The sequence below is a fragment of the Dactylosporangium sp. NPDC000244 genome (assembly GCF_040300725.1).
In the GTDB taxonomy this organism is placed as follows: Bacteria; Actinomycetota; Actinomycetes; order Mycobacteriales; family Micromonosporaceae; genus Dactylosporangium.
This window is the reverse complement of the sequence record NZ_JBEPEH010000021.1, coordinates 115,344-172,577: the sequence shown is the minus strand read 5'-3', so window position 1 is coordinate 172,577 and position 57,234 is coordinate 115,344. Positions and strand designations below refer to the sequence as shown.

Below are 57,234 nucleotides of genomic sequence, written 5' to 3'. Positions count from 1 at the left end.
GAGAAGCCGGCCGCGACGGTCCGGCCCGACCGGGACAGGTCGTCCGCGAGGCAGGCCATCTCGTGGTCCTGCACCCCGGGGTCGATGAGCAGCACGCCGTCGTGTCCGTGCACGACCACGGCGTTGCTCTGGCAGAACTCGCTCTCGTGGACCAGCACACCGTCCGCGATCTGTCTCAGCACGGGCTCACCTCGTCCCTCTAGTGGTTGCGATCTGCAACCACTATATTGGGGGCGAAGTACCTGTCAAGGAGGAGTCGTGGAACCACGGTCCGGGTGTCCGATCAACGCCGCCGTCGAGGTGCTCGGGGATCGCTGGGCGCTGCTCGTGCTGCGCGACGTCATCTTCGGCGACCGTCGCTACTTCCGGGCGCTGCTCACCGGGTCGATCGAGGGCATCGCCTCGAACATCCTGGCCGACCGCCTCGTGCGGCTCGTCGAGGCGGGCATCCTCACCCGCGGCACGGCGGCGCGGGGGCAGCGGGCCCGCTACAGCCTCACCGAGGCGGGCATCCAGACGCTGCCGGTCATCTACGCCCTGGGCAACTGGGGCCTCGACTGGCGCGCGGGCAGCGACGAGCTGCGCACCCGCCAGCAGCTCATGCGCGACGAGGGCCCGGCGTTCGTCGAGGAGCTCATGGACGAGCTGCGGGAGCGCCACCTGGGCGCCCCGCCGAAGCCGCGCCCCGGCCCGGGGCCGCTCGAGCGCCTCGACGCCGCCTACGCCGCCGCGCGGGAAGGCCGGTCTAGTCCGGCGTGAACAGCCCCTGGAGCCCGGCGACGATGGCGACGATGCCGAAGACGGCCAGCAGCAGCGCCCGGCCCGTCGGCCCGTCGGGGGTGGGGGCAGGCTCCGGCGCGCGGCGGCCCGTGATGCGGTCCCACAGCAGCGCTAGCCCGACCCCGATGCCGACGATCTCGAAGTGGAACACGCGCGGTCCGGCGAGCAGGTGCATGAGCAGGTAGGCCGCGCCCAGGGCGAGCGCGACGATCCCCACGATCCAGCCCTGCGGCGCCGCGCGGTCCGCGAACCGCCCGAGCTCGTCGCCGACGCGGGGGAGGCGGCGGATGAGTCCGATGGCGAGCAGAAAGCCCCCGGCGATGTTGGCCAGGTCGAGCAGCAGCGCCAGAATCACCCTGCGCATGCTAGCCGCACGCGCCCGCACCCGGCGACGGTATGGTGCTTCGATGGATCGCATCGCGCTCGTCACCGGGGCGTCGTCCGGGATCGGGAAGGCGACCGCGGCGGCGCTGGCCGCGCGGGGATATCGGGTGCTCGGCACCAGCCGCGAGCCCGGCGGGTTGCGCGCGGACGGCATCGAGTTCCTGGCGCTCGATCTCGAGGACGACGCGTCCATCGAGGCGCTCGCGGTGGCCGCCGGTCCGGTGGACGTGCTCGTCAACAACGCGGGGGAGAGCCAGTCCGGGCCGTTCGAGGATCTGCCCATGGACGCGCTGCGGCGGCTGTTCCAGGTCAACGTGCTCGGCCCGGTCCGGCTCGCGCAGCTGCTCCTGCCGGGGATGCGGGAGCGCCGGTACGGTCGCGTGGTGATGGTCGGCTCGATGCTGGCGTCGTTCCCGCTGGCGTACCGATCGTCGTATGTCGCCTCGAAGGCGGCGCTCAAGGGCTTCAGCGACGGGGCGCGGCACGAGTACTCGCCGTTCGGCGTGTGGCTCACGACCGTCGAGCCGGGGGCGATCAGCACCGGGATCAGCCAGCGGCGCACCAAGTACGTCGCCGAGGCCTCGCCGCACCGCGCGGAGTTCGAGCGGATGCTGGCCGCGCTGGACCGCAACGAGCAGGCCGGGATCGCGGCCGGGCCGGTGGCGGCGACGATCGTGAAGGCGATCGAGGCGGCGCGGCCGAAGGCGCACTACGCGGTCGGCAGCAACGCGCCGCTGGTGTTCCCGCTGCGCCGGCTGCTGCCGCCGGGGCTGGTCGAGAAGGTCACGCACCGCCGCCACGACCTGCGGCGCTGATCCGTACGGCCGGGGTGGGTCCAGGCCTACTCCGGTCCGTCCACGGTCTGTCAGGATGGGCGGCGTGTCGATGGCCAGGAAAGCGCTGTGCATGGTGACGGCCGGTAGTTTCGCGGCGACGATGGCGCTCGCGGGGTGCACGAGCGACGGGCCCGACCCGCGGGGCGCCACCTATACGACCGCGATGCTGCAGGCCGGCGTGCTCGAGCCCGGCGACATCGGGCCGACGTGGAAGCGGCCGGCCGAGTCGGCGCCGCCCACGACGAGCATCACGCCGCTGTGTGCCGGAGTCGCGAAGCGGCCGCCGGTGCCCGGCTCGCCCACCGGCTCGATCGCCGCGTCGATGGCCGACGAGGGCGACAAGGGCGCGCAGGCGTTCGACCAGCTCGGGCTGGTGTACAAGGACGCGGCCGCGATGGAGGCGGCGTTCGCGTCGCTGCAGGACACGATGGACGCCTGCCCGCCCAGCGCCTCGCGCAGCGCCGGGCCGCGCGACAGCACCAGCGAGGCCGGATACAGCGAGACGAGCACGATCGAGCCGCTGGTCTCCGGCAACTGGAAGGGGTTCGTGACCGTGCGGCACAAGGCGTACGAGGCCGCCTATCCGGGATCGGCCGACGTCGCGGTGGCGGTCGTCGGGCAGGGCAATGCCATCGTCGTCGCGAGCTACGCGGTGTATTGGGTGGGGGAGCACGCCACCGGGTCCGAGTTCACCACCGACTGGCGGCGGATGGTGGGCACCGTCCTGAGCCGCGTCGATGCCAAGAAGCCGGCAAACTGAAAATTTCTTGGGAACGGTTTGAACCCTCCGGGCCCTGGCTACGAACAACCCGGTGTGGAGCACAAGCAACGGTGGGCCGTCCGCGCCGTCATCGCCGGAGCCGGTGTCCTGGCCCTCGCCGGGATCGCGGCCCCGGCCGCGGCCGACGTGGTCGTCACGCCGACCGAGGCGGTGCAGGGCGACGGCGCCGACCTGACACTGCGGATCACGAACGAGAGCCGGACGGCCTCGGTGACGGCGATCGACGTGCGGCTGCCGGCGGACAACCCGATCGCCGAGGTGTACCCGCTGTCGGTCGACGACTGGGCCCCCGCCATGACGAACGTGAAGGTCGACAAGCCCCTCGCGTCGCTGCACGGCTACCAGATCACCGAGGTCACCACCGCGATCAAGTGGATCGCGATGCCCGACAAGGCGCTCCCGCCCGGGAAGACGACCGAGTTGTACCTCTCGATCGGCCCGCTGCCGGCCGTCGACAAACTTGCGTTCGGGGTCGTGCTCATCAACTCCGACGGCACCCAGACGAACCTCACGGTCCCGGCGCTGACGCTGAAGCCCGGCGAGGGTAATGCGCACACGGCCGCGCACGGCGAGGCCGAGCCGCAGCCGCAATCGGAAACCGGCGGCCCGTCATATCTGATGTGGAGCCTGGTCGCGCTGCTCGGAATCGGCGTGATCTGCATCGTCAGCGTGGTCCTGCAAAATCGCCGGAAACCCGTTCCAGGGGCAAAAGAATTGCCTGAGGAAATGGTTACCGTGAGCTGATCTGTCGCATCGAGATAGGTAAGGAGATGCGCTCCTGCCTGCCCAGATGCGGCAACCTGTGGAACTTCTTTAGATCGACTTAGTTTATTCTTCAATGGTTGACGGCGGTCAATCACGAAATCTACGTTGGCTCACGCCGGACAAAGATTTGAGAGAGGTTCCGTCATGCAGCGCAGGAGCTTTTACGGCGACGAGCCGGAGCGCCCGGCCGAGGACGAGCAACGGGCCCCGAACGCCCGCGGCAAGCGAGCGGTCACCGTCATCGCCGCGGTGGTCGCGTTCGTGGCGGGCCTCACGGTCACCCAGATCTCCGAGGCGGCCACCCGCCGGCCGAACCAGAACAACAACGGGTCCAAGGCGTGCCCGACCGCCACCGCCAAGGGCCCCGCGACCGGCGCCGCCGGCGGCACCTCGAAGGCCGCCCCGAAGCCGTCCGCGAGCTCCGCGGCCGCCGCCGACGAGGGCGCCGACCCGTCCGCGGGCAGCGTCCCCAAGCCCGACCAGACCGCCGGCGACGTGAGCGGCGGCAACCAGAACGGCCACCAGGTCACCAACCACATCGGCGACGGCCAGGTGAACGGCCGGCCGCAGTGGCGCCGCGTCAACCCGAACTGCCCGACCCCGCCGCCCACCCAGGGCAGCGGCGGCTCGACCGGCGCTCCCTCCGCCGGCAGCAGCACCGGCACCACGCTGGAGACGCTGGGCAACGACTGCAGCCAGAGCCGCCTCGCGGCGCACACCGGCTTCCAGGACGCCCCGCGCTGCGTGAGCACCGCGTTCGGCGAGGTCAGCAGCCAGGACAAGAACCCGACGCTGCTCATCACCCGCGCACCCCAGAGGGTCCGGGTCGGCCAGGCGTTCACGATCCAGATCAGCACCCGCAACCTGGTCCGCGACCGCTTCCTCGGCGCGGCGGCGGGCGGCTACTACCTCGAGAGCGCGTTCCTCACGCCGGACGGCCTGACCCGCGGCCACTTCCACACCGCGTGCCGCATGCTGGCCAACACGCGCAGCGCCCCGGACCCGACCGTCGCGCCGGCGTTCTTCGTCGCGACGGAGGACCGCGGCGGCGGCGCCCAGCCCGACGTCGTGACCATCAACATCACGGGCATGCCGACGACCGGCACCGCCCAGTGCGCCTCCTGGGCCGGCGACGGCTCGCACCGCATCCCGATGATGCAGAAGGCGAACGAGATCCCGAGCTTCGACTCGGTGCGGATCACGGTCACCAACTAGCACCACGCAGGCACAGCGGCGGACGGCAGGGAACGCTGCCGTCCGCCGCTGCATGCGGTGTGCTCGGCGATCCGCCACTGCCGCAGCGCTCGCGCACCGGTGGGCCTCGTCGAAGCTGCTCGCGGCGGCGGGCTCTGCTGGGGGAGGTGCGCGCGGCGATCAGCGAGCGGGCCGGTCGGCAGTGGTGCGTGACGAGGCGGGTGCGTGAGCCGCATCAGGAAACGCGGTCGGCAGGGCGCCGGTCACGCCGGGAGCTGTCAATCGAGCGACACGCGTCAGGCGGCGGTCGATCCGTCGCTTTCCGCCTCGTGCTCGTCGCCGAATGTGAGGACCTGCGACAGGCCCGTCATCTCGAACTGCTCGGCGATCACGACCGGTGTGCGGCGAACCACGTAGTGCACCCCGGCCGCGCGGGCCCGCTGCCATCCGCTCACGATGACGCCCAGTCCGCTGCTGTCCAGGAAACGCAGCCCCGCCAGGTCGAGCGTGACCGCCGCCGGATCGCGCCCCAGTGCGTCGAGCAGGGCCGCGCGCAGGTCGCCGGCGGTGTCGTAGTCGAGCTCGCCCTCGACGGTGACCAGCACGGACTCGCCGGTCGAGCCGGTCACCGTGATCTCCAGCGTCGCGGTGTCGCGCTCGTCGCTGATCGTCATCGCGAGGGCCTCCTGTGCACCGAAAGGGTCGCCGCCGTGCCAGCCTAAGGCCAGGAGCGTAGGCTCGCAGGGAACGCGACGGCCACGGATTGGACAACCAATGAACGCACCGCTGGGTGCGCCCGACACGGCCGCGCCCGCTCTGGTCCAGCTTCTCGACCATCTCGACGAGGGCGTCCTGCTGTGTGACGACGCCGGGATCGTGCTCTACCGCAACCCCGCGGCGGCTCGCCGGCTGCCCGCGGTGGCGGTCGGTGGATCGATGCCCGACGACCTGCGCGGACGCCGGGTCGAGCTCGGTGCCGGACAGGTGGCGTGGTATCTCCAACGAGCCTCCGATCGAGCCTCTGAACAGGCAAACGACCACGCGACCTTCCTGGCCGCCACCGCGCGGCGCCTCGGCGGCATGCTCAACGCCGACCGGGTCTGCCGCGCCACCGTCGAGCTGGCGGTGTCCTCGCTCGCCGGGGCCGCGCTGCTCGTGCTGCCCACCCGCCGCGGCCGCGCCCGCTGCTGGCACGCGGCCGGCTCGGCGCCGGTGCGGCAGGACCAGGTGGCCCTGGCCGCGCTGCCGGCCGCCGTGCAGGACACGCTCGACGGCAACCCGGTCGCGCAGCCGTTCCTGTGGCCGGGCGGCACCCCGTTCCTCGGCGGCGAGGCGACGCCGGCCGCCTGGGTCGTGCCGATCCTCGCCGCGGGTGCCCCGGCCGCCGCGCTCGTGGTCACCGAGGTCGGCGATCTGGCCCTGCTGGAGGACTTCGCGGCCCGCGTCGGCGCCGCGCTGGAGGCCGCGCAGCTCTACGCGGCCCAGTCCCGGGTCGCCGCGACGCTGCAGGAGAGCCTGCTGCCCGAGCCGCCGGCCCCGGTCGCCGGGCTGAACTGGGGGACCGCCTACCGCCCGGCCCGCTCCACGATGCACATCGGCGGCGACTTCTACGGCGCGCACCCGATCGCCGGCGGCGCCATGTTCTTCCTCGGCGACGTGTCGGGCAAGGGCGTCGACGCGGCCGTGCTGACCGGCCAGGTCCGGCACAGCCTCCGCGCGCTGCGCCGCATCGAGGAGGACCCGCAGCGGCTCCTGCACGTGCTCAACGACATGCTGCTCGAGGGCGTCTCCGACGGCCGGTTCGCCACGATGGTCCTCGGCACCGCCCAGCCCCGCCCGGGCGGCGGGATCCGGCTCACGCTGGCCGGCGGCGGGCACCTGCCCCCGCTCGTGCTGCGCGCCGACGGCACCGTCGAGACGGTCGCCCTGCGCGGGATGCTCGTCGGCGTCACCGACGAGCCGGTCTTCGGCCGGCGCAGCCTGCACCTCGCGCCCGGCGAGACCTGCCTGCTGTTCACCGACGGCGTCACCGAGGCGCGGGGCGGGCACCGGGGCGCCGAGATGTACGGGCTGCGCCGCCTCACCACCGCGCTCGCGGGCTGCGCCGCCATGCCGGCGCCGGCCCTGGCCGAGCGGGTCGAGCAGCTCGCGATGGACTGGCTCGGCGGCCGCGAGCACGACGACATCGCGGTGTTCGCCGTTCGCGCCGAGCCCGTCCGCACGTCCCCGCGCCACCTGCACTCGGTGCACCAGGCCGCGACGGTGACCGTGTCGTGAGCCCCTACGACGACTACCTCGCCTGCCTCGCCGAGGCCGACGAGGAGGGAGCCGTCGCGGTGGCCCGCGGGCTGGTGGACGCCGGCACCGACGCCGAGCGGGTGCTGCTCGAGCTCGTCGCGCCGGCCCAGCGGCAGGTCGGCGAGTGGTGGCAGCGCAACGAGTGGAGCGTCGCCCAGGAGCACGCGGCCACGCACATCAGCGAGCGCGTCGTCGCCGTGCTGGGCCACGGCGCCCGCGCGACCGGCAAGGGCCGGGTCGTCGTCGCCTGCCTCGACGGGGAGTGGCACGCGCTGCCCGCCCGGATCGTCGCCGAGGTGCTGCGGCTGCGCGGCTGGCAGGTGACGTTCCTCGGGGCCAGCGTGCCGGTGGCGCACCTGGTGTCCTACCTGCACCAGCAGGACGTCGACGCCGTCGCGCTCAGCTGCGCCCTGGCGCCGCGCCTGCAGGCCGCGCACCGGGCGGTGCAGGCCTGCCGGCGCGCCGAGGTGCCGCTCATCGTCGGCGGGCGCGGCTTCGGCCCGGACGGCCGCTGGGCCCGGGCGATCGGCGCGCACTGGGCCGCCGACGCCACCGGGGCCGCGGACCTGCTGGACGACCCGGCCGCGCTGCGCACCGAATCCGCCGGCTCCCTCGCCCACCTCGCCGACGACGAGCACACCGCGCTGCTCAAGCGCCGCGGCGACCTCGTGGACGAGGCGGCCGCCGAGCTGCAGCGCCGGTTCCCGCCGATGCGCGACTACTCCGACGCCCAGCTCGACGCGACCATGGCCGACCTGGCGCACATCGTCGACTTCCTCGCGGCGGCCGTCTACGTCGACGACCCCGAGCTGTTCACCGGGTTCCTCGCCTGGACGGGGGAGGTGCTGGCGAGCCGCGGGGTGCCGGCCGCGAGCCTGGCGATCCCGCTGGAGCGCTACCGCGGCATGCTGTACGACTTCCCCCGCACCGGCACGATGATCGACGCGGGACTGGCGCAGCTGCGGCGGTAGACGCGCACGGCGGAGCGCGCTTGACCTTCGGGTTGGTTGAAGGCCCAGGATGAAGGGCGTGGAGGAATACGAAGAGCGGGTGAGCATCGGGGCGTTCGCGCGCGCCGCGGGCGTGACGACGAGCGCGCTGCGTTTCTACGACGAGTGCGGGCTCGTGCGCCCGGCTTTCGTGGACGCGGGCACGGGCTACCGGTACTACTCGCTCGGCCAGCTCGACGACGTGCTGTTCATCCGGCGGCTGCGCGAGGCCGGCCTGCCGCTCGTCGACGTGCGGCGGGTGCTCGACGGGCCCGCCGACGAGGCCGAGGCGCTGCTCACCCGGCACCTGCGCGCGATGGAGGAGGCCGTCGCGGCCACCCGGGAGCTGCTGCGCGGGCGGGGGCTCGCGGTGCGCGGGGCGCTGCTCGCGGAGGCGATCGGGCAGGTGAGCCCGGCCGCGGCCGCGGGCGGGGAGTTCCCGGTGCTGGGCGGGGTGCTGTTCGAGGCGGCCGAGGGCGAGGTGCGGCTGGTGGCGACCGACCGGTACCGGCTCGCGATCCGCTCGCTGCGCGCGTCCGGCTCGGCGTCGCCGGCCCGGGCCATCGTCGCCGTCGCGCGGCTGGAGGAGGCGCGGCCGTGGATCGCGGGCCAGGACACCGTCCGGCTGCACATCGGCGGCGGCGAGGTCCGGCTCGGGGATCGGGTGCTGCCGGCGATGCCGGGGGAGTTTCCCGAGTACCGCGCCATCCTCAACGGCCTGCCCGAGCCGGTCGTGCGCGTCGTCGCGCCGCGGGAGGCCCTGCTGCGCGCCCTCGGCGATGATCCCGGCGAAGACCCCGCCGATGACCCCGGCGCGGGCATCGACCTCACCGTCGACGGCGGGCTGCACGTCGGCGGCGCGGCCGTCCCGGCGGAGGTCAGCGGCGGCCCGATGGCGCTGCGGTTCCAGTTCCGGACGCTGTACCCGTCCATCGCCGCGAGCATCGGCCCCGACGTCCTGCTGCGGATCGCCGCGCCGGATCTCCCCGTGGTCGTGCGCTCCGCCGACGACACGGACTTCACGACCCTGGCCATGCCGACGAAGACGAAGGAGCACGCATGAGCGACGACATCATGGCCCGGGTGGGCGCCGCGATGGAGCTCGACCGGCCCGAGGCGCGTGACGCCCTGGCCGCCCTCTGGGACGAGACCGGGGACGCCCTGCCCCGGTGCGCCATCGCGCACTACGCGGCCGACCGGCAGGACGACGCCGAGGCGGAGCTCGCCTGGGACGAGCGCGCCCTGGAGGCGGCCGCCGGGCTCCCTGCCGAGCAGCGCAACAGCTTCCTGCCCTCGCTGCACCTGAACCTGGGTGACGTACACCGGCGCCTGCACCACGTCGAGGCCGCCCGCGAGCACCTGGAGGCCGCCCGGGCCAACGCGCACCACCTGCCGCCGGACGAGTACGGCGCGATGATCCGCGGCGGCATCGAGAACCTGGCGCGGACTCTGGGCGCGTGAGATTGGCCGTGCCTATCGACCGATCCGCGGTTCGTCTTTGTGCGCGCGGCGGCGGCCCGGTGGGATGGGACCATGGAGTCCTCGCGTGATGCGGTGATCGTCGACGCCGTGCGTACCCCGATCGGCAAGCGCAACGGCGCCCTGGCCGAATGGCACCCCGTGGACCTGGCCGCCGAGGTGCTCAACGCACTCGTCGCGCGGACCGGGATCGAGCCGGCCGCCGTCGACGACGTGATGTTCGGGTGCGTCAACCAGCTCGGCGACCAGTCCACCAACGTCGGCCGGATGGCGGCCCTCGCGGCCGGGTGGCCCGAGGCGGTGCCCGGCGTGACGATCGACCGGGCGTGCGGCTCCAGCCAGCAGGCGCTGCACTTCGCGGTCGCGAGCGTCCTGTCCGGGATGGCCGACATGGTCGTCGCGGGCGGGGTGGAGATGATGACGCGGGTGCCGCTCGGCTCGGCCCGCTCGACCGGCATGCCCTACGGGCCGAAGGTCCGGGCCCGCTACGCGCGCGAGGCGTTCAGCCAGGGCGAGGGGGCCGAGATGCTCGCCGAGCGGTACGGCCTGTCCCGCACCGCCTGCGACGAGTTCTCGGTCCGCTCGCACAGCCTCGCGGCCGCGGCCACCGACGCCGGCGCCTTCGCGGGCCAGCTCGTCGCGCTGGCGTCCCTGAGCGCCGACGAGGGCATCCGGCGCACGTCCACAGTGGACACACTGGCGAACCTCAAGCCGGCGTTCCGTGAGGACGGGGTCATCCACGCCGGGAACTCGTCGCAGATCTCCGACGGCGCCGCGGCCATGCTCGTGACCACGAGCGAGCGGGCCCGCGCGCTCGGGCTGCGGCCGCTCGCGCGCTTCCACAGCGGCACCGTCGTCGGCGACGACCCCGTCGTGATGCTCAGCGCGCCCTGGCCGGCCACGCACAAGGTGCTGGCCCGGGCCGGCCTCGGCATCGACGACATCGGCGCGTTCGAGATCAACGAGGCGTTCGCGCCCGTCCCGCTGGCCTGGCTGGCCGAGACCGGGGCGAAGCCGGAGCGCCTCAACCCCCTCGGCGGCGCCATCGCGGTCGGGCACCCGCTCGGCGCGTCCGGCGCGATCCTCATGACCCGGCTGCTGCACCACATGCGGGACAACCGGATTCGGTACGGCCTGCAGTCCATGTGCGAGGCCGGCGGCATGGCCAACGCGACCATCGTCGAGCTGCTCCCATGACGGACCTGCACGGTCGCCGGGTCCTGGTGACCGGCGGATCCCGAGGCATCGGGCGGGCGATCGTCGAGGCGGCCGCGGCGGCCGGCGCGCACTGCGCGGTGCTCTGCCGCAACCCCGCCGCCGCGCGGGGCCTGCCCGCGCGCTCGGTGCACGCGGCCGACATCACCGACCCGGACGCGTGCGAGCGCGCCGTGCGCGAGGCCGCCGACGCCCTCGGCGGCCTCGACGTCGTGGTGAACAACGCCGCCCGCGTCTCCGGCGGCGTCGCCGACGGGCTGTTCACGACCACGGACAGGCTGCTGCGGGCCGACTTCGAGGAGAAGGTCGTCGGATACCTGCGCGTGGTGCGCGCCGCGACCGCCGCCCTGCGCGCGAGCGGCTCCGGCCGCGTGGTGAACATCGGCGGGGAGGCGGCCCGGATCGCCCGGCACAACGTGAGCTCCGGCGTGCGCAACGCCGCCCTCGTGCACCTCACCCACTCGATGGCCCGGGAGCTGGGCCCGCACGGGATCACCGCGAACGTCGTGCAGCCCGGAGTCGTGCTCACCCCCGACGTGCGGGCGATGCTCCTGGCCGGCGCGCCGGACGGCACCGACCCGGACGAGCACCTGCGCAAGCTCGCCGCGCGGCAGTCGCTGCGCCGGTTCGCCGAGCCGGCCGAGGTCGCCGCGGTCGTGGTCTTCCTGGCGTCCGCCTCGGCATCGGGCCTGACCGGCCAGGTGCTGACCGTGTCGGGCGGAACCTCAGCCGCGGTGCACTACTGAGAGCCGCTTGGCCGCGAACACGAGCCCGCCCGGCGTCCGCCGCAGCAGGTCGTGGTAGCGGCCCCAGGTCTGCACGATCCGGTCCGGCGCGGGCCGCGACATCGCGTGGAACAGCGCCTGCACCGGGAACGGGTCGCCGTCGCCGAGCACCTCCACATTGGACACCAAGTGCATGACCGGGCCGGGGTTGGCCGCCCAGTAGCGGGTGAACACCGCCACGAACTCCTCGGCGCCCGTGCGCGGTACCCCGTCGGCGCCGACGAACTCCACGTCGTCGGCGACGATGGAGCGCAGCAGGCCGGGGTCGCGATCGTCGACGCCGCGGCAGTAGGCGGCCTGCAGCGCCGCGACCTCGAGCACGAGCGGGTTCATGAGGCCATCATCCTCGACGCGAGCGCGGGATGGGCGGGCGCCTCGCCGGGCGTCAGCACCGGGGTCACGCAGGCGTCGACGTCCTCGAACGCCCGCTCCCACTCGGCGCGGGTCCGCGCGGCGAAGATGCGGGCCAGCTCCTCCCGCTGGGCGGGCCAGCGCGCGCGGTCGTGCTGGGGCCAGTCCGCGGGGTCGAGGCCGAGGGTCGCGAGCAGCGCCGCGTAGAACGCCGGCTCCAGGGCACCGACGGCCATGAAGCCGCCGTCGGCGGTCCGGTAGGTGCGGTAGCACGGGGCCCCGCCGTCGAAGATGTTCGACTCCCGCTCGTCCGTCCACAGCCCCGCCGCGCGCATGTCGCGCAGCAGCGTGGTCAGCGAGACGACGGCGTCGAGCATCGCCACGTCGAGCACCGCGCCGCGGCCGGTGCGGGTCCGCTCCAGCAGCGCCGCGAGGACCCCGATCACCAGGTACGTCCCGCCGCCGCCGAAGTCCGCGAGCAGGTTGAGCGGCGGCAGGGGCGGCCGGTCGGCGGGGCCGGTCGGGTGCAGTGCCCCGGCGACGGCGAGGTAGTTGATGTCGTGCCCGGCCCGGTGCGCCCAGCCGCCGTCGTGGCCCCAGCCGGTCATGTGGACGTAGACGAGCGCCGGGTGCTCGGCGCACAGCGCGGCCGGGCCGAGCCCGAGGCGGTCGACGACGCCGGGGCGGTAGGGGTCGACGAACACGTCCGCGTCCGCGACGAGCCCGCGGACCGTCGCGAGGCCCTCGGCGGACTTGAGGTCGGCCGTGACCGTCCGGATGCCGGCGTACCGCGAGTCGAGGCGGACCGGCAGCCCGGAGACCCCGTCGCCGCCGCCCGGGCGATCCACCCGTACGACGTCGGCACCCAGATCCCGCAGCAGCATGCCGGCGAACGGGGACGGGCCCGCCCCCGCGAGCAGCACGGCCCGGACGCCGGCGAGCGGGCCGCGGCTCACGGGCGGCGCAGCGACAGCAGCGGCACGAACTGGGCCGCGCTGTCCAGGTCGGTGTCGTCGGGGCCGCCGGCGACCGTCCGGCGCGGCATCGTCACCTTGATGGCGTTCGCCGCCGGGTAGTCGATGACCTGCACGGTGGCCGGGTCCACGCGCAGCAGGGCGGCGACCGCCCCGGCCGTGATGGCGCCGGAGTCGCGCCAGGACCGGTACGCCTCCTCGGTGCGGAACACCATGTCGGCCGAGACCAGGAAGGCGCCCGCGTTGCGGGTCCGGAACGTGCTGCAGTCGCTGCGAATGTCGTCACTCATGACGTGACCATCTCCCGGGTGCCGGCCGAGTCGGAGACCTCGAGCGTGAAGGGTTCCATCGGGTGATCGAGCGCCGCGGCGTGCCAGACGCTCCAGGTGAAGACCGGCCCGACGTCCACGACCGAGGGGGCGTAGGCGAGGGCGCCGTTGGCGGAGTTGGCGACGCCGGGCACCCGCACGCCGTGCATGAAGAACGGCATCGCGCCGGAGACGATCTCGTGCGCGAGCTCCTGCTCGGCCGCGACGGCCTCGGCGACGAGCCCGATCTCGTAGCAGCCCTCGTACCCGTTCGCGGCGTTGGGCTCGGCGTCACCGAGCACGGCGTCGTAGCCGTAGCGGCGGAAGCCGAAGGTGTACGCGTCGCGGTCGAGCCCGTAGCGGTCCTGCGCGGTGCGGTGCACGAGGTCGGTGATGGCCGCGGTGTACTCGGCGACGTTGCCCACCACGGCGGGGTCCCGGACGCCGAAGAGGCACATGCTGCGGTAGCCGAGCTGGTCCACGCCCTCCAGGCGCACGCTGTAGGGCTCGGGCCGGAACGTCGCGCCCTCCACCCGCACCGAGTGCTCGTCGAGCTGGATGTAGCGCGCGGCGGAGGTGTCGAGGGTGCCCGGCGGCTCGCGCAGCAGGTAGGGCGTGGCGTTCTCGTACAGCATCTGCGCGGCGACCGACCGCACCGTGCAGCGGGAGCGGCCGCCGACCGGGCGCACGGTGAAGCCCTCGTCGTCGACCTCGCCGACGATGCACTCGCCGGCCCCGATCGGCTCCTCGATGGCGTACCCGCACTCGACGGTCTTGCCCATGTGCCAGGCCGGCCCCGGCGCGATGCCGCGCATCAGCGGTACCGCGGCGTAGATGGCCGCGTCCGACGAGCGGCCGGCGAGCACGATCTGCGCGCCGGCGTCGAGGGCCTCGGCGTAGGGCTCGGGGCCCATCATCGCCACGATCCGGGCCGCGCGCCCGACGTCCTGCTCGGTCAGCTCCGGCCGGCCGTCGAGGCCCCACGTCTGTCCACTGCGGACCTTGCCCAGCACCCAGTCCTTCGGCTGCTCGGTGCGGATCGTCGCGATGCGGGCGGTGCGGCCGCCCGCGGCGAGGATGTCCTCGACGATGCCGCGGAACCAGGTCAGCCCGGCGTCGCTGCCGGTGAACCCGGCCGAGCCGATCAGCAGCGGCACCCCGATGTCGAGCGCGCCGAGCACCATGCGCTCGAGGTCGCGGCGGGTCTGCCGGTAGCCGGCCCAGGACTTCGCCGCACCCAGGTAGTAGGGGCCCCAGTCGGTGGAGCCGGCGTCGCAGGCGATGAAGTCGGGCTCGGTCCGCAGGGCGGCGCGGAACGACTTCGTGGAGAAGCCGCCGCCCATGACGGCGGCGGGTGCGATGAAGCGCACCTTGGAACTGGGCATGGTCACTCCTCGTCGAGCAGTGCGAACAGTGCACGGCGGTGCTGGTCCGGGGTCCCGGCGAGCACCGCGGCGGCGTGCGCGCGGCGCAGCAGGACATGGGCCGGGTGCTCCCAGGTGAAGCCGATCCCGCCGTGCAGCTGGATGGCCTCGGTCGTGATGGTCACGGCGGCCTCGGCGGCCTTGACGGCGAGCGTGTGCGCGCCGGCCGCGTCGCCGCCCCGGCGCACGGCGAACTCGGCGGCCGAGCGGGCCACCTCGAGCGTCACCGTGAGGTCGGCGAGCTTGTGCTGCATCGCCTGGAACGCGCCGATGGGCCGGCCGAACTGGTGGCGGGTCCTGGCGTGCTCGACGGTGAGCTCGAGCGCGTGCCCGGCGACGCCGACGCACTCGGACCCGAGTGCCAGCCAGGTGGCGAGCTCGGCCCGGCGGACGGCCTCGGCGGCCCGGTCGCCCTCGGCGAGCACGGTCGCCGGGGTGTCGCGGAACTCGGCCCGGTAGCCGGGCCGGCTCAGGTCCAGCGAGGGCAGCGCGGTGAGCGTCGCGCCGGCGTCCACCCGGCACAGCACCGGGGTGCCGCCGGCGTCGGCCGGCACCAGGAGCGGGCCGGGCGGCGCGGCGAGGATCGGCCCGACGGTGCCGGTGAGCGTCACGGCACCGTCCACCGTGGACGCCCGCACGCGCGTGGCCGCGAAGGGCCGGTGGGCCAGCGTCGCCGCGGTGGCGGGCGGGAGGTCCAGCGTGGACAGCGCGGTGGCGGCCGCGACCGCGGTGGGCACGAACGGGCCGCCGACGACGGCCCGGCCGAGCTCGGCCGCGACCGCGACCAGCTCGGCGGGGCCGAGGCCGAGGCCGCCGTGCGACTCGGGGACGAGCAGCCCGGCCAGGCCCAGCTCGTCGCGCAGCCGCGGCCAGACCGGCTCGGCCTCGACCGGCTTCGCGTGCGCGGCGAGGAAGTCCCGCAGCGCCGCGCCGAGCTCCGCCGCCGTCTCGCTCACGAGAGGTCCTCGATCCCGCAGATCCGGCGGGCGAGCTCCTTGGCGTGGGCCATGTCGTAGTGCTTCTCGACGATGAGCCGCTGCGCGTGCAGGCCGCCGCCGCCCTGCAGGATCGTCACGCTCTGCCAGCCGCCGAACGTGTCGGCGGTGAAGTCGCGGATGCCGTGGAACAGCCGCATCCGGTGCTCGGCGCCGACGCCCTCCATGGTGCGCATGTACTTCGCCACGAACGCGCCGGTCTCCGGGCTGCGCAGGTCGTCGAGCATCGGGGCGGTGAGCACGCTGCCGCCGGCGATGTCGTGCAGGTTGCGCACCATCTCGGCGTAGTTGGCGGCGGCGAAGTACTTGGCCGCGTTCGTCATGAGCTCGTCCGGCGACGCCCAGCCCTCGGGGGTGAACTGGGCGTTGTTGACCGCCGCCTCCAGCCCGGCCCGGACCATGGTCGCGTAGTTGATCAGCTCGGCGATCTTCTGCCGGATGTGCGGGATGCGCTGCAGCCCGTTGGCCTCGGCCACGAGCTGGGCCATCCCGACGAGCGTGTCGGCCATCTCGACGTAGTGCGCGACGCTGCCGATGCGCTCCCACAGGCCGAGGGAGTGGGCGAAGGTGGCGGAGTGCTCGACCTCGCCGTCGAGGAAGACGCGCTCGTTGGGCACGTACACGTCGTCGAAGATGACGAACCCCTCGGCCATGTTGCGCCGGCCGCTGTAGGGGAAGTAGTCGGCGGGCAGGTCGGGCCGCGGGGCGTAGGTCGTCGCGATGATCTTCACGCCGGGTGCGCCGACCGGGACCGCGCACGCGATCGACCAGTCCTCCTCGCCGGGCTTCATCCGCTTGGTCGGCATCACGATGAGGTCGTGGTCGATCGGGGCGCCGGTGATGTGCAGCTTCGCGCCGCGGATGACCACGCCGCCGGAGTCGCGGCTGACCACCCGGACGTAGAGGTCCGGGTCGTCCTGCTTCATCGGCGACAGGGCCCGGTTGCCCTTGGCGTCGGTGATCGTCTGCACGCAGCGCAGGTCGGCGCGCTTGGCGTGCTCGAAGTACGCCATCACCCGGTCGGCGTACTGCGGCAGCTGCGAGCGGATGCGGCTGGCCGCGGTCATGAGCATGAGCAGGCTCACCGACGTCGTGCGGGTCGGGTTGGCCCACTTGAGCTGCTCGACCTCCTGGTAGCGCAGGTCCTCGACGCTGCGCGGGATGAAGAACAGGGGGCCGAACGCGTCCTCGCCCGGCCGGTGGAACTCGTCGTAGTTCGCCGCGGTCATGGCGATGCTCTGCCGCAGCAGGGGCTCCTCGGTGACGTCCTCGATCGGCCGGCCCGCGATGTAGACCCGGCGGCCGTCGCGGAGGCTCTGCCGGTACTGCTCCCCGGTCATCATGATGCTGCGGTCCCTTCGAAATCAGTCGCGCCGGTCGCGGGGCAGGCCGAGCACGCGCTCGGCGACGATGCCCCGCTGGATCTGGTCGGTGCCGCCGGCGATGCGCTGCGCGGGCGAGCTGAGCAGGAAGCCGGCCCAGGCGGTCGCGCCCGGGGCGTCGCCGGCGACGAGGTCCGGGCCGAGCAGCCGCGCGGCGGCCCGGCCGTAGAAGCCGAGGTCGTCGACGAGGGCGAGCTTGCCGACGGACGGCGACAGCGCGCCGGCCGCGACCCGGTCGGCGGTCACGCCGGCGAGCCGTTCGCGGATCCACGCCTCGGCGAGCAGCTCCCGCTCGGCGTCCCCGAGGTCCGGGGCGGTCCCGGCGAGGGCGCGCAGGCGGCGGTACGGCCGGCTGAGGTAGGTCTTGTCCCGGCTGCCCATCGCCGTGCGCTCGCTGGTCAGCGTGGACATCGCGACCGCCCAGCCGGCGTCGGGCGGGCCGAGGCGGTCGCGGTCGGGGATGCGCACGTCGTCGAAGAAGACCTCGTTGAAGTGGCTCTCGCCGTTGATCTGGCGGATGGGGCGCACGGTGATGCCGGGCCGGTCCATCTCCACCAGGAAGGCCGTGATCGACCGGTGGCGCTCGGCGGGCGGGCCGGTGCGGGCCAGCAGCTCGCCGACGTCGCTCAGGTGCGCCCAGGACGACCAGACCTTCTGCCCGTTGATCACCCACTCGTCGCCGTCGCGCACCGCGGTGCAGCGCAGCGAGGCGAGGTCGGAGCCGGCCTCGGGCTCGGAGAACAGCTGGCAGGCGAGCTTCTCGCCGCGCCAGAGCGCCCGGACCCAGCGCGCCCGCTGCTCCGGCGTGCCGTGGGCGAGGATCGTGGGGGCGACGATGCGGCGGCTGACGGTGAAGTACGCCTGGTCGGGCAGCGCGTAGGCGTGGAGCACGTCGCGCAGCGCGTTGGCGGTGTCCGGGTCGAGGCCGAGGCCGCCGTGCTCGACCGGCCCGTCGAACCAGGCCAGCCCGGCATCGAACAGCCGCCGCTGGAACGCCATCGACGCCGGGAGCCCGCCGTCGCCGCCGCCCGGCTCGTCCACCAGGGCGGCGGGGTCGCGGCGGGCCAGGCCCTCGGCCGCGGCGAACGCGTGGATGCGGGCCGCCAGCTCGTCGAAGGTCGCGGTCATCGCCCGGCCCAGTCCGGCGTGCGGCGCTCGGCGAAGGCGCGGGCGCCCTCGGCCGCGTCGGCGGAGGCGAAGACCGGGTCGAACCACTCGTCCTGGCGCGTGAACCCCTCGTCGTCGGGCCAGTCGGGGCCGCGGCGCACCACCTGGACGCTGGCGGCGACGGCGAGCGGCGCGTTGGCCGCGACCGCCTGGGCCAGCTCGACCGCGGCGGCGAGCGCGCCGCCGGACGGGGTGACCCGGTTGACGAGCCCGTGCCCGGCCGCGCGCGCGGCGTCGATCGGCTGCCCGGTGAGCACCAGCTCCATGGCCAGGGCGTAGGGGAGCCGGCGGGGGAGGCGGAACGCGCCGCCGCCCCGGGCCGCGAGCCCGCGGGTGACCTCGGGCAGCCCGAAGCGGGCGTCCTCGGCGGCCACCACGAGATCGCAGGCGAGCACCATCTCGAACCCGCCGCCGAGCGCCCAGCCCTCGACGGCGGCGACGACCGGCGTGCGCGGCGGGGCCTGCACGAACCCGGCGAAGCCGCGGCCGGGCACGCTCGGGCGGCCCTGCTCCGGGAAGTCGCGCAGGTCCATGCCGGCGCAGAACGTGCCGCCCGCGCCGGTGAGGACCACGACGCGTACGGCCGCATCGGCATCCAGCGCCGTGATCGTCTCGGCGATCGTCTCGGCCGTGGCCCGGTTGATCGCGTTGCGCCGGTGGGGGCGGTTCACCGTGATGACGGCGACGTGCCCCCGCCGCTCGAGGAGGACGTCGCCCATCAGCGCGGCGCCATCCGGATCGCGCCGTCGAGCCGGATCGTCTCCCCGTTGAGGTAGCCGTTGGTCAGCATGTGCACCGCGAGCGCGGCGTACTCCTCCGGCTGCCCCAGCCGCTTGGGGTGCGGCACGCTCGCGGCCAGCCCGGCCCGCAGGTCGTCGCGCAGCCGCCCGAGCATCGGGGTGTCGAACACCCCCGGGGCGATCGTGTTGACCCGGATGCCCCGGCTGGCGAGATCGCGCGCGGTGGTGATGGTGATGCCGTGCACCCCGGCCTTGGCCGCGGTGTAGGACGCCTGCCCGATCTGCCCCTCGAACGCGGCGACCGACGCGGTGAGCACGCACGCGCCGCGCTCGCCGTCGACCGGCTCGGTCTCGGCGATCGCGGCCGCGACCAGGCGCAGCACGTTGTAGGTGCCGACGAGGTTGACCCGCACCACCTCGGCGAAGCCCTCGATCGGCGCGGGGACGCCCTGCTTGTCCAGGATGCGCAGGCGGTCGCTGCCGCGGCCGGCGCAGTGCACCAGCCCCCGCACGGGCCCGCGCGAGCGGGCCACGTCCACGGCCGCCGACATCTCCTCGGCCGAGGTGATGTCCGCGGCGACGAACGTCGCGGCCGGGCCGAGCGCCTTCGCCTCGGCGGTGCCGGTCTCCGTCGCGGTGGGGAGGTCGACCAGCACCACGGTCGCGCCCCCGGCGACGAGCCGGCGCGCGGTGGCCAGGCCGAGACCGGAGGCCCCGCCGGTCACCACGACGGTGGCGTTGTCCAGATTCACGTTCGCTTCTCCTGCCGCCAATCAATCGACTCACCGACCATTGCCGTAAACCCCGGCCATGTCCAATACGGGTGCCCGCGGAACTGATAGGGGACGCCTATCGCTCCTTTCTTGACACGCCCATTCCGGGGGCTAACGTCGGTTTCGGCAATTGAATGTCTTGGAGGCGGCCGTGAGATCGTTGTCCTCGGTCGGGCCCGGCGACTGGCCCACCATCGGCGCGCACGCCCACCCGGGCTCGCCGGCGCTGCGCACGCCCGGCGGGGTGGCGCTGACCTACGCCGGGCTGGAGTCGCGGGCGTCCCGGCTGGCGGCCGCGCTGGCCGCGGCGGGGGTCGCCCGGGGCGAGCGCGTCGCGGTGCTGGGCACCGACGGGGTCGGCTACGCGGTGACCCTCTTCGCCTCGCTCAAGCTGGGCACGATCGGGGTGCCGCTGAACTTCCGGCTGGCCGGGGCCGAGCTGGCCGGGCTCACGGCGGTCGCCGAGCCCGCGGTGCTGGTCATCGAGGCGCGGTACGCCCACCTGCTCGACGAGCTGCGCGCCGCCGCGCCCGGCCTGCGGCTGGTGCTGACCCTCGACCGGCCGCTGCCCGGCATCGCCTCGATCGAGCAGTTCGCCGCCGAGCACGCGCCGGACGGGCCGGACACCCTCCCGGCCGCGACCGCGGACGACGACGTGCTGCTGTGGATGCTCACCAGCGGCACCACCGGCACCCCGCGCGTGGTCGCGCAGACCCAGCGGATGGTCAAGGCCAACACCTCCAAGGGCGTGCTGGAGCAGGGCTTCCAGCCGGGGGAGTGCCTCTACGCCGGCACCCCGCTGTTCCACGTGGCCGGGATGGGGTGGCTGTACTACGCGATCTCCCGCGGCGCCGCCCTCATGCTGCTGCCGCAGTTCGACGCCGCCGCCGTGCTGGGCTGCCTGCGCGAGGGCACCGTGACGCGCTGCCTGCTGGTGCCGAGCATGGTCGTCGCGCTGCTGGACCACCCCGGCGCCGGGCCCGTGCCGCAGCTGCGCAGCATCGCCTACGGCGGCTCCGCGATGCCGCCCGACCTGGTGCGCCGCCTGCACGAGACGTTCGGCTGCGACCTGTTCAACACCTTCGGCGCCGGGACCGAGGGCGGCGGCCAGACCATCCTGCGCCCCGCCGACCACCGGGCCGCGTTCGCGGGCCGCCCGCACCTGCTCGGCTCGATCGGGCGGCCCATGTTCGGCGTCGACCTGCGGCTGTGCGACGCGGACGGGGCCGAGGTCGGGGTCGGCCGCGTCGGCGAGATCCACACGCGCAGCGACACGGTCATGAGCGGGTACGTCGGCCGCCCCGACCTCACCGTGACCAAGGTCGTCGACGGCTGGATCCGCAGCGGGGACATGGCCTGGCGGGACGCGGAGGGCTACCTGTACCTGGCCGGGCGCAAGGACGACATGATCGTGCGCGGCGGCGAGAACATCTTCCCCGCCGAGATCGAGCACGTGCTGGTCGAGCACGCCGACGTCGCCGAGGCCGCAGTGGTCGGGCTGCCCGACGAGCGGTGGGGCCAGATCGTCGTGGCGGCCGTCGTCGCCGCGCCGGGGGCGGCCCCCGACCCCGGCGGGCTGCGCGCGTTCTGCCGGTCGCGGCTGGCCGGGTTCAAGACGCCGGCCCGGGTCGTGGTCGTCGGCGAACTGCCCAAGAACGCCGCCGGCAAGACCCTGCGCGCCGCGCTCGCCGCGACCCTGTCGGTGACGGCATGACGAGCGCGGTGCGGGTGGAGCGCGACGGGCACGTGCTCACCGTGACCATCGACCGGCCGGCCCGCCGCAACGCGATGACCTACGCGGCCTGGGACGAGCTCGGCGCGGCCTTCGGCGCCGCGGCCGCCTCGGACGCCCGGGTCGTCGTGGTGACCGGGACCGGGGGCGCGTTCTGCAGCGGCGGCGACCTCGAGGGCGGCGACCGGGCCCCGCACCCGCACGCCCAGCTCCAGGCGGTCGCCCGCACGAGCCAGGCCCTCGTGTCCCTGCCCCAGCCGACGATCGCCCAGGTCGACGGGCTGGCCGCCGGAGCCGGCTTCGGGCTGGCCCTGGCCTGCGACTTCGTGCTGGCCAGCACCCGGGCCCGGTTCGGCACGATGTTCGTGGCCCGCGGGCTGTCGCCGGACTTCGCCACGTCGTGGCTGCTGCCCCGGCTGGTCGGGCCGCGGCTGGCCACCCGGCTGTGCCTGCTGCCGGAGATCTTCGACGCCGCGCGGGCCGGCGAGCTGGGGCTGCTGGAGGAGATCGCCGAGCCGGACGCGCTGCCCGGACGGGTCGCGGCGCTGGCCGAGCGCCTCGCGGCGGGACCGCCGATCGCGATGCGCCTCACGAAGCAGTTGCTGCGGGACTCGTACGCCCGCGGCGTCGAGGAGTCCCTGGCCGCCGAGACGATGGCCCAGTCGATCAACCGGCTCTCCGTGGACGCGCAGGAGGGTATCGCGGCCTTCACCGAACGACGGCCCGCCCGATTCGAGGGCAGATGACACCATGTTCGATGTGAACGTGAAGGCTCCCGCGGTGCGCGCGGTCGCGGCTCCGGCGCAGCCGCGCACCCCCGCCCAGCACGACCGGCGCGACCGCGTGCTCGCGAGCGCCTCGGCGCTGCTGGCCTCGGGCGGGGAGGACGAGCTGCAGATGAAGCGGGTCGCCGAGGAGGCCCGGGTCTCGCTCGCGACCGTCTACCGGTACTTCCCGTCCAAGGACCACCTCCTGCTGGCCATGGCCCGGGCGCGCTTCGAGCGGGCCCTCACCCGGGTCCAGCAGGGCGACGTCGACCTCACGGGCTCGACCCCCGGCGAGCGGGTCGGCGCCTACCTGCTGCGCGAGTTCGCCGCCCAGCAGCGCCGGCCGCACGTCACCGCGGCCCTGGCCCGGGTCCTGGTCGGCACCAATCCGGACTACCGCGAGACCCACGACGAGGTCCAGCGGATGCACCTGCGGCTGCTCTCCGTGATCGCCCACGGCCACGACGGGGCCCCCGGCTACGAGGCCTGGATGGTCCTGCGGGTCGTCGCCGGGTGCTTCGGCTCGGCCACCCGCAACTGGCTCGCCGGGCTGCTCTCGGCCGATGAGGCCCGCTTCGAGATCGCCCTCGCCTGCCGCCTGCTGGACCTGCCCGCGCCCCCGGTCGCGTAGCAGAACCGGTTCTGGCTCTCCGTAATCTCGATCGCCGTCACTGCGGCTGAGCTGCGAAACCTCGCCGTAACACAACCGTTGAAAACCAGACTCGATTCTGGAACACTCGCCCGCATCAACACCCGGCGATGATGCGTGAGGTGCGGGATGAGCAGCATCGAGGTCCGTCAGCTCGAGTACTTCCTGGCCGTCCACGACCACGGCGGCGTCACCCGCGCGGCCCGGGCCCTGCACCTGTCGCAGCCCTCGCTGTCCCAGGCGATCCGCAGCCTCGAGCGGCAGCTGCGCACCGACCTGTTCCTGCGGGTCGGCCGCGGCCTGGTGCTCTCCCCGGCCGGGCAGGCCCTGGTCGCCCCGGCCCGCCAGGTCGTGCGCTCCCTGGAACGCGCCCAGGCCGCCGTGCTGCGCGTGCGTGAGCTGCACTCGGGCCAGGTCTCGGTCGCGGCCGGGGCCGGGCTCGTCGCCGACCCGCTGGCGCCCTGGCTCGGCTGCTTCCGGCGCAAGTACCCCGACACCGTCGTGCGGGTCGAGGAGAGCGAGAGCGACGACGGCGTGGCCGAGCTCGTCCGCTCCGGCGACTGCGACCTCGGGCTGACCGCCGGCTCCATCGTCTGCGACGAGCTCGAGCAGCTGCTCGTCAGCGAGCAGCACGTCGTGCTCGTCTCCCCGCCCGGCACGCCCCGCTCGGTCGGGCCGGTGCCCCTCGAGCGGCTCGCCGGGGTGCCGATGATCGCCGGCGACCGGCGCGGCCAGGCCTGGACCGACGTCGAGCGCGCGATGGCCGCCCGCGGCGCCGGCGCCACCGTCGTCGTCGAGGTCGCCCGCACCGCCTCCACCATCCCGCTCGTGCTGGCCGGGGTCGGCTCGACGTTCCTCACGCTCCGCCTGGCGATCGAGGCCCAGGCGCGCGGCGCGGTCGTGCAGGAGATCGCCCCCGCCCAGGTGCGCCGGCTGCGGCTGCTGCGCCGCCCGGGGGACCGCTCGCCCGGGGTCTGCGCGCTCATCGACGTCATCCACGCCGACGCCCGCCGCTGGGTCACCGCGCTGCAGGAGCAGCGCGACCGCGGCCTCGGGCTGGTCGCCGCCGCAGCCGCGGTCGACGCCCGGATCCGCGACGCCCGCGCGGCCGCGGCGAGCCGCACCGCCGCCGCCTGAATGCGACCGATACTTCCGCGCTATGGAATCAGTGGAACTCGGTATGCGGTAGACCGAATCGAACGTTGACCACCGGCGCCCGGGGCCGTGACGATGATTGCGAGCGTTATTTCCTGCGGCCCGCACCCGCATTCCCAGGAATTGTTTCCGGCCTTGGAGGAATTCGGTGGTTTCGACGATGAAAAGGCGCACGGCGCTCGCGGCGCTGGCCGCGCTGGCGCTGTTACCCCTCGCCGCGTGCGGCGACGACGACAGCTCCGCCAACCCCGGCCCCGGCGGCGAGATGACGATCCGGCTCGGGTTCGCCGGCGCCGTGCTCTCGCCGGGCGCCGCGATGTACACCTCCCTGCCCGACGTGCTCGGCTTCTGGGCCGAGGACCATCTCAAGGTCGAGATCACCCGCATCGAGGGCACCGCCACGGCCCTGCAGGCGATGGTCGGCGACAAGATCGACGTGGCCGTCGTCTCCGGCGAGGCGGTCATCCCGCCGATCTCCGAGGGCCAGCCGTTCGTGATCCCCTACTCGCTGAGCCAGCGCGGCATCGTCGCGATCGCGGCCCCCGCCGGCGGCGCGATCAACAGCCTCGCCGACCTCAAGGGCAAGAACATCGGCGTGCCGACCCTGGCCAGCGGCGCGGTCACCTTCACCAAGGCCGGCGCGGCCGACGCCGGCGTGGACCCCAACAGCCTCAAGTTCGTCGCGATCGGCACCGGCGCCCAGGCCGCCAACGCGGTCAAGAGCGGCCAGGTCGCCGCGGTCGCCGACACCGACACGTCGATCGTGACCTACCGGCAGGCCGGCGCCGACCTCAAGGTGCTCGACACCGCCGTCGCCGACAAGCTCGTCATCGGCGTCGTGGCGGCCACCACGAAGTCGAGCCTGTCCTCGAAGAAGGCCGCGCTGACCGCGTGGGCCCGGGGCGTGGCCAAGGCGACCGAGTGGATGCAGGCCAACCCCGAGGAAGCCGTCAAGCTGCACTACAAGAAGTTCCCCGACAGCAAGCCGAGCGGGGACGAGGCGGCGGCCGTCGCGACCGGCCTGGCCCAGGTCAAGGCCCGCCTGGAGAACGTCAAGGCGGCGGCCAACGGCGAGTACGGCTCGATCAAGCCGGACCAGCTGCAGTACATCGTCAAGTACCTCACCGACAACGGGCAGCTCAAGAAGCCCGTCGAGATCGGCGCGATCTACGACGGCTCGCTGATCCCCGACATCAACAAGTTCGACAAGACGGCCGTGCGGGCCGTGAAGGCGCCCAGCTGATGGAGGTCGGCGTGACCATTGAGACAAGCGGACCGGGCGCGGCCGTCGGCGCGGCGCCCGGCGTCGAGGTCCGCGGGGTGTCGAAGACCTTCCGCACCAACGCCGGTGACGTGGTCGCGCTGACCGACATCGACCTGGAGGTCCGGCAGGGCTCGTTCGTGTCGCTGGTCGGGCCGAGCGGCTGCGGCAAGTCGACCCTGCTGCGGATCGTGGCCGGGCTGGAGACCAGCAGCGGCGGCACCACGCTCGTGGCCGGGGCCCCGGTCGACGGGCCCCGGCGCGACTTCGGCATGGTGTTCCAGCAGCCGGTCCTGCTGCCGTGGCTGACCATCCTGCGCAACGTCATGCTGCCGGCCGACGTCGCCCGCGACCGCTCGGCCGCGGCGAAGCAGCGGGCCGAGGACCTGCTGCGGCTCGTCGGGCTCGACGGGTTCCAGCATCGGTACCCGCGCGAGCTCTCCGGCGGCATGCAGCAACGGGCCGCGCTGGTGCGCGCGCTCATGAGCCGGCCCAGCCTGCTGCTCATGGACGAGCCGTTCGGCGCCCTGGACGCGCTCACCCGCGAGACCATGAACGCCGAGCTGCTGCGGATCTGGTCCGAGACCGGTGCCACCACGCTGTTCGTGACCCACTCGATCAGCGAGGCGGTCTTCCTCAGCGACGTCGTCGTCGTGCTCTCCGGCCGCCCCGGGCAGATCCTCGACCGGATCCCGGTGGACCTGCCGCGGCCGCGCACGTTCGACGTCATGGAGTCGCCCGAGGCGGCCCGGCTGACCCACCGCATCCGGGAGTACCTGCACGCACGAGGAGCCGTGGGATGACCATGACCGCCCCCGCACCCACCACAGTGGACAATGCACCGAAGCGCCCGCGCCCGTCGCTGCTGCGCCGCCACCCGACGCTGGTCGTCAGCCCGCTCATCGCGATCGTGGCGCTCGGCGCCTGGGTGGTGGCCGTGGAGGTGTTCGGCGTCGAGCCGCTGATCCTGCCGCCCCCGCTGGACGTGCTCGACGAGCTGTGGCTCATGCTCACCAGCGCCGAGCTCTACCAGAACCTGCTGGTGACCGTCTCCGAGTTCGGCATCGGCTTCGTGCTCGGCTCGGTGCTGGCGATCGTCGTCGCCGCCGTGCTCGTGCGGATCCCGGTGCTGGAGAAGGGCTTCTCGCCGTACATCATCGCCTTCCAGAACTTCCCCAAGATCGCCATCGCGCCGATGCTCATCACCTGGTTCGGCTTCGGCATGGCCCCCAAGACCGCCCTGGCGACCGTGCTCGCGTTCTTCCCCGTCTTCGTCAACGTCATCGTCGGGCTCAAGTCCTCCACGCGGGAGCAGCGCGACCTCATGCGCATGCTGCAGGCCTCCGAGTGGCAGACGTTCTGGATGCTGCGGGTCAAGGTCGCGCTGCCGTACATCTTCGCCGCCCTGCGCGTCGCGGCCGTGTTCAGCCTGCTGGGCGCGATCACGGGGGAGTTCATCAGCTCGTCGCAAGGGCTCGGGTACATGCTGCTGCAGCGCAACGCCCAGCTGCACGTCGACGGGGTGTTCGCCCTGCTCATCGTCATGGCGACGATCGGGCTGGCGGTGCACGGGATCCTCGGGCTGCTCAACCGGAAGGTCATCTTCTGGGAGGACCACGACCAGGCCCGGCGCCCGGTGCAGGAAGAGAGCGTCTGAGCCATGCGCCGCACGTTGTTCGCCCCGGAGCACGAGCAGTTCCGGGAGCTGGTCCGCACGGTGATCGAGCGGGAGGTGGTGCCGCACCACGAGCGGTGGCGGGAGGCGGGGATCGTGCCCCGCGACCTGTTCCGCACCCTCGGCACCGTGGGCATCATGGGCTTCGCCCTGCCCTCGTCCTTCGGCGGCGGCGGGGCCGACGACTACCGGTACAACGTCGTCATCCAGGAGGAGGCCGCCCGGGCCGTCGTGACCCTGGGCGGGCTGCGCACCCACCTGGACATCGTCCTGCCCTACTTCCTCGCCTTCGCCGACGAGGACCAGCGCGCCCGCTGGTTCCCCGGCCTGGCCTCCGGCGAGCTGTACTCCGCGATCGCCATGAGCGAGCCCGGCGTCGGCTCGGACCTGGCCGGCATCGCCACGACCGCGGTCCGCGACGGCGAGCACTACGTCGTCAACGGGGCCAAGACCTTCATCACCGGCGGCGAACTGGCCGACCTCGTGGTCGTGGTGGTCCGCACCGGCCGCGACCCGGACGACCGCCGGGCCGGGCTGACGCTGCTCGTCGTCGAGAAGGGCACGCCCGGCTTCACCGTCGGCCGCCGGCTGCACAAGATCGGCCTCTCCACCCAGGACACCGTCGAGCTGGCCTTCGACGACGTCCGGGTGCCGGTGGCCAACCGGCTCGGCGCCGAGGGCTCCGGCTTCGCCGCGCTCACCCACAACCTCGCCCAGGAGCGGCTCGCGATCGCCGTCGGCTCGGTCGCCCAGGCCGTCAGCGCCCACGAGCACACCATCCGCTACGTGCGCGACCGGACCGTCTTCGGCCGGCCCCTCGCCCAGTTCCAGAACACCAAGTTCGAGCTCGCCGCGATGGCCGCCGAGCTGGCCGCCGGGCAGGCGCTGCTCGACGCGGCCGTGCGGGCGCACCTCGACGGCGAGCTCGCCCCGGCGGACGCGGCCAAGACCAAGCTGTTCTGCACCGAGCTGCAGGGCCGCGTGGTCGACCGCTGCCTGCAGTTGCACGGCGGCTACGGCTACGTCACCGAGTACCCGATCGCCCGCATGTACGCCGACGCCCGGGTCACCCGCATCTACGGTGGTACCAGCGAGGTCCTGAAGTCCATCATCAGCAAGTCGCTGGAGTTGTGAGCCGTGCCCGTCTACGCCTTCGGAGACTCGGTCCCGAGCATCGACCCGTCCGCCTACGTCCACCCCGACGCCATCGTCATCGGCCGGGTCGTGCTCGGCCCCGACGCCTCCGTCTGGCCCGGCGCGGTGCTGCGCGGCGACAGCAACGAGATCACCGTCGGCGCCGGGACGAACATCCAGGACGGATCCGTCGTGCACGCCAACGACCGCCACGCCACCCGCATCGGCGCGCGGTGCATCGTCGGGCACCTGGCCCACCTGGAGGGCTGCGTCGTCGAGGACGGCGCGCTGATCGGCTCGCAGGCCGTCGTGCTCCCGGGTGCGCACGTCGGGGCCGGGGCCCTGGTCGGCGCGTCCGCGCTCGTGCCGCCCCGGTTCACGGTCCCGCCCCGCACCACGGCCCTCGGCGTGCCGGTGCGCATCCGCGACACCCCGCCCGACGCCGAGCACCTGCGGATCAACGCCGAGCGGTACATCGAGACCGCCCGCCGCTTCCGCCGCGAACTGCGCCGGATCGACTGAGAGGACCGCCCATGCAGGAGCAGATGCCGGCCCTCGACGGCGTGCGCGTCGTCGAGTTCGGCCAGCTCATCGCCGGCCCGTTCTGCGGTCAGCTGCTGGCGGACTTCGGCGCCGACGTCATCAAGGTCGAGCAGCCCCGCGACGGCGACCCGATGCGCCACTGGGGCCTGAGCAAGGACGGCAAGTCGCTGTCGTGGAGCGTCATCGCCCGCGGCAAGCGCAGCGTGACCGCCGACCTCAAGTCCGCCGAGGGCAAGGCGTTCGCGCTGGAGCTCATCGCCCAGGCCGACGTCCTCGTGGAGAACTTCCGGCCGGGGACGCTGGAGCGGCTGGGCCTGGGCTGGGACGAGCTCTCGGCCGTGAACCCGCGGCTCGTCCTGGTGCGGGTCAGCGGCTTCGGCCAGACCGGCCCCTACGCGGCCCGGGCCGGCTACGGCTCCATCGGCGAGGCGATGGGCGGCCTGCGCCATCTCGTCGGCGACCCCGACCGCCCGCCGAGCCGCACCGGCCTGTCCATCGGCGACATGCTGGCCGGCATGCACGCCGCCTGGGGCACGGTCCTCGCCCTCTTCGCCCGCGGGCGCACCGGCCTCGGCCAGGTCGTCGACGTGTCCATCTACGAGTCCGTGCTCGCCATGACCGAGGCCCTCGTCCCCGACTACGCCCTCGCCGGCGTGACCCGCGAGCGCTCGGGCGCCGTCCTGCCCGGCGTCGCGCCGTCCAACGTGTACCCGACCGCCGACGGCGACTTCGTGCTCGTCGCCGCGAACCAGGACACGGTGTTCCGCCGCCTCGCCGCCGCCATGGGCCGCCCGGACCTCGCCACCTGCGAGGAGTACGCCACCCACGCCGCCCGCGGGGCGCGCCAGCGGGAGCTCGACGACCTCATCGCGGGGTGGACGCGGCAGTACCCGGCCGGAGAGGTGCTGGCCCGGCTGGAGGAGCACGCGGTGCCGGCCGGCCGCGTCTTCACCGCCCGCGACATGCTCGCCGACCCGCACTTCGAGGCGCGGGAGAGCATCGTGCGGGTGCCGGACGCCGACCTGGGCGCGGTCCCGATGCAGAACGTGGCGCCCCGGCTCTCGGCCACGCCCGGCCGCATCCGCTGGACCGGCCCGGCCCTGGGCGAGCACGACGAGGAGGTGCGCGCGTCGCTGCACCGGTGACGCGACGACAGCCGGCGCGCTATCCTGGGGGCGGCCCTTCCGCCGTCGATGGCCCGCGTGCGCCGCGAAGCACGTCCTCCCATGGCTACCGCCATCCGCGTCCGCACCCGCTCCGAGGTGCGCTCCGCCCGCCGCCCCCGCTCGCACCGCTGCTGGGGACATCTCCTGGCCGCGCCGCTGTGGCCCATGCACGGCGTCAACCTCGGCACCCTCCTGCGCACCTGCGACGCCGTCGGGGCCTGCCTCGTCGTGCCGCGGCTGCCGTGGATCGACGAGGCCCTCGCCCGCGGCAACACGCTGCGCCGGCCCGCCTGCGTGCACCGCATCGGCGACCCGCTGCGCTGGCTGGCCGCGGAGCGCGCGGCGGGCGCGCGGATCCTGGGCGTGGAGCTCGCCGACGAGGCCGTGCGCCTGGCCGACCTGCCCGCCGCGCGCCGGCGCACCGTGATGGTCCTCGGCCACGAGTCGACGGGCATCCCGCCCGAGGCCCTGGACCTCCTCGACGGCGCCGTCGAGATCCCGATGATCGGCACGGGCATGAGCCTGAACGTCGCCGTGGCCGGCTCGCTCGTGCTCTACAAGCTCGCCGGCCTGCTGTAACCGCCGCTCGGGTCGGTGGCGGACGGGCCGGCCGACACCGCCGGACCCGCGCCACCGCGGGGACCCGTCGACAGCGCCGGACCCGTCGACACCGCGGGACCCGCGACACCGCAGGGACCCGTCGACAGCGCCGGACCCGTCGCCGGGCTTCGCGGTGCGCGCGGAGCCGGTTCCGGCTACCCGAGGACCTCGCGGAGCTTCGCGGCGAACTCCGCCGGCTTGCCCGCGTAGCCGGAATCGCCCCCGACGAAGCCGCCATGGTGGCTCGGGAACACCGTGACCTCGTGGCCCAGCAGGGCGGCCACGCCCTCGGCCGTGCGCGCCGTGTACGTCTCCGCCGATTCCTCGCCGACCCCGACCACGATGCGCGTCGGGGCCGCGGACAGGGCGGCCGCGTCCGGGCGGTAGTCGGTGATCGCCCACGCGCGCCTCGACAGCAGCGGGTCGTCGCGGCGCCCGTCGTCCTCGGTGGGCATCCCGAACATCGCCGGGTCGGGGTCCGGCTGCGCGAAGTAGTCCTCGGTGAACTCGCCCTTCCAGGAGGTCATGGCGATGAACGCGGCCATGCCCGCGCCGGAGCCGTTCGCCTCGTAGGCGGCGTTGAAGCGGGCCCGGGCCCGGTTCGCGGCCTCGGCGTCGGGGAGCACCGCGTTGATCGGCGGCTCGTGCGCGACCAGCACGGCGATGTCGCCGGGGTGGGTGGACACCCACTCGAGCGCCGTCACCGCCCCGCCGCTGCTGGCGAAGACGTCGACCGGCCCGGCGCCGAGCGCCTCGGCGAGGCGGTGCAGGTCGGCGGCCTGCTCCTGCGGCGAGTCGGTGGCCACGCCGTCGGTGCGGACGCTGCGGCCTAGGCCGCGCGGGTCGTAGGTGACGACGGTCCGGTCCGGGAAGTGCGCGGCCAGCGCGCGGAACCCGTCCGCGGCCATCGGCTGGCCGATCATGAACAGCAGGGGCCGGCCGTCCGCCGCCGGCAGCGGGCCGGTGACGTCGTAGACCAGGTCGACCCCGGGCAGGGCGAGCGTGTGCGTCGTCTGCGTCATGCCCCGAGCCTAGGGCGGCGGCCGCGGCCGTGTGGCCCGTCCGGCGCGAACCGGACGAACGTGGGATACCGGCTCAGCCGCCGGCCTCGTAGGCCAGGATGGCGGCCTGGACGCGGTTGTTCAGGCCCAGCCGCAGCAGGATCGCGCTCACGTGGGCCTTGACCGTGCCCTCGGAGAGGCGCAGCTCGGCGGCGATCTCCTGGTTGGACAGGCCCCGGCCGACGCCGCCGAGCACGTCGCGTTCGCGCGGGGTCAGCCGGTCCAGGCGCCGCCGGGCGGCCTCCGCGCGGGCGAGGCGGTCGCCGCCGAGGCGGGTCATGACCTTCTGGGCGATGCGCGGCGACAGGTAGGCGGCGCCGCCGGCGACCGCGCGCACGCCGAGGATCAGCTCGCGCGGGTCGGCCGCCTTGAGCACGAGCTCGATCCGCTGCCGCTGCCCGCCCGTGGCCGGCGGCTCGGCGCCGTGGGTCAGGGCGACCAGGCCGCGCAGCACCTCGTACGTGTCGTCGTAGAGGCCCGCGCTGTTCGTCATGACCGCGTACCCGTAGCCGGTGGCGGGATCGATCGCCTCGACGGCCGTGTAGGTGAACAGGTTCCCCGAGTGCACGAGCAGCTCGCGGCCGTCCACGTCGGTCGGGCCCCAGCCCATCGCGTAGTCGCGCACCTTCGACGGCGCGTGCATGGCCGCGAGGCTCTCCGGCCGGACGACCTGCGGGCCGTGGCCGGTCTGGGCGATGAGCCACCGGCCCATGTCCTCGGCGTCGGTGACGACCCCGCCCGCGCCGCCGTGCGCCCCGAACGCGCGCAGCTCCGGCCGCGCGACCCAGGCGCCGAAGAGCGAGATGTGGCCGTCCGCCGCCGCGCCCCCGACGGAGCTGCCGGTCATCCCGAGCGGTTCGAAGACGTGCATCCGGACGTACTGCCCGAAGCCCACGCCCCCGGCGACCTCCACGAGCCGGGCGGCGATCTCGTAGTTGGCGTTGCAATAGGCCCACGCGGTGCCGGGCTCGGCGGCGAGGTGCCCGGACCGCAGCGCCGCCACGTACGCGGCCGGGCTGGCGGTGGACTCGGCCGCGGGGATGTCGACGCCGCCGTCGGCGAGGCCGGAGGTCTGGTCGAGCAGCTGGCGCACCGTGACGCGGGCCGCGCGCGGGTCGGCCATCCGGAACTCGGGGAGCTGGTCCGCGACGGGCTCGTCCAGCGCGACCTTCCCGGCGTCCACGAGCGTCATGACCGCCGTCGCCGTGAACGACTTGGTCACCGAGGCGACCCGCATCGGCGTGCGCGCGGTGACCGGCGCCCCCGTCGAGTCGTGGCCGTAGCCGGCCGCGTGCACGACCTCGTCCCCGTGCGTCACGACGGCGGAGAGCCCGGGCAGCCCGGTCCCGTCGAGGGCCTGGCGCAGGTAGGTGTCGATGGGCGTCGGGGTTGTCGGTGCGGCCGGCGCGGCCTGGGCCGGCGCGGCGGGCCACAGCACGACGGCGGCGGCCGCGAGGGCGAGCAGTCTGCGGTTCATGCCACCCGACGCTAGGCAGCGGCGCGCCCGGGCGGATCTGCCGAAACGCCGCGGCCACCCCCGACGAAAGTCGGGGGTGCGATACCCTTCGCGGCGGCAAGTACTGAAGCGAGGTGCCCCGCCGGCGACGGCGGGGAGAATCTGGGAAGCCGGTGCGAATCCGGCACGGGCCCGCCGCGGTGACCGGGGAGCCGCCGCCCACACGCGCACGCGTAGCCACTGGCCCGCACGGGCTGGGAAGGCGGGCGGTGAGGCGACGATCCGGGAGTCCGAAGACCGGCCTCGCGACTGACGGCCCCGGCCCGCCCGGGGCGTGAGCGCAGCGGGAGCCTGCCATGACGCACGAGCTGTACGACATCATCAACCGCCGCCGCGACGTGCGCGGCGAGTTCACGGGCGCGCCGGTGCCCGACGCCACGCTCGACCGGATCCTCGGCGCCGCGCACGCCGCCCCCAGCGTCGGGCTGTCCCAGCCGTGGGACTTCGTCGTCGTGCGCGACCGGGCCCTGCACGAGGCCTTCCACGCGCACGTGTCCCACGAGCGCGAGGTGTTCGCCGCGACCCTCGACGCCGAGGCGGCCGCCCGCTTCGCCCGCATCAAGATCGACGGGGTACTGGAGTCGACGCTGTCGGTCGTGGTCACGTACGACGCCGAGCGCGGCGGCCCCGCGGTGCTGGGCCGCCACGCGATCGCCGACGCCGGCCTCTACTCGGTGTGCCTCGCCATCCAGAACCTGTGGCTCGCGGCCACGGCCGAGGACCTCGGCGTCGGCTGGGTGTCGTTCTACCGCGAGGACTTCCTGCGCGGCCTGCTCGGCATCCCGCCCGGCGTGCGGCCCGTGGCGTGGCTGTGCCTCGGGCCGGTGAGCCGGCTGATGGAGGTGCCGGACCTGGAGCGGCACGGGTGGCGCCGCCGCTCCCCGCTGCACCAGGTCCGCCACGAGGACCGCTGGTGATCAGCCGGCGCGCCAGTCGGGGGCCTCGTCGGTCCCCGGGCCGAAGGTGACCTGGGCGTTGCCGGTGCCGTCGGGGTTGATCGTGAAGATGTGCCCCCAGGCCTCGTCGTCGTCCAGGTCGCAGTACGCGATCCGCGGCACGCTAGCCGACCGCGACCCGCTCAATTCCGGGCAAGTCGCCACCCCCGCCGAAACCCGACACCCGACGCCTAGATGCAGATCCAGCAGTAGAGGCCCTTGCCGGCGCGGCTCACCTCGGCGAGCGAGTGCAGGAACTCGGCCGCGTCGGGCGGGGCGAAGCCGCCGTCGAACTCCTCGATGCGCGACCAGGGCTCGGCGACCGCGTCGAGCTCGGCCGGGGTCGCGGCGGCCAGAGCGGCGCGCAGGTCCGGGCTGATCGGGAGCACCAGCTGGTCGAAGTCCGGGGTCGCCGCGATCGGCGCCCCGGACGAGCGGTCGACGCCCGCGAACAGCCGCGCGAGCTCGCCGAGGCGCACTGCGGGGTCGATGCGGCACGAGACCACCGGGCCGTCGTGGCCGTCCGGCCCGCCGGGGCCGCCGGGCAGGTCGAGCGCCGCGGCCGCCTGCTCGTCGGAGTCGGCGGCGAAATAGTCGTAGATCACTCCCATGGCGACATCATCGCGCATGGCCGGGCGGTGGCGCGCGGCGTCAGTTGCCGCCGCGGCCGGTGTCCATGACCTTCGCCGACGCCTTGACCTGAGCCTTCTTGGTCTGCTTGCCGCCGGTGGTGGTGATCGTGTACGTGTGCGTCTCGACGCTGCCGACCGGGCCGCCGCACGAGAACGTGAACGTCTCCGTGCCGCTCGCGGGGTAGTTGCCGTAGCTGCCGGGCAGGTCCGGGTTGTCCACCGACAGCCCGATCCCGGTGGCGCCGGTGACCTTCCACTTGATGATCACGGGTACGGCGTCGGCACGGTACACGGCGGTGCCCTCGGGGCACTTCGGCTGCTGGACGATCTTGAACTCGACGATCTTCGTGTCGCCCTTGGGCTTGCTCTGCTTCGTCGGGCTCGGCTTGAGCGAGGACGTGGCGCCGGCCGGCACCATGTCCGGCGACTCGGCCGGGTCGTCGCCGGAGCAGGCGGCGGTGCTCAGCCCGGCGAGGGCGATCGCGGCGACGGCCATCGAGAGGCGGACGCTCGGACGGTTCATGGTGTGCCTCCCGGCAACGGTCGGTGGTGCATCGATACGTCTGACGCTAGGTCCGGGCCGATCGCGTGTGATCCAGGATTCGTGCCACGACCTCCCCGGACCCGTTCCAGGCCGTTCCGCCCCTTGCCGGGCCGTGCCATGCTGCCCGCATGGCGAACACGGACACCGCACCCGGCGAGGCCGCGGCCCCGCCGCCGGCCCGGCCGCCCCGCCGCCGGCGCCGGGTGCTGCTGCGCCTCGGTGTCGTCGCGGTGCTGCTCGTCGCGGTGGTGATGGTCCCGACCGCGTGGGTCCACGCGTCGTCCTCCGGGCGCCTCGTCGCCGTCGCGCAGGCGCCGGCCGCCGACGTCGCGATCGTCTTCGGGGCCCAGGTCGCGCCCGGCGGCCAGGACCCGATGACCTTCCTGCGCAACCGCCTCGACAAGGCCGCCGAGCTCGTCGCCGCCGGCAAGGTGAAGGCGCTGCTCATCTCCGGCGACGCGCACGGCGGCTCGGGCAACGAGGTCCGGGTGATGGGGGACTACCTCGCCCAGCACGGCGTCGAGCGGTCCCGCGTCGTCGTCGATCCCTACGGCCTGGACACCTACGACACCTGCCGCCGCGCGCACGACGTCTACGGCGTGACCAGGGCGCTCCTGGTGAGCCAGGACATCCACCTGTACCGTGCGGTCACCCTCTGCCGCCGCGTCGGCGTCGACGCCTGGGGCGTGCCGTCGGGGTGCGACGGCTGCCGGCAGATCACGATCTGGAAGAACCGCGCCCGGGACGTCGGCGCGGCGTGGAAGGCGGCCTGGGACGCCACGCGACTGCGCCCGCCGGCCGTGCAGTCCCCGCCGGACCGCAGCCTGGCCGACGCGATCGCCGCCCACACACCCTGACGCCGGGGGTCAGTGCCCGGCCGGCTCGATGAGGACCTTCAGGCCCTTGCGGGCGTTGGCGACGGGGAAGGCCTCGGCCACCGAGGTCAGCGGGTAGCGGTGGCTCACCAGGGACCGCACGTCCGCCCGGCCCCCGGTGACGAGGGCGAGCGCCCGCGGGTACACCTCCTTCATCCGCCGCACCATCGCGAACGTGAGGCCCTTGCGCCGGGCGGCCGCCGCCGGGAACGCCGACGTGTCGGTGCTCGGGATGCCGCCGAGCACGACCCGGCCGCCGGGGCGCACCACGGTGACGGCGGCCTCGATGGCGGCGTCGGTGCCGGCGATCTCGAAGGCGACGTCGGCGCCGCGGCCGTCGGTGAAGTCCGCGAGGGCATCGGCGACGCCGGCGGAGGCCGGGTCGAGCACGACGTCCGCACCGTAGGCGACGGCGGCCATGCGGCGGTGGGGGAGCGGGTCGGTGGCGAGCACCCGGGCGGCTCCGGCGGCCCGGGCGACCTGGATCAGCAGCAGCCCGATCGGGCCGCAGCCGAGCACCGCGACGTCGGCGCCGAGGGGCACGTGGCCCAGGTCGACCGCGTGGACGGCGACGCCCAGCGGCTCGAGCATCGCGCCGTCGGCGTCGGTGAGGGCCTCGGGCAGGGGGTGCAGGCGGTCGGTCGGCCACGCCAGGTACTGCTGCAGCCCCCCGTCGCGACGCCCGTGCCCGGCGAAGACGATGTCGCGGCAGAGGTTCGGGTGCCCGGCCCGGCACAGGTCGCAGCGGTGGCACGGGATCGCCGGGTCGATCGCGACCCGCACGCCGTCCAGCGCGCCGCCGCGCACGACCCCGGCCATCTCGTGCCCGCCGACGATCGGGTGCGCGATGCGGGCGTCGCCGATGCCGCCCTCCGCGTACCAGTGCAGATCCGACCCGCACAGCCCGACCGCGGTCACCTCGACCAGGCTCTCGCCCGCGCCGGGCACGGGCACGGGCTCCGCGGCCAGCCGGACGTCCCCGGCCGCGTGTAGTCGCGCGCTGAGATTCACACCGCAACTCTAGGCAGGAACTCTGGGCAGTGGGACGACGAGCGGCGTACCCGTCGCCGGGTCCGGGATCACGAGCGCCTCCAGCCCGAAGACCGACGACAGCAGCTCGGGGGTGAACACCGCCGCCGGCTCGCCCTGCGCCACGATGGCGCCGCCGCGCATCGCCACCACGTGGTCGGCGTAGCGGGCGGCCAGGTTCAGGTCGTGCAGCACCATCACGATCGTCCGGCCGCGCTCGCGGTGCAGCCGCGACACCAGGTCGAGCACGTCGATCTGGTGGGACAGGTCCAGGTACGTCGTCGGCTCGTCCAGCAGCAGGATCTCGGTGCCCTGGGCGAGCGCCATCGACAGCCAGGCGCGCTGGCGCTGGCCGCCGGAGAGCGCGTCGACGGGGCGGCCGGCGAGGTCGAGCATGTCCGTCCACGCCAGGGCCTCGGCGACGATCGCCTCGTCGGCGGCCGACCACTGGCGCAACCAGTTCTGGTGCGGGTGGCGGCCGCGCATGACGAGGTCGGCGACGGTGAGCCCGTCCGGCGCGACCGGGCTCTGCGGCAGCAGGCCGAGGACCCGGGCCACCTCGCGGGTGGGGATGCGCTCGATGCGCCGCCCGTCCAGGAGCACCTCGCCGGCCCGTGGGCGCAGCAGCCGGCCGAGCGCGCGCAGCAGCGTGGACTTGCCGCAGCCGTTGGGCCCGACGACGGCGGTGACGGCCCCCGGGGGCACGTCGAGGTCGAGGCCGTCGACGACGACGCGGTCGCCGTAGGCGAGCCGCAGCCCCCGCGCCTGAAGCCGAGTGGTCATGCCGAGTTCCTCCGGTTCGTGCGCACGAGCAGCCAGAGCAGGTAGGGGGCGCCCACGATCGCGGTGACGAGGCCGACCGGCAGCTCGCGGCCGGGCAGCACCGTGCGGGCGAGCAGATCGGCGGCGACCACGAGCAGCGCGCCGAGCACGGCCGAGGTGAGCAGGGGCGGGCGGGAGCCGCCGCACAGGCGCAGCGCGACCTGGGGCACCACGAAGGCGACGAACTCGATCGGGCCGGCGGCGGACACGGCGGCCGCGGCCAGGGCGATCGCGGTCAGCACCACGGCCAGCCGCGCGAGCTGCAGCCGTACGCCCAGCGCCCGCGCCACGTCGTCGTCGAACTGGATCGCCTTGAGCGTGAACCCGGTGGCGAGGGCCGCGGGCAGCAGGACGGCCAGGGCGACGGCGAGCGGGCGCACCCGGTCCCACTCGACGCCCGCGACCGAGCCGTTGAGCCAGACCGTGGCCCGGTAGGCGTCGACGATCTCGGCCCGCACCAGGAACCACGACACGCCGCTCTGCACGATCTCGCCGACGCCGAGCCCGACGAGCACCAGCCGGTAGCCGTCGATGCCGCGCCGCCAGGCGAGGACGTAGACGAGCGCGGCCGCGAGCAGCCCGCCGGCCAGCGCCGCGAGGGGCACCCCGGCCGCGCTGCCCCCGCCCCCGAGCACGATGAGCGCGACGGCCCCGAGCGAGGCGCCGCTGGTCACGCCGAGCACGTCCGGCGTGGCGAGCGGGTTGCGGGCGAAGGTCTGGGTGAGCGCGCCCGACAGCGCCAGCGCCGCGCCCACGAGCAGGGCCGCGAGGATTCGCGGCAGCCGCAGGTCGAGCACGACCAGCCGCTGTCCGGGGGTACCGCCGCCGAGCAGGACGTCGACCACGGTGCCGGGCGGGATCGCGTAGCTGCCCCGCCCGATCGCGAGCACGGCGACCGCGACGGCCACGGCGAGCCCCGCCAGCCCGACGGCGGCGGCCCGGGCGTAGGGCCTCACAGCCGGACCAGCCCGCGGCGGCGCCGGACGAGCGCGATGAAGAACGGCGCGCCGACGACGGCGAGCACGATCCCGGTCTGCAGCTCGCCGGGGCTGACCACGACCCGGCCGAGCGTGTCCGCGACGAGCAGCAGCGCGGCGCCGGCCAGCGCCGAGCAGGGCACCAGCCAGCGGTGGTCGGGGCCGGTGAGCGTGCGGGCCAGGTGCGGCACGATGAGGCCGAGGAACGCGATCGGGCCGCAGGCCGCGGTGGCCGCCCCGGCCAGCAGCACGATCGCCGCGACCCCGGCCGCGCGGGCCGCGAGGACCCGCTGGCCGAGCGCGCGGGCGACGTCCTCGCCGAGGCCGAGCGCGTTGAGCGCGGGCGCGTTGAGCAGCGCGAGCCCCAGCCCGGCCGCGATGAACGGGGCCACCTGGGCGGCGACGTGCGCGTCACGGCCGGACAGCGAGCCGACGACCCAGAAGCGGAACACGTTGAGGCTGGCGTTGTCGGCCAGCAGCATCGCCTGGGTGAACGAGGCCAGCAGCGCGCTGATGGCGAGCCCCGCCAGGGCGAGCGTGACCGGGGTCGGGCCGCCGCGCCGGCCGGCGGCGATGCCGAAGACGAGCACGCTGGCGAGCAGGGCGCCGGCGAAGGCGAACCAGATGTACCCGGCGAGGGTGCGGGTGCCGAGCTGGATGCCGATCACGACCATGAACGAGGCGCCGGCCGAGACGCCGAGCAGGCCCGGGTCGGCGATCGGGTTGCGGGTGTGGCCCTGCATGAGCGCGCCCGCGGCACCGAGGGCGAGCCCGACGAGCAGGCCGAGGATCGTGCGCGGCAGCCGCAGCTCACGCACGATCGCCACGGCCTCGGGGGCCGCCGTGTCGGGGGAGACGATCGCCCGTGCCACGGCAGCGGGGCTCAGTGTCTGCGCGCCGACGGCCAGGCTGAGCAGCACCGCGGCGCCGGCCGCGGCCACCAGCGTGAGCAGGGCGACGGCCCGTCGGGGGCGCCGGGCGGGCCGCGGCGGCGGGGCGTCCACCCGGGGGACGACTACCGGCAAAATTGTCACCTCTATCGCTGAACGTCGAACGAAGGTTAGCCTTATCAAATATCGGGCGCCGTCTTGCCCTCGACCGGAATGATCACTTAGGTTAGCCTAACCTAACTCCGAACGTGAGGCCCGACATGACCTTTTCCCTGCGTCCCGCCCGCCGGTTCGTGGCGGCCGGGATCGCCCTCGCCGCCGGGATCGCGCTGCTCAGCGCGTGCGGCGACGACGCCCAGAGCGAGGATGCGGCCGCGACCGGCTCGGCGCCCGCGGCGGCGAGCTACCCGGTCGCGCTGACGCACAAGCTGGGGACCGCGCAGATCAAGGCCGCGCCGCAGCGGATCGTGGCCCTGTCCGACGCCGACCTCGACGCGCTGCTCATGCTGGGCGTGCAGCCGGTCGGCATCGCCGAGTCCGCGGGCGAGGGCGGTGTCACGCCGTGGGCCAAGCCGAAGCTGACCGGCACGCCGGCCGTGCTCACGGCGGGCGACACCGGCTTCGACATCGAGAAGATCGCGGCGCTGAACCCGGACCTGATCCTGGCCGGCGGCGACTACTACATCAAGGACGAGTACGAGAAGCTCAGCAAGCTCGCGCCGACCACCGCCTATGAGACCACCGGCCCGTTCGAGGACTCGTGGCAGACCACGCTGCGCCAGGTCGCCAAGGCCGTGGGCCGGCCGGCCGACGCGGAGAAGATCGTCACCGACGTCGAGGCCAAGATCACCAAGGCCAAGTCGGACCACCCGGAGCTGGCCGGCAAGAAGTTCTCGCTGAGCCAGATGTGGGAGGCCGGCTCCATCGGCGTGCTGCGCTCCGACAAGGACGCCGGGGTCAAGATGCTCAACGACTTCGGCATGGTGCTGGCCCCGGGCGTGGCCGCGCTGCAGGGCGAGGACTTCGCGGTGCAGCTGAGCCTGGAGAAGGTCGGGGTGCTCGACACCGACGTGGTGCTCGTCTACTACGCCGAGGACGGCCTCAAGCCCCAGCTCGAGGGCAACGCGCTGTTCAAGGGGCTGACCGCGGTCAAGCGCGGCTCCTACGCGGCGCTGAGCGGGGCCCAGTTCTCCGCGCTGCGCACGCCGACGCCGCTGTCGGTGCAGTACATCATCGAGAACGTCCTGCCGGCGATCTCGACCGCGGCCAGGGCGACCGGCTGAGTGTCCGGCCGAGAGGTGACGGCGGGCCTCGCCGCGGCGGTCGTCGCGGCGGGACCCCCGCCCGTCCCGGTGCTCGCCCCGCCGTGGGCGATCCGCCCGCTCGCCGCCGGGGGTGCCGATGCCGAGCTGGTCAGCCGGTGGATGGGCGAGCCGCACGTGGAGGCGTTCTGGCGCGCCGCGTGGCCGGCGCCGCGCTGGGCCGAGGAGCTCGCTGGGCAGCTGGCGGGCGAGCACTCCCGGCCGTACCTGGTCTCCTTCGAGGGCGACCCGCTGTCCTATGTGGAGATCTACCGCACCCCGCGGGACGTGGTCGGGCGGCAGTACGACGCCGACCCCTACGACCTGGGCGTGCACCTGGCGATCGGGGACCCGCGGCGGACCGGCCAGGGGCTCGGCCGCGCCATGGTGCGCGCGATCGCCGAGGGCCTGGCCGTGGCCGACCCGCGCTGCCGGCGGGTGTTCGCCGACCCCGACGAGCGGCACGTGGTCGCCCGCCGGATGTTCGCGCGGGCCGGATTCCAGTCCATCGGAATCCATGACCTGGGCCACAAACGGGCCGAACTCCTCTTTACTGTCGTGAATTAGTAAGGTTAGCCTAACCTGACAACCCGGAAGGCCGTCCCAATGAACATCGAGCGGATGCGCAGCGACGTCGCCGAGGCGCTCGCCGAAGTCGCCGAGGAGCCCGCCGCGTTCGCCGACGACGACAACCTGATCGACCTCGGCCTCGACTCGATCCGGCTGATGAGCCTGGCGACCCGCTGGCGCGCCGCCGGCTTCGAGGCCGGATACCTGGACCTGGCGATGGAGCCGACGGTCGCGGCCTGGGCGCAGCGGCTGGAGGCGTCGAACGTGCTGGAGGAGAAGCGTTGAGCCCGATCATCGAGAACGCCGACGTCGTGGTCGTCGGCGGCGGACCCGGCGGATCGACCGCCGCCACGCTGCTCGCCAAGCGCGGGCACCGGGTGGTGCTGCTGGAGAAGGAGACCTTTCCGCGGTACCAGATCGGCGAGTCCCTGCTCCCCTCGACCGTGCACGGCATCGGCCGGATTCTCGGCGTCAGCGAGGAGCTCGCGAACGCCGGGTTCACCGTCAAGCGCGGCGGCAGCTTCCGCTGGGGCACCAACCCGGTGCCGTGGAACTTCCTCTTCGCCGTGGCCCCCGAGCTGTCCGGCCCGACGTCGACCGCCTACCAGGTCGAGCGGATGAAGTTCGACGACATCCTGCTGCGCAACGCCGCGCGCAACGGCGTCGACGTGCGCGAGAACAGCCCCGTGACCGACGTCATCGCCGACGAGGAGCGGGTGCGCGGGGTGCGCTACACCGACCCCGACGGCAACGAGCGCGAGATCCACGCGACGTTCGTCGTCGACGCCTCCGGCAACCGCAGCCGCGTGCACCAGCACGTCGGCGGCGAGCGGATCTACTCCGAGTTCTTCAAGAACATCGCGCTGTTCGGCTACTTCGAGGGCGGCAAGCGCCTGCCCGCCCCCGACTCCGGCAACATCCTGTGCGCCGCGTTCGACGAGGGCTGGATCTGGTACATCCCGCTGTCCGACACCCTCACCAGCGTCGGCGCCGTGATCAGCCGCGAGCACGCGAGCCGCCTGCAGGGCGACCAGGAGCAGGCGCTGCACGGGTTCATCGACCGCTGCGCGATCGTCAAGGACTTCCTCGCCGACGCCACCCGGGTCACCGAGGGCGTCTACGGGGAACTGCGCACCCGCAAGGACTACTCGTACACCAACAGCACGTTCCACCGCCCCGGCATGGTCCTCGTCGGCGACGCCGCGTGCTTCATCGACCCGGTGTTCTCCACCGGCGTGCACCTGGCCACCTACGCCGGCCTCCTCGCGGCCCGCTCGATCAACACCGTGCTCGCCGGCGACCTGGCCGAGGCACGGGTGTTCGAGGAGTTCGAGGGGCGCTACCGCCGCGAGTACCGCGTCTTCTACGAGTTCCTCTCTGCGTTCTACGACATGCAGACGAACGAGGAGTCGTACTTCTGGAAGGCCCGCAAGGTCACCAACCTCGACACCACCGACCTGGAGGCGTTCGTGACCCTGGTCGCGGGCGCGCACTCCGGCGAGCGGGCCCTGGTGCGGACGTTCCAGGCCGCCTCCGACGACCTCGCCGGCGCGGTGGAGCGGACCGGCAGCATGCAGACCACCTCCGGCGAGCGCATGCACCACCTCTTCGGCACCCCGGTCGTGCGCGAGGTGATGGCGGAGATGAACAACATCCAGGTCCGCGGCGTGCAGGGCGAGGCGGCCCGGGAGCTGCCGCTGCTCGACGGCGGGCTCGTCCCGGCGCCCGACGGCCTCTCGTGGGCCGATCCCGCCGCCCGGCCGGAGGAGGCCCGATGACCACGAACCCGTTCGAGGACGCCGACGGCCGGTACTTCGTGCTGGTCAACGACGAGAACCAGCACTCGCTCTGGCCGGCCTTCGCCGAGGTGCCGGCCGGCTGGCGGGTGGTGTTCGGCGAGGACGGGCGCGACGCCTGCCTCGAATACGTCGAGCGGCACTGGACCGACATGCGCCCGGCCAGCCTCTACGCCTCGTAACGCGCCCGCACACACGCATCCCGCCGCGCCGGCCCCGGTGCGGCGGGCCCTGCGCTGCTCAAGGAGAGCCACACCGTGACCGACCGTCTCGACCTCACCGGAGCCCAGGCCGGGGTCTGGTACGCCCACCAGATCGATCCCGGCCCGGCGTTCACGACGGCCGCGTGCGTCGACATCGACGGCGACATCGACCCGCGCCTGTTCGAGCGGGCGCTGCGCCGGGTCGTCGGCGAGGCCGAGGCCCTGCGCGTGCGGATCACGGCGGACGGGCGGCAGGAGATCGGCGAGCCGCGGTGGGAGCTCGAGGTCGGCGACGACGCGGAGGCCTGGCTCGCCCGGGACGCCACCGTCGACCTGGCGGCCGGGCCGCTCTTCGCGCAGGCACTGGTCCGGCGCGGTCCCGGGCGCTGGACGTGGTACCAGCGCTGCCACCACCTCGTGACGGACGCGTACACGTTCGCGCTCCTCGCCCAGCGCCTGGCCGCGGTCTACACCGCGCTGGCGGCGGGGGAGGAGCCGGCGCCGTCGCCGTTCGGCCGGCTCGCCGACGTCGTGGCCGAGGACGCCGCCTACCGCGCCTCCGAGCGCTTCGAGCGCGACCGCGCGTTCTGGCGCGAGCACCTCGCCGGGATCGAGGTGCCCGACCTCGCCTCGGGCCCGGCCCGCCCCGGCCCCACCTTCCTGCGCCGCCGGGTGAGCGTGGACGCGGCGAACGCCCGCGCCGAGGCCGTGCTGGCCGCCGTCGCGCTCTACGTGCACCGGCTCACCGGCGCCGGTGAGGTCGTGCTGGGCCTGCCGATGATGGGCCGCCTCGGCTCCGTCGCCGCGAAGGTCCCCGTCACCGCCGTCAACGTGCTACCGCTGCGCGTGGCCGTGCACCCCGCCGACACCATCTCCGGGCTCGTGCGCCGGGTCGCGGCCGGGCTGCGGGCGATCCGGGCGCATCAGCGGTACCGCGGCGAGGACATCCGCCGCGACCTCGGGCTCGTCGGCGGCGACCGGCGCCTGGTCGGCCCGTGGGTCAACATCAAGCCCTTCGGCACCGTGCTGTCCTTCGCCGGCGCGCCGGGCTCGCCCCGATACCTGTCCGCCGGGCCGGTCGACGACCTCTCCATCACCGTCGACGACCGGGGCGGGGACGTACTCGAGATCGTCCTCGACGCCAACCCCGCCCGGTACACCGAGGCGTCCCTGGCCGCCCACGCCGAGCGCCTGGCCGCCCTCTTCGCCGCGTTCGCCGCCGCCGGCCCGGACACGCCCACCGGCCGGCTCGGCCTGGTCGCCGCCCCGCCGCTCGCGGACACCGCGCATGCCCTGCCCGCGGCCGGATTCGCCGAGCTCTGGCGCGGCTCGGGGGCGGCCGTCGTCGACGCCTCCGGCGAGGTCACCTACGCCGAGCTCCGGCAGCGGGTCGAGGCCCTGGCCGCCGGGCTGCACGAGCGTGGCATCCACAGTGGACGGACGGTCGCGGTCTGCCTGCCGCGCACCGCCGACCTGCTCGTCACCCTGCTCGCCGTGCAGCGCACCGGTGCCGCGTACCTCCCGCTCGACCCCGACTTCCCGGCCGACCGCCTCGCCTGGATGCTGGAGGACTCGGCCCCGGCCCTGCTCGTCACCTCCGGCGCCGTGCGCGCACCCGCGGCGGACGTGCCCGTGCTGCGCCTCGACGAGGGCGTGCCCGCTGCGGCGCGCCCGTGCCCGCCGCTGGAGCACCGGCCGCACGATGCCGCCTACGTGCTGTACACCTCCGGCTCCACGGGTCGTCCCAAGGGCGTCGTGGTGACCCGGGAGAACCTCGTCAACTTCCTGCTCGCCATGCGCGCGGAGATCCCCCTCGCCCCGTCGGACCGCCTGGTCGCCGTCACCACGGTGAGCTTCGACATCAGCGGCCTGGAGTTGTACCTGCCGCTGCTCGCCGGCGCCGCCGTCGTCCTCGCGGCCAAGGAGACCGTGCAGGACCCCTCGGCGCTGGCCGGACTCGTGCGCCGGACCGGCGCGACGGTCGTGCAGGCGACCCCGACGCTCTGGCAGGCGCTGATCGAGACGCCCGGCGGGGCCGCGGCGCTGTCCGGCCTGCGGGTGCTCGTCGGCGGCGAGGCCCTGCCGCCGGAGCTCGCCGCCGGGCTGCGCAAGCACGCGGCCGAGGTGACCAACCTCTACGGCCCGACCGAGACGACGATCTGGTCCACCGCCAACCGGCTCACCGACGACACCGTGAGCGTCGGGACGCCGATCTGGAACACCCGCGCCTACGTCCTGGACGCCGCGCTGCGCCCGGTCCCCGACGGCTTCCCCGGCGAGCTGTACCTCGGCGGCGCCGGCGTCGCCCGCGGCTACCTCAACCGCCCCGGCCTCACCGCGTCCCGCTTCGTCGCCGACCCGTACGCGCCCGGCGAGCGCATGTACCGCACCGGCGACCTGGCCGTGCGCCGCGCCGGCGGCACCTTCGACGTGCTCGGCCGGGTGGACCACCAGGTGAAGCTGCGCGGCTTCCGCATCGAGCTGGGCGAGGTCGAGGCCGTGCTCACCGCCCAGGCCGGCGTCCAGCGCGCGGTCGCGGTGATCCGCGAGGACAGCCCCGGCGACCGCCGCCTCGTCGCCTACGTCGTCCCCGAGTCCACTGTGGACGCCGCGGCCCTTCGGCGGGCGGCCGCCGAGGCGCTGCCCGACTACATGGTGCCGTCGGCCGTCGTCGCGCTCGACGCGCTGCCCACCACCCCGAACGGCAAGCTCGACCGCAACGCCCTGCCCGCCCCCGACTACGTCGCCGGGCCCGTCGAGGCGGCCCGCGGCCCGCAGGAGGAGCTGCTCGCGGGCATCTTCGCCGAGGTGCTGGGCCTGCCCGCGGTCGGCGTGCGCGAGGACTTCTTCGCCCTCGGCGGGCACTCGCTGCTCGCCGCCCGGGTCGCGGCCCGAGTCCGCGGCGTCTTCGGCGCCGACCTGGCCCTGCGGGACGTGTTCGACGCGCCCACGGTCGCGGCCCTCGCCGCACGCCTGGACTCCGCGGCCCGCCCGGCCCGCCCGCCCCTGCTCCCCGGGGCCGCGACCGGCGAGGTCCTCTCGCCCGCGCAGCGCCGGCTGTGGTTCCTGGAGCGCCTGGAGGGTCCGAGCGCCACGTACAACCTGCCCCTGGCCGTCGAGCTGGACGGCGCCCTGGACGTCGGCGCGCTGCGGGCCGCGCTGGCCGACCTGACCGCCCGGCACGAGCCGCTGCGCACGATCTTCCCCGAGCGCGACGGCCGGCCGGCGGCCGTGCTGCGCCCCGCCGGTGTGGAGCTCACCGTCGAGTCCATCGGGTCCGCCGGGCCCATCGGGTCCGCCGCGGACGTCGAGGCGGCCGTCAGGCGGCCGTTCGACATCACCCGCGAGATCCCGATCCGGGCGACGCTGTTCGCGGCCGGGCCGGACCGGCACGTGCTGCTGCTCGTCGTGCACCACATCGCCGGCGACGAGTGGTCGCTCACGCCGATGCTCGACGACCTCGCCACCGCCTACGCCGCCCGCGCCGAGGGCCGCGCGCCGGACTTCGCCCCGCTGCCGGTCCGCTACGCCGACTACGCCGTGTGGCAGGCCGCCCTCCCCCTCGACGAGCACCTCGACTTCTGGCGCGACGCGCTCGCCGGGGCGCCCGAGACCCTGCGGCTGCCCGCCGACCGGCCCCGCCCGGCCGAGGCCTCCGCGACCGGCGCCACGCTCGCGTTCCCGATCGCCCCGGAGCTGGAGGCGGCGCTGCGGGGCCTTGCCCGGGCGCACGGCGTCACGCTGTTCATGACCGTCCAGGCCGCCGTCGCCGCGCTGCTGTCCCGCCTCGGGGCCGGCGACGACATCCCCCTCGGCACCCCGGTCGCGGGCCGCCCCGACGAGGCCCTGGAGCGGCTGGCCGGGTTCTTCGCCAACACCGTGGTCCTGCGCACCGACCTCTCCGGCGACCCGACCTTCGCCGAGCTGCTCGGCCGCGTCCGCGCCGCCGACCTGGCCGCGCTCGCGCACCAGGACCTGCCGTTCGACCGGCTCGTGGAGGCGCTCAACCCGCACCGCTCGCTCGCGCACCACCCGCTGTTCTGCGTGATGGTGTCGTACCAGGCGCCGCTGCCCGCCGTCGCCGGCTTCCCCGGCATCCGGGCGACCCCGCGACTGGTGGCCACCGGCACCGCCAAGTTCGACCTGACCTTCGACGTGGCCGAGCGCGACGGCGGGCTGGCCGGGAGCCTGGAGTACCGCTCGGACCTGTTCGACCCGGCCACCGCCGAGGCCCTGGCCGCCCGCTTCGTGCGGCTCCTGGAGGCGGTCACGGCCGCGCCCGACCGGCCGATCGGGGAGGCGGACCTGCTCGGCCCGGCCGAGCGCGCGGCCCTGTCCGGCGCCTGGCAGGGTCCGCGGCGGGCCATCGCGCCGCGGACGCTGCCCGAGCTGTTCGCGGCCCAGGTCGCGGCCCGCCCGGACGCGGTCGCCGTCGAGGACGGGGACCGGTCGCTCACCTTCGCCGAGCTCGACGCGCTGTCGAACCGGCTCGCGCACACGCTGCTCGCCGCGGGCGCCGGGCCCGAGCGGATCGTCGGCGTGCGGCTGCCCCGGTCCGCGGAGCAGATCGTGGCGCTGCTCGGCGTCGTCAAGTCGGGGGCCGCCTACCTGCCGCTCGACGTCGACCACCCGACCGCCCGGGTCGAGGCTCAGCTGCGCGACGCCGGGCCGGTCGCGGTGGTGACGGAGCTCGACGTCGACCACCCCACCGCCCGCGTCGAGGCCCAGCCGCGCGACGCCGGGCCGGTCGCCGTGGTGACGCGGCTCGACCTCGCGCCCGACGACTCCCCGCCGGTCGTGGACCTGCGGCCGGAGCACCCCGCCTACGTCGTCTACACGTCCGGCTCGACCGGCCGCCCGAAGGGCGTCGTCGTCCCGCACGCCGGGCTCGCCGGGCTGGTCGAGAGCGTCCGCGAGGTCTTCGGCACCGGCCCCGGCACCCGGGCCGCCCAGTTCGTCTCGCCCGCCGTCGACGTGGCCCTCAGCGAGGTGGCCGCGTCCCTGCTCTCGGGCGGAACCCTGGTCATCGTCCCCGGCGAGGCCCGCCTCGGCCCGCCGCTCGGCGAGTTCGCCGGCCGGCACCGCCTCACGCACGCCGACCTGCCGCCGGCCCTGCTCGCGGCGCTGCCCGAGAGCGCCCTGCCCGCGGGCGTCACGGTGACGATCGGCGGCGAGGCGCCCTCGGCCGAGGTCGTGCGGCGGTGGTCGCGGGGGCGGCGGCTCGTGAACGCGTACGGCCCGACCGAGGCGACCGTCACCGCGACGACCTGGATCGCCGGCGACGGCCCGGTGCTGATCGGCCGGCCGGACCTCAACCGCACCGCGCACGTGCTCGACGCCCGGCTGCGCCCGGTCCCGCCCGGCGCCCCCGGTGAGCTGTACCTCGGCGGCGACGGCCTGGCCCGCGGCTACCTCGGCGCGCCCGCCCTGACCGCCGAGCGCTTCGTCGCCGACCCGTTCAGCCCCGGCCGGCGCATGTACCGCACCGGCGACCTGGCCCGCCGCACCCCCGACGGCCGCCTGGAGTTCCTCGGCCGCACCGACGACCAGGTGCAGATCCGCGGCTTCCGGGTCGAGCCGGCCGAGGTCGAGGCGGTCCTGTCGGAGCACCCGGCCGTGGCCCAGGCGGTCGTGGTCCCGCTCGAGCGTCGCCTTGTCGCCTATGTCGTCGGGGATGCCGAGGACCTGCGGACGGACCTGCGGGCGTGGGCCGCGGCCCGGCTGCCCGAGCACCTGGTCCCCGCCGACGTGGTCGTGCTGCACGCGCTGCCGATGACGGCGGCCGGAAAGGTCGACCGGCGCGCCCTGCCCGCCCCCGGCAGTGCAACCGTTCCCGCCGCCGAGCCGCGCACGCCCGAAGAGGCCGTCCTCGCCGGCCTCTTCGCCGAGCTGCTGGGCCGCCCGGCCGGGGTCGACGACGGCTTCTTCGCCCTCGGCGGCGACAGCATCCTGTCCATCCAGCTCGTCTCCCGGGCCCGGGCGGCGGGCCTGCACATCGCCCCGCGCCAGGTGTTCGAGCACCAGAGCGTCGCGGCCCTCGCCCGGGTCGCCGAGCCCGTCGCGCCCGCGGCGACGGCGGTGCCGGGGGCCGGGATCGTGCCGGAGACCCCGATCATCGCCTGGCTGCGCGGGCTGCACGCGGACGTGTCCCGCTACTCGCAGGCCCTGCTCCTGCGCACGCCGGCCGGCCTGACCCGCGACGACGTCGCCCGCGTCCTGCGCGCCGGGCTCGCCCCGCACCTGATCCTGGGCGCCCGCCTGGAGGCCGGCGGCGACCGCTGGCAGCTCCACGTCCCCGAGGTCCCGTCCGACCCGCCGCTGCGCGTCGCCACCCACGGCGACATCCGGGCCGAGCGGGAGGCGGCCGCCGACCGGCTCGACCCGGCCGGCGGGGTCATGGTGCAGGCGGTGTGGTTCGACCGCGGGGCCGAGCCCGGGCGCCTGCTGCTCGTCGCGCACCACCTTGTCGTCGACGGCGTCTCGTGGCGCATCCTCGCCGAGGACATCGCGGCGGCCGGGCGCGGGGAGACGCCCGTCGCCGCCGGCACGCCGTTTCGGGCCTGGGCCGAGGGGCTGCGCGCGGTCGTCCGGGACGGGGCCGAGCCGGGCCACTGGCGCGACGTCCTCGGCGGGCCCGTGACCCGGCTCGGCGCCGTCCCGCTCGACCCGGCCCGGGACACCGCGGCCACCCTGCGGTCGGTCACCGTCACCGTGGAGCCCTCGCTCGCCGGGCCGCTGCTGAGCTCCGTCCCCGGCACCTTCCGCGCCGGGGTGCAGGACGTGCTGCTCGCCGGGCTCGTGCTCGCCCTGGCCCGCCGCGCCGGCTCGGCCGCCGAGCCGCTCGTCGCGCTCGAGGGCCACGGCCGCGAGGAGGCCCTGGTCCCCGGGGCCGACCTCGTGCGCACCGTCGGGTGGTTCACCAGCGAGTACCCGGTGCGGCTGCCGGCCGCGAGCGGCGGCCCGGCGGCCGTGGTCCGCGGCGTGAAGGAGCGCCTGCGGGCCGTCCCGGACGGCGGCGTCGGCTACGGCCTGCTGGACCACGCCGAGGGGGCCGAGCCCGAGGTCCTCTTCAACTACCTCGGCCGGTTCGCCGCCGAGGCGGCCCGGGACTGGGGGATCGCCGACGAACTGCCCGCCGCCCACGCGACCGCCGCGCCCGGCATGCCCGTCCGGCACCGCCTGTCGGTGAACGCGTCCACGCTGGACACCGCCGACGGGCCGGTGCTGCGCGCCGAGTTCTCCTACCCCGGCGCCGCCCTCGCCGACGAGGACGCCAGGCGCATCGCCGACGACTGGTTCGCCGCGCTCGTCGCGATCAGCGCCGCCGTGCACGAGCCCGGCGCCGGGCGGCTCACCCCGGCCGACGTGCCCCTCGCCGGCCTCGACGCCGGAGAGCTGGACGCGCTCGACGACGGTGGCCCTGTCGGTGGCCTGGTCGACGTGCTGCCGCTGTCCCCGCTGCAGGAGGGCCTGTACTACCTGGCGAGCGCCGACGACGAGCACGACGTCTACACGGTGCAGCAGGTCTACACCCTCGCCGGGGCCGTCGACGCCCAGCGGCTGCGGGGCGCGGCCGCGGGGCTGCTGGAGCGGTACCCGAACCTGCGCGGTGGCTTCGCCCGCACCGCCTCCGGCCGCGCGGTGCAGACGATCCCGGCCACCGCCCCGGTCCCGTTCACCGAGCTGGACCTGAGCGCCGCGCCGGACCCGGCCGCGGCCCTGGCCGAGCTGGCCCGCACCGAGCGCGGCCGCCGCTTCGACCTGTCCGCCCCACCGCTGCTGCGCTTCGTGCTCGCCCGCCTCGGCGACGGCGACTTCCGGCTCGTGCTCACCCAGCACCACCTGCTCATGGACGGCTGGTCGGGCCCGCTCGCGATGCGGGACCTCTTCGCGCTCTACGCGGGCCGGCCGGGCCCGGCCCCGCGCCCCTATCGCGACTACCTGGCCTGGCTCGCCGCCCAGGACCGGGCCCCGAGCGAGCGGGCCTGGCGCGACGCCCTCGCCGGCGTCGACGAGCCGACCCTGGTCGCGCCGGGCGCGAGCGCCGCGGCCGTGCTGCCCGAGGTGGCCGAGCTGGTCGTCGACCCCGGCCCGCTGACCGAGCTGGCCCGCGCCCACGGGCTCACGCTCAACACCCTCGTGCAGGGCGCCTGGGCGCTGGTCCTCGCCGAGCTGACCGGGCGCACCGACGTCGTCTTCGGCGCCACCGTGTCCGGGCGCCCCGCGGGGCTGCCCGGCGTCGAGGACATGGTCGGCCTGTTCATCAACACCGTGCCGGTGCGGGTGCGGCCCCGCCCGGACGACACCTGGGCCGGGTTCCTCGCCCGGCTGCAGGCCGAGCAGGCGGCGCTGCTGGACCACCAGCACCTGGGCCTGGCCGACCTGCAGCGCCTTGCCGGGGCCGGCGAGCTGTTCGACACGCTGACCGTGTTCGAGAGCTACCCGACCGGCGGCGCGGCCGCGGACGTGCCCGGCCTCGCGATCGGCGGTGGCATCCCGGTCGACGCCACCCACTACCCGCTCAGCCTCGTCGTCGTCCCCGGCGCCCGGCTGCGGCTGCGCCTGGAGCACCGCCCGGACCTCTACACCCGGCCGGCGGCCGAGGCCGTCCTGGCCCGGTTCGCCGAGCTCCTGCACACGAAGCCGGACACCGTCCTGGCACGGCTGTCCACTGTGGAACACCTGGAGCCCGGTCCGGCGGTCACGGTTGGGGCGGGGACCATCCTCGACGCCTTCCACGCGACGGTGCGCCGGACCCCGGACGCGATCGCCCTGCGGTCCGGCTCCGGCACCCTCACCTTCGCCGAGCTGTCCGAGCGCGTCGACCGCCTGGCCCGGGTGCTGGTCGCACGCGGTGCCGGGCCGGAGCGGACGGTCGCGGTCCTGCTGCCGCGCACCGCGGATGCGGTCGTGGCCTGGCTGGCAGCCCTGCGCTCTGGCGGTGTCTACCTGCCGATCGACGCGGACTATCCGGCCGAGCGCATCGACTACCTGCTCGAGGACGCCCGCCCGGCCGTCGTCGTCACCCTCGACCTGATCGCCCGGGACGCCGACGCCGAGCTGCCCGTCATCGACCCGCGTAGCGGCGCCTACCTGATCTACACGTCGGGGTCGACGGGCCGGCCGAAGGGGGTGGTGGTCGAGCACGCGAGCCTGATGAACCTGTTCCACCATCACCGCGAGCACGTGATGCCGGGCCACCGGGTGAAGGCCGCCCTGTCCGCCGCCACGGTGTTCGACACGTCGTGGGAGGGTGTGCTGTTCCTGGTGGCCGGGCATGAGCTGCATCTGCTGGACGATGAGACGCGCCGGGATCCGGAGCTGTTCGTCGGCTATGTGCGTGAGCATGGGATCGGCTTCCTCGACGTGACGCCGTCCCTGGCCGGTCCGCTGGTCGCGGCGGGGCTGCTGGACGAGCCGCCGGCGCTGGTCGCGCTCGGTGGGGAGGCGGCCGACCCGAAGATCTGGACGGCCCTGCGCGAAGCCACGACGGCGATCAACCTCTACGGGCCGACCGAGTGCACGGTCGACACGCTCATGGCCCGCCTCGCCGACACCGAGACGCCGTCCGTCGGCCGGCCGATCGGCAACACCCGCGCGTACGTGCTGGATGCCTGGCTGCGGCCGGCCGTGCAGGGCGAGCTGTACCTGGCCGGGGCGCAGCTCGGGCGCGGCTATCTGCACCGGCCCGGCCTGACGGCGACCCGGTTCGTGGCCGACCCGTTCGTGGCGGGCGAGCGCATGTACCGCACCGGCGACGTGGTCCGCCGCACCGACTCGGGTGCCCTCGACTTCGTGGGCCGGGCCGACGACCAGGTGAAGATCCGCGGCTTCCGGATCGAGCCCGGCGAGGTCGCCGCGGTGCTGGCCGAGCACCCGGACGTGTCCCAGGCCGTCGTCGTGGCCGTCGAAGGCCGCCTCGTCGCCTACACCGTCGGCAGCGCCGCGGACCTGCGCGAGTGGGCGGCGGCAAGGCTCCCGGGCCACCTGGTGCCCGCGGCCCTCGTGAGCCTCGACCGCATCCCGGTCACCGTCGCCGGGAAGGTCGACAAGCGCGCCCTGCCCGCGCCCGAGTTCACCGCCCTCGCGGGCGGCTCCGCACCCCGGACCCCGGCCGAGGAGATCCTCTGCGGCCTGTTCGCCGAGGTGCTGGGGCTGCCCGGGATCGGCGTCGACGACGACTTCTTCGCCCTCGGCGGCCATTCGCTGACCGCGACCGCGCTCGCCGCCCGCGTCCGCGCGGTCTTCGGCACCGCGCTGCCGGTGCGGGCCGTGTTCGACGCGCCCACCGTGGCCCGGCTCGCCGCGCGGCTGGACACGCTCGCCGGGCAGGACGCCGGACCGGCCCTGCGCCGAGCCGCACGGCCCGAGCACCTCCCGGTCTCGCCGGCCCAGCACCGGCTGTGGCTGCACCACGAGCTGAACGGGCCGGGCCCGACGTACAACGTGGCCTTCGCGCTGCGGCTCACCGGCCCGCTCGACGCCGGCGCGCTGCGGGCCGCCCTCGGCGACGTCCTCGACCGGCACGAGAGCCTGCGCACCGTGTTCCCCACCGTCGACGGGAGGCCGGTGCAGCGCGTGCTGCCGGCGGTACACCTGGAATGGACGCTGGAACGGTGCGCCGAGGCGGCCCTGCCCGGGCGGCTCGCCACCGCCGCGCGGCACGGCTTCGACCTGGCGGGCGAGCCGCTGATCCGGCCGCACCTGTTCACCCTGCACGACGACGACACCCTGCACGATGACGAGCACGTGCTGCTGCTGCTCCTGCACCACATCGTCACCGACGAATGGTCGGAGGGGCGGATCGTCGCCGACCTCGGCACCGCCTACGCCGCGCGCACCCGGGACCGGGCGCCGGACTGGGCGCCGCTGCCGGTGCAGTACGCCGACTACGCGCTGTGGCAGCACGAGCACCTCGAACGCGTACAGCCGCAGCAGTTGCAGTTCTGGCGGGACGCCCTCGCCGGCGCACCCACCGAGCTCGCGCTGCCCACCGACCGGCCCCGCCCCGCGCAGCCGTCCCACGCCGGCGGGATCGTCGCCTTCGACGTGCCCGCCGGCACCCACCGCCGCATCCGCGAGCTGGCCCGGCGCACCGGAGCCACCACGTTCATGGTGGTGCAGGCCGGCCTGGCCGCGCTGCTGCACCGCCTCGGCGCCGGCGACGACATCCCGCTCGGCAGCCCCGTCGCCGGCCGCGCCGACCAGCGCCTCGACGAGCTCGCCGGGTTCTTCGTCAACACCCTCGTGCTGCGGGCCGACCTGTCCGGCGACCCGGCGTTCGCCGAGCTGGTCGCCCGCGTCCGCGCCGCCGACCTGGCCGCGTTCGGCCACGCCGACGTGCCGTTCGACCGGGTGGTGGAGGCGCTCAACCCGGAGCGGTCCCTCGCCCGCAACCCGCTGTTCCAGGTGATGATCGCGTTCCAGCACGTGCCCGCCGCGCGACCGGGGCTGCCGGGCCTGACCACCGAGCCGGTGCCGATCGACACCGGCGTCGCCCAGTTCGACCTCGGCGTCGTCGTCACCGAGCACGACGGCGAGGACGGGCTGCGGGGCGTCCTGGAGTTCAGCGCCGACCTGTTCGACCCCGCGACCGCCGCCGCGCTCGCCGACCGGCTCGTGCGCCTGCTCGCCGCGGCCGCCGCCGCGCCGCAGCGGCGCATCGGCGAGCTCGACGTGCTCACCCCGGCCGAGCGGCACGCCGTCGCGTCCGGCTGGCAGGGCCCGCGCGCCGACACCCCGCCGTCGACGCTGCCGTCGCTGTTCGCGGCCCAGGTCGCCCTCCGCCCGTCGGCCGTGGCGATCGAGGACGGCGCGCTGAGCCTGACCTACGCGGAGCTGGACGCCCGCACCGACCGCCTCGCGCGCCGGCTCACGAGGCGGGGCGCGGGCCCGGAGCGGATCGTCATGGTGCTCCTGCCGCGCTCGGCGGATCTGTTCGCCGCCGAGCTCGCGATCGCCAAGGCGGGCGCGGCCTTCCTGCCCGTCGACCCGTCGTACCCGGCCGAGCGGGTCGCCCTGCTCGCCGAGGACGCCGCGCCGGTGCTGGCGATCACGCGCGGCGGGCCCGTGCCGGACGGCCTGCCGGTCGTCGGCCCGGACGAGGGCGACGACGACGGGGCCCTGGCCGAACCCGGCCCGGCGAACGCGGCGTACGTCATCTACACCTCGGGCTCGACCGGCCGCCCGAAGGGCGTGGTCGTCCCGCACGCCGGCCTCGCCGACCTCGCGGCCACGTTCGCGCGGCAGTGGCGGGCCGGGCCCGGCTCCCGCATCGCCCAGTTCGCCTCGCCCGCCTTCGACGTCACCGTGGCGGAGCTGGCGATCAGCCTGCTGCGCGGCGGCACCCTCGTCATCGCGCCCGAGGCGTCCCGGCTGGGCGCGCCGTTCGCCGAGTTCGTCCGCGACCGCGGCATCACCCACTTCGCGCTGCCCCCGGCCGCCCTCGCCGCGCTGCCCGGCGGCGTGGTGCCGCCCGGCGTCACCGTCGTCACCGGCGCCGACCGCTGCCCGCCCGACCTCGTCGCCCGCTGGACGGGCACGCACCGGATGCTCAACGCGTACGGCCCGACCGAGGCGACCGTCAACTCCACCTACTGGGAGTGCGAGCCCGGCGGCCCGGTCCTCATCGGCCGGCCCGACCGCAACAAGCGCGCCCACGTCCTCGACGCCGCCCTGCGCCCGGTGCCGCCCGGCGTCCCGGGGGAGCTGTACCTCGCCGGGGCCGGACTCGCCCGCGGCTACCTGGGCCGGCCCGGCCTCACGGCGGAGCGGTTCGTCGCCGACCCGTTCGCGGCCGGCGAGCGCATGTACCGCACCGGCGACCTGGCCCGCTGGACCCGCGACGGGCAGCTGGAGTTCCTCGGCCGCACCGACGACCAGGTGAAGATCCGCGGCTTCCGCATCGAGCCCGGCGAGGTCGCCGCGGCGCTGGCCGAGCACCCGGACGTCGCCCAGGCCGTCGTCGTCGCGCACGAGGGCCGCCTGGTCGCCTACGTCGTCGGCGGCGCCGGGAACCTGCGCGCGTGGGCCGCGGCCAGGCTGCCCGACCACCTCGTGCCCGCGCTCGTCGTCCCGATGGACCGCATCCCGGTCACCGTCGCCGGCAAGGTCGACCGCGGCGCCCTGCCCGAGCCGGTGCTCGAGCGCGCCGCCGCGCCGGCCGCGACCGCCGGTGAGCGGCTGTTCGCGGACCTCTTCGCGGAACTGCTCGGCCTCGACGGCGTCGGCGCGGACGAGGGCTTCTTCGCCCTCGGCGGCGACAGCATCGTGGCGCTGCAGCTCGTCGCCCGCGCCCGCGCGGCCGGCCTGGAGCTGTCGGCCCGGCAGGTGTTCGAGCACCAGACGGTCGCGGCCCTGGCCGCGGTGGCGACGCCGTCCGCCGGCGTCGTGGACGAGCCGGCCGAGGCCGCCTACGGCCCGGTCCCGCTCACGCCGATCGTCGCCTGGCTGCGCGGGCTCGGCGCCCCCATCGACACCTTCGCCCAGGCGATGGTCCTGCGCGTCCCCGCCGAGCTCACGCCGGACCGCCTCGCCGCGATCCTGCGCGCCGTCGTCGACCGGCACGACGCGCTGCGGGCCCGATGGACCGGCGAGGGCCTGGTCGTCCCGCCGCCGGGCGCGTTCGAGGGACCGCGGGTCGCGACCGGGGACCTCGCCGGGGAGCACGCCGCGGCCGTGCGCCGGCTCGACCCGCGGGAGGGCCGCATGCTCCAGGCGGTGTGGTTCCCGGCCGAGCGCCGCCTGCTCCTCGTCGCCCATCACCTGGTGGTCGACGGCGT

Annotated in this window: 51 protein-coding genes and 1 riboswitch (2 of these 52 running past the window's edge); of the genes, 30 read left to right on the top strand and 21 right to left on the bottom strand. The window is 74.9% G+C overall.

The genetic code is table 11. From position 1 onward, the window contains the following. A protein-coding gene (locus tag ABT369_RS29150) for an MBL fold metallo-hydrolase (protein WP_350616688.1) crosses the window boundary here: on the bottom strand, positions 1–182 show its 5' end (the start). 682 nt of this gene lie to the left of the window's left edge; 182 of the gene's 864 nt are visible here — the first part of the coding sequence; it begins with the start codon at positions 180–182; the stop codon falls past the left edge of the window. A 76-nt stretch (positions 183–258) separates the two neighbouring features. Between ABT369_RS29150 and ABT369_RS29145 the strand changes: the two genes are divergently transcribed. Then, positions 259–759 carry a winged helix-turn-helix transcriptional regulator gene (locus ABT369_RS29145; RefSeq protein WP_350616686.1) on the top strand — a complete coding sequence of 167 codons (501 nt, stop codon included), beginning with the start codon at positions 259–261 and terminating at the stop codon, positions 757–759. Here the strand turns inward: ABT369_RS29145 and ABT369_RS29140 are convergent. Then, on the bottom strand, positions 746–1,135 hold the full coding sequence (locus ABT369_RS29140) for a hypothetical protein (RefSeq protein WP_350616683.1): 390 nt from the start codon (positions 1,133–1,135) through the stop codon (positions 746–748). The two genes, ABT369_RS29145 and ABT369_RS29140, sit on opposite strands and share 14 nt — an antisense overlap. Positions 1,136–1,187: 52 nt before the next feature. Between ABT369_RS29140 and ABT369_RS29135 the strand changes: the two genes are divergently transcribed. From ABT369_RS29135 to ABT369_RS29120, 4 genes are all read left to right on the top strand, one after another. Then, positions 1,188–1,979, top strand: coding sequence for an SDR family oxidoreductase (locus ABT369_RS29135; protein WP_350616682.1), 792 nt, complete (start codon positions 1,188–1,190; stop codon positions 1,977–1,979). A 64-nt stretch (positions 1,980–2,043) separates the two neighbouring features. Further along, the gene (locus ABT369_RS29130) at positions 2,044–2,760 is read left to right on the top strand and encodes a hypothetical protein (protein WP_350616681.1); all 717 of its coding nucleotides are present in this window, start codon (positions 2,044–2,046) and stop codon (positions 2,758–2,760) included. 54 nt (positions 2,761–2,814) lie between these two features. Continuing rightward, a complete protein-coding gene (locus ABT369_RS29125; RefSeq protein WP_350616679.1) occupies positions 2,815–3,525 on the top strand; it encodes a DUF1775 domain-containing protein in 711 nt (236 codons plus the stop codon). Positions 3,526–3,690: 165 nt separating this feature from the next. After that, positions 3,691–4,761, top strand: coding sequence for a Pecanex-like protein 1 (locus ABT369_RS29120; protein ID WP_350616677.1), 1,071 nt, complete (start codon positions 3,691–3,693; stop codon positions 4,759–4,761). 275 nt (positions 4,762–5,036) lie between these two features. Here the strand turns inward: ABT369_RS29120 and ABT369_RS29115 are convergent, their stop codons facing one another. Beyond that, positions 5,037–5,414, bottom strand: coding sequence for an STAS domain-containing protein (locus ABT369_RS29115; protein ID WP_350616675.1), 378 nt, complete (start codon positions 5,412–5,414; stop codon positions 5,037–5,039). 100 nt (positions 5,415–5,514) lie between these two features. Here ABT369_RS29115 and ABT369_RS29110 point away from each other — a divergent pair, with 100 nt between their 5' ends. From ABT369_RS29110 to ABT369_RS29085, 6 genes are all read left to right on the top strand, one after another. Further along, entirely contained in the window at positions 5,515–7,017 is a 1,503-nt protein-coding gene (locus ABT369_RS29110; RefSeq protein WP_350616674.1) for a PP2C family protein-serine/threonine phosphatase, read from the top strand. Then, a complete protein-coding gene (locus tag ABT369_RS29105; RefSeq protein ID WP_350616672.1) occupies positions 7,014–8,009 on the top strand; it encodes a cobalamin B12-binding domain-containing protein in 996 nt (331 codons plus the stop codon). Before ABT369_RS29110 ends, ABT369_RS29105 begins: the two co-directional genes overlap by 4 nt. Before the next feature lie 49 nt (positions 8,010–8,058). Continuing rightward, entirely contained in the window at positions 8,059–9,090 is a 1,032-nt protein-coding gene (locus ABT369_RS29100; protein WP_350616671.1) for a DNA polymerase III subunit beta family protein, read from the top strand. Further along, positions 9,087–9,488, top strand: a complete 402-nt coding sequence (locus ABT369_RS29095; RefSeq protein ID WP_350616669.1) for a hypothetical protein — start codon at positions 9,087–9,089, stop codon at positions 9,486–9,488. Before ABT369_RS29100 ends, ABT369_RS29095 begins: the two co-directional genes overlap by 4 nt. A 72-nt stretch (positions 9,489–9,560) precedes the next feature. After that, positions 9,561–10,703, top strand: coding sequence for a thiolase family protein (locus ABT369_RS29090; protein ID WP_350616667.1), 1,143 nt, complete (start codon positions 9,561–9,563; stop codon positions 10,701–10,703). Further along, on the top strand, positions 10,700–11,467 hold the full coding sequence (locus ABT369_RS29085; RefSeq protein ID WP_350616665.1) for an SDR family NAD(P)-dependent oxidoreductase: 768 nt from the start codon (positions 10,700–10,702) through the stop codon (positions 11,465–11,467). Before ABT369_RS29090 ends, ABT369_RS29085 begins: the two co-directional genes overlap by 4 nt. On the opposite strand, the gene ABT369_RS29080 is transcribed toward ABT369_RS29085, so the two are convergent. Genes ABT369_RS29080 through ABT369_RS29040 form a run of 9 tightly spaced genes read right to left on the bottom strand, consistent with a single transcriptional unit; the run spans position 11,447 to position 19,599 of the window. Continuing rightward, a complete protein-coding gene (locus ABT369_RS29080; RefSeq protein WP_350616663.1) occupies positions 11,447–11,839 on the bottom strand; it encodes a nuclear transport factor 2 family protein in 393 nt (130 codons plus the stop codon). The genes ABT369_RS29085 and ABT369_RS29080 overlap by 21 nt on opposite strands. Beyond that, entirely contained in the window at positions 11,836–12,813 is a 978-nt protein-coding gene (locus ABT369_RS29075) for a CaiB/BaiF CoA transferase family protein (RefSeq protein WP_350616661.1), read from the bottom strand. The genes ABT369_RS29080 and ABT369_RS29075 overlap by 4 nt, the downstream gene beginning before the upstream one ends. After that, on the bottom strand, positions 12,810–13,121 hold the full coding sequence (locus ABT369_RS29070) for a DUF4387 family protein (RefSeq protein ID WP_350616659.1): 312 nt from the start codon (positions 13,119–13,121) through the stop codon (positions 12,810–12,812). The genes ABT369_RS29075 and ABT369_RS29070 overlap by 4 nt, the downstream gene beginning before the upstream one ends. Further along, complete coding sequence (locus ABT369_RS29065) at positions 13,118–14,524, bottom strand: acyclic terpene utilization AtuA family protein (RefSeq protein WP_350616657.1); 1,407 nt, start codon at positions 14,522–14,524, stop codon at positions 13,118–13,120. Before ABT369_RS29065 ends, ABT369_RS29070 begins: the two co-directional genes overlap by 4 nt. A gap of 2 nt (positions 14,525–14,526) precedes the next feature. Then, positions 14,527–15,519, bottom strand: coding sequence for an acyl-CoA dehydrogenase family protein (locus tag ABT369_RS29060; RefSeq protein ID WP_350616655.1), 993 nt, complete (start codon positions 15,517–15,519; stop codon positions 14,527–14,529). After that, on the bottom strand, positions 15,516–16,901 hold the full coding sequence (locus ABT369_RS29055; protein ID WP_350616653.1) for a 4-hydroxyphenylacetate 3-hydroxylase N-terminal domain-containing protein: 1,386 nt from the start codon (positions 16,899–16,901) through the stop codon (positions 15,516–15,518). Before ABT369_RS29055 ends, ABT369_RS29060 begins: the two co-directional genes overlap by 4 nt. Before the next feature lie 21 nt (positions 16,902–16,922). Further along, the gene (locus ABT369_RS29050; protein WP_350616651.1) at positions 16,923–18,068 is read right to left on the bottom strand and encodes an acyl-CoA dehydrogenase family protein; all 1,146 of its coding nucleotides are present in this window, start codon (positions 18,066–18,068) and stop codon (positions 16,923–16,925) included. Then, a complete protein-coding gene (locus ABT369_RS29045; RefSeq protein ID WP_350616649.1) occupies positions 18,065–18,826 on the bottom strand; it encodes a crotonase/enoyl-CoA hydratase family protein in 762 nt (253 codons plus the stop codon). The genes ABT369_RS29050 and ABT369_RS29045 overlap by 4 nt, the downstream gene beginning before the upstream one ends. Then, positions 18,826–19,599 carry an SDR family NAD(P)-dependent oxidoreductase gene (locus ABT369_RS29040; protein ID WP_350616647.1) on the bottom strand — a complete coding sequence of 258 codons (774 nt, stop codon included), beginning with the start codon at positions 19,597–19,599 and terminating at the stop codon, positions 18,826–18,828. Before ABT369_RS29040 ends, ABT369_RS29045 begins: the two co-directional genes overlap by 1 nt. 172 nt (positions 19,600–19,771) lie before the next feature. Here ABT369_RS29040 and ABT369_RS29035 point away from each other — a divergent pair, with 172 nt between their 5' ends. The 11 genes from ABT369_RS29035 (at position 19,772) to ABT369_RS28985 (ending at position 30,281) form a co-directional block, all read left to right on the top strand. Beyond that, positions 19,772–21,334 (top strand): class I adenylate-forming enzyme family protein, encoded by a 1,563-nt coding sequence (locus ABT369_RS29035; RefSeq protein WP_350616645.1) that lies wholly within the window; start codon positions 19,772–19,774, stop codon positions 21,332–21,334. Further along, positions 21,331–22,098 (top strand): enoyl-CoA hydratase/isomerase family protein, encoded by a 768-nt coding sequence (locus ABT369_RS29030; protein ID WP_350616643.1) that lies wholly within the window; start codon positions 21,331–21,333, stop codon positions 22,096–22,098. The genes ABT369_RS29035 and ABT369_RS29030 overlap by 4 nt, the downstream gene beginning before the upstream one ends. Before the next feature lie 4 nt (positions 22,099–22,102). Continuing rightward, complete coding sequence (locus ABT369_RS29025; protein WP_350616641.1) at positions 22,103–22,750, top strand: TetR/AcrR family transcriptional regulator; 648 nt, start codon at positions 22,103–22,105, stop codon at positions 22,748–22,750. A gap of 147 nt (positions 22,751–22,897) precedes the next feature. Then, entirely contained in the window at positions 22,898–23,905 is a 1,008-nt protein-coding gene (locus ABT369_RS29020; RefSeq protein WP_350616639.1) for a LysR family transcriptional regulator, read from the top strand. Between the two features lie 178 nt (positions 23,906–24,083). After that, the gene (locus tag ABT369_RS29015) at positions 24,084–25,166 is read left to right on the top strand and encodes an ABC transporter substrate-binding protein (RefSeq protein ID WP_350616637.1); all 1,083 of its coding nucleotides are present in this window, start codon (positions 24,084–24,086) and stop codon (positions 25,164–25,166) included. Positions 25,167–25,183: 17 nt separating this feature from the next. Next, entirely contained in the window at positions 25,184–25,987 is an 804-nt protein-coding gene (locus ABT369_RS29010; protein WP_502891838.1) for an ABC transporter ATP-binding protein, read from the top strand. Next, the gene (locus tag ABT369_RS29005; RefSeq protein ID WP_350616633.1) at positions 25,984–26,841 is read left to right on the top strand and encodes an ABC transporter permease; all 858 of its coding nucleotides are present in this window, start codon (positions 25,984–25,986) and stop codon (positions 26,839–26,841) included. The genes ABT369_RS29010 and ABT369_RS29005 overlap by 4 nt, the downstream gene beginning before the upstream one ends. A gap of 3 nt (positions 26,842–26,844) precedes the next feature. Further along, the gene (locus ABT369_RS29000; protein WP_350616631.1) at positions 26,845–27,993 is read left to right on the top strand and encodes an acyl-CoA dehydrogenase family protein; all 1,149 of its coding nucleotides are present in this window, start codon (positions 26,845–26,847) and stop codon (positions 27,991–27,993) included. A gap of 3 nt (positions 27,994–27,996) precedes the next feature. Further along, positions 27,997–28,515 carry a gamma carbonic anhydrase family protein gene (locus tag ABT369_RS28995; RefSeq protein ID WP_350616629.1) on the top strand — a complete coding sequence of 173 codons (519 nt, stop codon included), beginning with the start codon at positions 27,997–27,999 and terminating at the stop codon, positions 28,513–28,515. An 11-nt stretch (positions 28,516–28,526) separates the two neighbouring features. Next, positions 28,527–29,681 (top strand): CaiB/BaiF CoA transferase family protein, encoded by a 1,155-nt coding sequence (locus ABT369_RS28990; protein ID WP_350616628.1) that lies wholly within the window; start codon positions 28,527–28,529, stop codon positions 29,679–29,681. Positions 29,682–29,762: 81 nt separating this feature from the next. Further along, positions 29,763–30,281: a TrmH family RNA methyltransferase gene (locus tag ABT369_RS28985; protein ID WP_350616626.1), complete on the top strand. Its 519-nt coding sequence runs from the start codon at positions 29,763–29,765 to the stop codon at positions 30,279–30,281. 176 nt (positions 30,282–30,457) lie between these two features. Here ABT369_RS28985 and ABT369_RS28980 read toward each other — a convergent pair whose 3' ends face one another. Both ABT369_RS28980 and ABT369_RS28975 read right to left on the bottom strand, forming a co-directional pair. Beyond that, positions 30,458–31,324: an alpha/beta fold hydrolase gene (locus ABT369_RS28980; protein ID WP_350616624.1), complete on the bottom strand. Its 867-nt coding sequence runs from the start codon at positions 31,322–31,324 to the stop codon at positions 30,458–30,460. A gap of 73 nt (positions 31,325–31,397) precedes the next feature. Continuing rightward, the gene (locus tag ABT369_RS28975; protein WP_350616622.1) at positions 31,398–32,840 is read right to left on the bottom strand and encodes a serine hydrolase; all 1,443 of its coding nucleotides are present in this window, start codon (positions 32,838–32,840) and stop codon (positions 31,398–31,400) included. Between the two features lie 94 nt (positions 32,841–32,934). After that, positions 32,935–33,139, top strand: a riboswitch (cobalamin riboswitch). A 36-nt stretch (positions 33,140–33,175) separates the two neighbouring features. Here ABT369_RS28975 and bluB point away from each other — a divergent pair. Then, complete coding sequence (gene bluB, locus ABT369_RS28970) at positions 33,176–33,796, top strand: 5,6-dimethylbenzimidazole synthase (RefSeq protein ID WP_350616620.1); 621 nt, start codon at positions 33,176–33,178, stop codon at positions 33,794–33,796. On the opposite strand, the gene ABT369_RS28965 is transcribed toward bluB, so the two are convergent. The 3 genes from ABT369_RS28965 to ABT369_RS28955 form a co-directional block, all read right to left on the bottom strand. Further along, positions 33,797–33,937 (bottom strand): TolB-like translocation protein, encoded by a 141-nt coding sequence (locus ABT369_RS28965; RefSeq protein ID WP_350616619.1) that lies wholly within the window; start codon positions 33,935–33,937, stop codon positions 33,797–33,799. A 68-nt stretch (positions 33,938–34,005) separates the two neighbouring features. Continuing rightward, positions 34,006–34,425, bottom strand: a complete 420-nt coding sequence (locus tag ABT369_RS28960; RefSeq protein ID WP_350616617.1) for a hypothetical protein — start codon at positions 34,423–34,425, stop codon at positions 34,006–34,008. A 40-nt stretch (positions 34,426–34,465) separates the two neighbouring features. Then, complete coding sequence (locus ABT369_RS28955; RefSeq protein ID WP_350616615.1) at positions 34,466–34,969, bottom strand: hypothetical protein; 504 nt, start codon at positions 34,967–34,969, stop codon at positions 34,466–34,468. Between the two features lie 149 nt (positions 34,970–35,118). Between ABT369_RS28955 and ABT369_RS28950 the strand changes: the two genes are divergently transcribed. Beyond that, positions 35,119–35,847: a SanA/YdcF family protein gene (locus tag ABT369_RS28950; RefSeq protein ID WP_350616613.1), complete on the top strand. Its 729-nt coding sequence runs from the start codon at positions 35,119–35,121 to the stop codon at positions 35,845–35,847. Between the two features lie 9 nt (positions 35,848–35,856). Here ABT369_RS28950 and ABT369_RS28945 read toward each other — a convergent pair whose 3' ends face one another. From ABT369_RS28945 to ABT369_RS28930, 4 genes are read right to left on the bottom strand one after another with little or no spacing between them, the layout of a single operon-like run. After that, complete coding sequence (locus ABT369_RS28945) at positions 35,857–36,876, bottom strand: zinc-dependent alcohol dehydrogenase (protein WP_350616611.1); 1,020 nt, start codon at positions 36,874–36,876, stop codon at positions 35,857–35,859. Between the two features lie 9 nt (positions 36,877–36,885). Next, positions 36,886–37,677, bottom strand: coding sequence for an ABC transporter ATP-binding protein (locus tag ABT369_RS28940; protein WP_350616609.1), 792 nt, complete (start codon positions 37,675–37,677; stop codon positions 36,886–36,888). After that, positions 37,674–38,672: a FecCD family ABC transporter permease gene (locus ABT369_RS28935; RefSeq protein WP_350616608.1), complete on the bottom strand. Its 999-nt coding sequence runs from the start codon at positions 38,670–38,672 to the stop codon at positions 37,674–37,676. Before ABT369_RS28935 ends, ABT369_RS28940 begins: the two co-directional genes overlap by 4 nt. Beyond that, positions 38,669–39,718, bottom strand: coding sequence for a FecCD family ABC transporter permease (locus tag ABT369_RS28930; protein WP_350616606.1), 1,050 nt, complete (start codon positions 39,716–39,718; stop codon positions 38,669–38,671). Before ABT369_RS28930 ends, ABT369_RS28935 begins: the two co-directional genes overlap by 4 nt. Before the next feature lie 125 nt (positions 39,719–39,843). On the opposite strand from ABT369_RS28930, the gene ABT369_RS28925 reads away from it, so the two are divergent. The 6 genes from ABT369_RS28925 to ABT369_RS28900 form a co-directional block, all read left to right on the top strand. Continuing rightward, positions 39,844–40,866 (top strand): iron-siderophore ABC transporter substrate-binding protein, encoded by a 1,023-nt coding sequence (locus ABT369_RS28925; protein WP_350616604.1) that lies wholly within the window; start codon positions 39,844–39,846, stop codon positions 40,864–40,866. Between the two features lie 15 nt (positions 40,867–40,881). Next, the gene (locus tag ABT369_RS28920) at positions 40,882–41,451 is read left to right on the top strand and encodes a GNAT family N-acetyltransferase (protein WP_350616601.1); all 570 of its coding nucleotides are present in this window, start codon (positions 40,882–40,884) and stop codon (positions 41,449–41,451) included. A 54-nt stretch (positions 41,452–41,505) separates the two neighbouring features. After that, on the top strand, positions 41,506–41,739 hold the full coding sequence (locus ABT369_RS28915) for a phosphopantetheine-binding protein (protein ID WP_350616599.1): 234 nt from the start codon (positions 41,506–41,508) through the stop codon (positions 41,737–41,739). Further along, positions 41,736–43,232 carry a tryptophan 7-halogenase gene (locus tag ABT369_RS28910; RefSeq protein ID WP_350616597.1) on the top strand — a complete coding sequence of 499 codons (1,497 nt, stop codon included), beginning with the start codon at positions 41,736–41,738 and terminating at the stop codon, positions 43,230–43,232. Before ABT369_RS28915 ends, ABT369_RS28910 begins: the two co-directional genes overlap by 4 nt. Next, positions 43,229–43,432 carry an MbtH family protein gene (locus ABT369_RS28905; RefSeq protein WP_350616595.1) on the top strand — a complete coding sequence of 68 codons (204 nt, stop codon included), beginning with the start codon at positions 43,229–43,231 and terminating at the stop codon, positions 43,430–43,432. Before ABT369_RS28910 ends, ABT369_RS28905 begins: the two co-directional genes overlap by 4 nt. 75 nt (positions 43,433–43,507) lie before the next feature. Continuing rightward, on the top strand, positions 43,508–57,234 hold the 5' portion of the coding sequence (locus ABT369_RS28900) for a non-ribosomal peptide synthetase (protein WP_350616593.1). Its footprint extends 928 nt past the window's final position; the window shows 13,727 of its 14,655 coding nt (coding positions 1–13,727); the start codon lies at positions 43,508–43,510; its stop codon lies off the right edge, out of view.

Coding starts and splice junctions, on each gene's coding strand:
- ABT369_RS29050 (WP_350616651.1), bottom strand. CDS start 18,068: ATGACCGCGACCTTCGACGAGCTGGCGGCCCGCATCCACGCGTTCGCC.
- ABT369_RS29120 (WP_350616677.1), top strand. CDS start 3,691: ATGCAGCGCAGGAGCTTTTACGGCGACGAGCCGGAGCGCCCGGCCGAG.
- ABT369_RS29015 (WP_350616637.1), top strand. CDS start 24,084: ATGAAAAGGCGCACGGCGCTCGCGGCGCTGGCCGCGCTGGCGCTGTTA.
- ABT369_RS29100 (WP_350616671.1), top strand. CDS start 8,059: ATGAAGGGCGTGGAGGAATACGAAGAGCGGGTGAGCATCGGGGCGTTC.
- ABT369_RS29110 (WP_350616674.1), top strand. CDS start 5,515: ATGAACGCACCGCTGGGTGCGCCCGACACGGCCGCGCCCGCTCTGGTC.
- ABT369_RS28960 (WP_350616617.1), bottom strand. CDS start 34,425: ATGGGAGTGATCTACGACTATTTCGCCGCCGACTCCGACGAGCAGGCG.
- ABT369_RS29085 (WP_350616665.1), top strand. CDS start 10,700: ATGACGGACCTGCACGGTCGCCGGGTCCTGGTGACCGGCGGATCCCGA.
- ABT369_RS29065 (WP_350616657.1), bottom strand. CDS start 14,524: ATGCCCAGTTCCAAGGTGCGCTTCATCGCACCCGCCGCCGTCATGGGC.
- ABT369_RS28955 (WP_350616615.1), bottom strand. CDS start 34,969: ATGAACCGTCCGAGCGTCCGCCTCTCGATGGCCGTCGCCGCGATCGCC.
- bluB (WP_350616620.1), top strand. CDS start 33,176: ATGACGCACGAGCTGTACGACATCATCAACCGCCGCCGCGACGTGCGC.
- ABT369_RS28925 (WP_350616604.1), top strand. CDS start 39,844: ATGACCTTTTCCCTGCGTCCCGCCCGCCGGTTCGTGGCGGCCGGGATC.
- ABT369_RS28940 (WP_350616609.1), bottom strand. CDS start 37,677: ATGACCACTCGGCTTCAGGCGCGGGGGCTGCGGCTCGCCTACGGCGAC.
- ABT369_RS28915 (WP_350616599.1), top strand. CDS start 41,506: ATGCGCAGCGACGTCGCCGAGGCGCTCGCCGAAGTCGCCGAGGAGCCC.
- ABT369_RS29055 (WP_350616653.1), bottom strand. CDS start 16,901: ATGATGACCGGGGAGCAGTACCGGCAGAGCCTCCGCGACGGCCGCCGG.
- ABT369_RS29135 (WP_350616682.1), top strand. CDS start 1,188: ATGGATCGCATCGCGCTCGTCACCGGGGCGTCGTCCGGGATCGGGAAG.
- ABT369_RS28985 (WP_350616626.1), top strand. CDS start 29,763: ATGGCTACCGCCATCCGCGTCCGCACCCGCTCCGAGGTGCGCTCCGCC.
- ABT369_RS29095 (WP_350616669.1), top strand. CDS start 9,087: ATGAGCGACGACATCATGGCCCGGGTGGGCGCCGCGATGGAGCTCGAC.
- ABT369_RS29115 (WP_350616675.1), bottom strand. CDS start 5,414: ATGACGATCAGCGACGAGCGCGACACCGCGACGCTGGAGATCACGGTG.
- ABT369_RS28905 (WP_350616595.1), top strand. CDS start 43,229: ATGACCACGAACCCGTTCGAGGACGCCGACGGCCGGTACTTCGTGCTG.
- ABT369_RS29005 (WP_350616633.1), top strand. CDS start 25,984: ATGACCATGACCGCCCCCGCACCCACCACAGTGGACAATGCACCGAAG.
- ABT369_RS29090 (WP_350616667.1), top strand. CDS start 9,561: ATGGAGTCCTCGCGTGATGCGGTGATCGTCGACGCCGTGCGTACCCCG.
- ABT369_RS29080 (WP_350616663.1), bottom strand. CDS start 11,839: ATGAACCCGCTCGTGCTCGAGGTCGCGGCGCTGCAGGCCGCCTACTGC.
- ABT369_RS28990 (WP_350616628.1), top strand. CDS start 28,527: ATGCAGGAGCAGATGCCGGCCCTCGACGGCGTGCGCGTCGTCGAGTTC.
- ABT369_RS28980 (WP_350616624.1), bottom strand. CDS start 31,324: ATGACGCAGACGACGCACACGCTCGCCCTGCCCGGGGTCGACCTGGTC.
- ABT369_RS28950 (WP_350616613.1), top strand. CDS start 35,119: ATGGCGAACACGGACACCGCACCCGGCGAGGCCGCGGCCCCGCCGCCG.
- ABT369_RS29070 (WP_350616659.1), bottom strand. CDS start 13,121: ATGAGTGACGACATTCGCAGCGACTGCAGCACGTTCCGGACCCGCAAC.
- ABT369_RS29020 (WP_350616639.1), top strand. CDS start 22,898: ATGAGCAGCATCGAGGTCCGTCAGCTCGAGTACTTCCTGGCCGTCCAC.
- ABT369_RS29000 (WP_350616631.1), top strand. CDS start 26,845: ATGCGCCGCACGTTGTTCGCCCCGGAGCACGAGCAGTTCCGGGAGCTG.
- ABT369_RS29045 (WP_350616649.1), bottom strand. CDS start 18,826: ATGGGCGACGTCCTCCTCGAGCGGCGGGGGCACGTCGCCGTCATCACG.
- ABT369_RS28975 (WP_350616622.1), bottom strand. CDS start 32,840: ATGAACCGCAGACTGCTCGCCCTCGCGGCCGCCGCCGTCGTGCTGTGG.
- ABT369_RS29030 (WP_350616643.1), top strand. CDS start 21,331: ATGACGAGCGCGGTGCGGGTGGAGCGCGACGGGCACGTGCTCACCGTG.
- ABT369_RS29025 (WP_350616641.1), top strand. CDS start 22,103: ATGTTCGATGTGAACGTGAAGGCTCCCGCGGTGCGCGCGGTCGCGGCT.